The following is a 54226-nucleotide window of genomic DNA, read 5'->3' on the forward strand; positions in this document are numbered from 1 at the left end:
TCTTGAGCTAAAGCGTCATCTTCTATTTTGTAGGGCTTAATATCTCGGGTGGTTTTACTGTGAAGACGCTTTTTCCATTAGTAGATAGACTTTGCTGTTTTTGACCCGTGGTTCAGGTATGAAATTTGGAGGATTATCTAAGACTAAATCACAGTTTAATTGTTGCCAACCATCTCTTGCCAAGCTATAGCCATGTCTTAGATAAGCGTGACACTTAGCCTGACGCTGTGCCCAATCTCGTAAATCATGCTGATGCATCATGCCGAGTGGTCCTGCCATACCGACCAAAACGCCAAAATGGACGAATAAATATTCTATCCACAATGGACATTCATAGCTGTTATGAATGAAACGTCGATGCATGCCTAATGAATGACCTAAGCATAAGGTAATACCTGTAAATAAGACGAAAACCAGTAACGCGCTCCATGAAAAAGTCAGAAACCCTGCAACTATAGCGATTGATGTGTGGCATAGATACCAAGTTGATTTTAGCGGTGACCAAACCATTCGGCCTTTTTCAGCATTGGTTGAACCGCTCTCAACCATTCTAGGTGTGCCTTCTATTACTACTGTCTTATTAATATCAATCATCGCACTATTCCTTAGTCATGATTTTTCGAGTATGATAATAACTAGGTAATGAATAGTTAATTAGTTATTTAACTCATTAGTTAAATAGTTTAATGTTATTTAGGATAAATGCAAGGATTTATTTAAGCAGCAAAATAGAATGACAGTAATCAAAAGTATCATGATTAGAATATAGCTATCAAAAACGGAGCGCATTATGGCTGAAAAAGAAGATTCTGCAAAAGTATTTGAGGCATTATCCTCAACGCCTCGGCGGCAAATCTTAAGTTATTTATCTAGTACAGAGATGACATCAGGTGAGATTGCTGATAGATTTGAGATGAGTAAACCTGCGCTTTCAAAGCATTTAAAAGTATTAGAAAATGCAGGGTTAGTAAAAAGTGATAAGCGTGGTCAATACGTTCACTATTCTATCGTAGAGGATAATTTGGTCGCGACTTTAGTCAATTTTACGGCAAGCTTTTGCCCAGTCGGGAGTCCATTGAAGAAGGAAAGCAAAAGAATAGCTCAAGAGAAGAAAGATGCAATCAGTAACCAATAGTTAAAACTGCGTTGATTATCCAAACACAAAAAATCCAGCTCAAAGGCTGGATTTTTTATTCGCTAAAATAAATAGCTATAGAGTTACTTACTCTGGAACCAAGTATCTGCTTTGCTACGGGCACTAGCAATGTCTGAGCTCGATAAGTTCAATGCCAACTGACCAATTTTACCGCGTGCTTTGTTGCGTACTTTTTCATCTAGCATGCCATCACGGGCAGCCAAATCGTACCATTTATAAGCATCGACCAAATTCTTTTGCTTTTCATCTAACAATGCAAGCGTATAGCTGGCACGGTTGTCGCCACGCATGGCGGCTTTTTCTAACCAACCACGGGCTTGTTGTAGGTTAGGCTGTACACCTTCACCGCGCAAGTACATGATAGCAAGGTTCAGCTGAGCAGGGGCAACACCTTGTTGCGCTGCTTTGGTATACCACTGGATTGCTTGCTGGGTGTTTTGGGCCATCCCTTCACCTTTTTGCAAACGCTTGGCCAGATAGAACTGAGCGTGATCATTACCTTGAGCGGCACGGCTAGACAGCTCGCTTATAGGCATTAGCTCAAAACGTGACGTATCAAGCGGTACATTGGATATTAACTCAGCATTGGCTAAACCAGCACAAGAAAATAATGCAGTAAACAACGCAGCTTTTAATAATTTCATAGCAGCTCCAAAATTAGGCAGTTAATAAGCAAATAGATTGTACCGCTAAAGTATTTTAGACGGCGTTAATAATTAGGTGGAATCTCATGATATGAACTTACCTAATTAATAATAATGAGGTTTATCATTTCTGTATCATCGATTTAACCCTGACTAATCAGACGAACGGTCAGTATAGTGGGATGATTGACAATATTTTGCTAGCTTAACACCCAAACTTACGAAACTCAAATACTAATTACAAGCTCTAACAGACAATTGTACTTGATTGTTCCTAATAAAATCAGTTAGTTACTAAAAACCCCTCATAAATTAACAGTCTGTTAAGGTTAAGACCAGTCTATTCATGGCTATTTTGATGATGTTGGATGAATGAAGTGACGAATATTACGCCGACTCTTTTTTCGTCACTCGATAAATGGCGACGTCTGCTAACAGGTTAGGCGCTTGTCTTATTAGCGCTTTCATCAACGGTGTATGGCCTTTTTCAGAATCGCTAACTGCAAAACGATTAATGATATGAATATCATGTTGCGCGCATAACAGCTCAAAATCTTTAAAGGTGCATAGGTGAATGTTTGGCGTGTTGTACCATTCATAAGGCAATGCTTCAGAGACAGGCATCATGCCTTTCAGCCCTAAGTGCAGGCGGTTTTGCCAATGGGCAAAGTTAGGGAAGGTGATGACGGCTTCGCGGGCCACACGTAGCATATCAAGCAATAGCACATCAGGCGATTTAACTGCTTGCAGCGCACGGGCCATGACGACGGTGTCAAAGCTGTTGTCAGCGAAGCGCGCTAGACCATCATTGAGGTCTTGCTCGATAATAGATAAGCCTTTTGCGATGCCATCGTTGATTTTTTCTTCGTCAATCTCAAGTCCGTAGCCAGTCACGCCGCGATTTTGTTGTAGGTGAGCGAGTAGTTCACCATTACCACAGCCCAAATCCAGCACATGCGACTGCGGGGCAATCCAACGCTCAGCCAATTGATGATCCATTCTCATGAGCGGTCTCCTGTAGCGGTACTTTTGCCAGAAATAAACGGCGCAGTTAAAAACCCTCTGACCGCACCCATATAACGTGGAATATCAAATAAGAAGGAATCATGTCCATGCGGTGCGTCAATATTGATATAGCTGACGGGTTTGCCCGTGGCCATTAGTGCATCGACAATCTCTTGTGAACGCTCAGGTGCAAAGCGCCAGTCAGTGGTGAATGACACGACCAGATATTGACATTGTGTATGAGCAAAGGCGGCTTTGAGCGCAGAGAGCTCTTGCTGACGATCAGACTCAATACCTTCAATCGTCGCTACTGCATCTTCGAACGCATTCTGTGCATTGGCTTTACTAGACTCGACTGAGGCCGCGATTGAATCTTCAATGTGCGCTGCTGACTCTGTAGGGTCTTTTGCTACGGATGATGGGTAGTCGCGTATTGGATAATCACGTATTGGATAGTCACGCGTCGGATCAAAGTAATCTAATGCTTTGGTCATGAGCAGATAAGTATTGGCATCGAAGTTTTCACTAAAGCGCTCACCTTGATAGCGTAGATAGCTTTCGACCTGAAATTCAACATCGTAGCCATACATAAATTTGCCAGATTTTAAATCACGCCCAAACTTGGCCTTCATCGCGTCATCAGTTAAATAGGTAATATGGCCAACCATACGCGCCAATATCAGTCCGCGACGAGGATAAGTGCCTTCTTGTATATAGCGACCATCTTTAAAGTCAGGATCGGATAATATAGATTGGCGCGCCACTTCGTTGAAGGCAATATTTTGAGCCGATAGCTTCGGTGTACTAGCAATGACCACACAGCGCTTGAGTCGCTCTGGATAATCAACAGACCATTGCAATGCCTGCATACCGCCCATCGAGCCGCCAACGATGGCATGCCAAATGTCGATACCCAGACGATCTGAGAGCATGGCTTGGGTTTTTACCCAGTCTTTGATGGTGATGAGCGGAAAGTCAGGGCCATACACTTGCGGCTCACTGCTCTCATTTGCATTGCTATCGCTTGAATCAGCGTTATCATCTGAACTGACGCTATCGGGATTGATAGTCGTAGGCCCTGTTGAGCCAAAACAGCTGCCGATATTGTTGACGCACACCACATAGAACCGATTGGTATCAATCGCTTTATTGGGGCCAATCATATTGTCCCACCAGCCTGCCTTTTTGTCCTTAGTGCTATGGAAGCCAGCTGCATGATGATTGCCTGATAACGCATGACAAATCAGAATCGCATTTGATTTGTCGCTATTGAGCGTGCCGTAAGTCTCTACCATCAAGTCAAACGAGGGTAGGGTACGGTTGCATTCCAACGTTAATGGCTCAGCAAAATGGAAGTTCTGGGGCGTAATGACACCCACTGATCCGACAGCACTAGCAGAGCTGTTGGCGTGGGATTGAGCATTAGGGTGCTGGTCACTGGTATTATCAGAGCGTGCGTTCAAAGCTACCTCGCAATACAACAATCATCAATAAAATAAAAGCAAAATGGCACGTTGTTGACAGGCTATTTTACCTACACGGTTTTTATAAACTGGGCTTACCTATTGTATGGGGATGCGCGTAGGAGTACAACCATCGAGCGCGCCTTTTGAGCGTAGTTTTTTTGGAAGATGGGCCATAGTCAAATAATGAATAAGTCGCAAGTAGCAAGTCATCAATAATCAACGGCAAATGAACAGCAACTGCGTATCAAATTGTATAGGGGTGCTTTTACCACGCGTCATTAATGGATAAAATGCTACACTAATGAGGTGTTGATTCAATGATGTCTTAACAATCTTACCTCGCATCATGTTGACATCGTCTTTAATAACTTACTGCTAATAAAGTGCTGCTATGAAACCTAAATTGCCCCCACGTATTGCTGTTTTGTTAGTGAATCTTGGTACGCCAGATGAACCAACGGCACCTGCCGTACGGCGCTATCTCAAACAGTTTTTGTCAGACCCGCGTGTGATTGAGATTCCCAAATTCTTATGGGCGATTATTCTCAACTTGTTCGTATTGCCCAGTCGTCCTAAACGTGTGGCAAAAGCATACGCCAGTATCTGGGAAGGCGACTCGCCGATTCGTAAGATACTAAAAAGCCAAGTCGAGCTATTAGAACCACGTTTGGCTGATAGTGTGGCGCCATTTCGTGTCTCTGTACATCCTGCAATGAGCTATGGCAACCCTGGCTTGCCTGACGTGATGGATAATTTGCGCAGTGAGGGTGTTGATCATTTTGTTATCTTGCCACTGTTTCCACAGTATTCAGCCTCTTCAGGCGGTGCGGTCTATGATGCATTGACGAAGTGGACGCTCAAGCAACGCAACTTGCCAAATTATACGATTGTCAAAGACTACTTTGCGCATCCACTTTATATCCAAGCATTGGCAGATTCGATTCGTCGCTTTCAAGCGGTACATGGCAAGCCTGAAAAGCTAATGTTTAGCTTTCATGGTATTCCGCAGCCTTATGCTGATAAAGGTGATCCGTATCCCAAGCGTTGTAAATGTACTGCAGCACAAGTCGCTCATGCGCTTGGCCTAACAGAAGATGAATGGATTATTAGTTTCCAGTCGCGTTTTGGTAAACAAGAGTGGGTCAAGCCGTATACTGATGTGGTACTAGAAGATTGGGGCAAGTCTGGCGTGCGCTCGGTACAAGTGATTAGTCCAGCATTTTCAGCGGATTGCTTAGAGACGCTAGAAGAGCTGGCGATTGAGAATCGTGAAAACTTCCTTGAGGCGGGCGGGCAAGAATATCACTATATTCCAGCATTGAATCTTGATGATGCGCACATTGATTTGCTTGAAGCCCTCAGTGCGCCCTTAGTAAAAGGCTGGGCGGGCACTTTGGATGGTTGGGCTTAGTCACTGAATTTGACGGCTAGATGTCTTTGATATCATTGATGTAATGGCTATTATAGCTATAATGAATAAATCATAAAAAATACCGGACATGATGTTCGGTATTTTTTTGTATGTGTCATATCAATAGAATAAAGTTGAGATTTTTTGTTACTGGTATGTAACAATGTACCAAGCAGATTTTTGTTTTGTGGTCTTTGCTATTTTTACATAGCTGCTTAATTTTATATTTGTACCACTTTATTTTTGAGGATAAGCATGTCTAGCTTGAACGATTCACTGAACCCTATATCATTGCAAAAACCTAATGGCCAACCACCGAACTTACCGCCAATGGATGAATATGGTAATTTGTTGCCACAGTTATTAGCAGAACCGCGAGTTTGCCAAGCAGGATGGGGTGTAAACTGGATTACCAAGGCATTTGCAATATTTAAAGATCAATTCTTATTGTGGTTAGCGATTGGTGTCGCTTACCTAATCATCGCTGTCATTGGCAGTAGTGTCCCCGTGGTAAAATTTATTTTCCCTTTCATATCTTTTGTATTTGTTGGCGGAATCATAAAGGGATGTGCCGACCAAGCTACGGGCAGAGAGTTAAAATTTGATCATCTTTTTTCAGCCTTCAATACGCATCTTATGCCATTAATTATTTTATTTGTACTGTATCTAGTGGCTATGATTGTCATGATGATACCGATGCTGATCGTATTCGGCAGTATGCTTGCATCCTTAGCTCAAGAGTCAAGTAATGTTGCGATTGTAGGCATACTAATAGGGACTTTATTGGTTTCTTTACTGTTACTCCCTGTATTAATGGCCATTTGGTTTGCACCTGCTTTAATTGTACTTCACGATATAGAACCCGTTCGAGCGATGAAAATGAGCTTTAAGGGCTGTTTAAAAAACATTCTACCGTTTTTGGTTTTTTGGATAGTTGCTCCTATAATTATGATATTAGCCGTCGTTTTTACATTGGGACTGGGTATTCTAATACTGCTCCCAATAGGTATGATTACTTATTACACCAGTTATCGCGATGTGTGGACCGATCAGCCGTTATCAGCGGCGTAAGTCATGTTTATTAAAGGTGGTTTTTAGCAAAACCTCATCTACGTCATGATCGATAAAAAAGCACGCTTAATATAATTAAGCGTGCTTTTTTTTGACCAAAGTGTTGTATCAACAGCCGTATTAATTGCTAAAAATCATCATCGTTGCTACGTTCAGCCGCTTCTCTATCAGCGATATCCATCGCATCTGGATAATCGCTGTCATCAAGGTTGTCCTGAACCAAAATCTCATCGACACGCGACTCATCAATATTTTGACGATGCACAGGTGTCAGTCCTTGCGTGGCATCACTGCCTACTTGTGAGTTGTTAAACCCTGCACTATTATCATTGACATCGTTGTTATCAATGGTATGTAACATCGGATTGTCTAAATCGACCAGTTGGTTGCCTTCATTGTCTTGGTCATTGATGTTGTCATTATTGTCACGGCTATTGCCATCAATATGATCCATTGCTTCTGGTAGCGGATTTTTTGAGTTTTCCATGAATAATTCCTTATTGTAGTTATTAGGTATAAAGGTAACGCACTGGCTTATCTGAGCATCGCTCATTGCAACGTAGATAATATGCTTCTTAGTTTGTACGCTTATTCAATTTTTCACTAGTAGTAAGGTGTGACAGGATGTTCAAAAATGTAAGACGATTGGCAAAATGCAAAACGGCCACTCATATTGAGCAGCCGTAAATATTAAAAAATTTGCTGAAAGCTTTACCTACCTCATAGCAATGTCGTTATATGGTAGATTGCGCTTATCGTAATCATGGTTTTAATGATTGGCGTGGTTGAACTTATAGTTTAACTTCTGTACCAGACATGATTCATAGTCAGCCAGTTTAAATCGCCACAGATAAGCCAAAGCAATGCCGTAGATGACAGTTTCAGCCAACTCTTCAACAATTTCACCAAATGTATGCGGAAACATAATGGCGTTCTCACCCATGTATTGAATGATTGCCAATACAGTAACGCTGAGATAGAGTGAAACAGGCACGTTTTTTAGCACTGCCCAAAGGTAATGCCTCGAATAGGCCAACAGGCCAAGCGCAACGAGATAAATCACGGTCAGTACACAGTCTTCCCACCAGTCATAAGATTGACTAAGCAATGAAAAATCGCTTGGCACCAGCAAGTCGGGTAGATAGTTCAACTCTCGACGAATAACAGAGACAAATATAAGTATGGCTGCCAGCCAAAAAGCCTTAATTTGTGTGACATGACTTTGTATAACATATTGTGAAATACGCAACAGGCACGCTATCAACAGTATAATGCCGGGGGCTTCAATGATGCCATCTGAGCTCAAAATAAATGACTCCTGATTTAACAGACAAAAAAGTGAGCCCAAAGGCTCACTTCAAAGCAAAAAATATCGAATAGCTAGGGTTTAACAGATGACCTATTATAAACCCAAACTTAGATATTACTGTTATGAAATATAACTAACTGGTCATAAGTGGTTGTTTGTATGAATGATATAAGACGATTGAATACAAGTTTTCGCAAGAGAGTTGAGGACTTAACTTACTATCAAGCCAGGCTAACTATTTAAGCCTCACAATCTAAATGAGGACACGGCCTAGTGTTTACTGTGTTGATATTTGCCGAACACGTATCACTTTAGGTATCGTGTCGAGGTAGTCGCTAACAGCTAAAAGATTGCCCTCTGAATCAAAATAGTGAAAATTATTGCCTTTCACAAATTCAAAAGTATCTATGTAATAGTTACCAGTGAAAATAGGCATATCATACTCCATCGGTATGATTATTTTATTATCTTTATTTATCATGCCATAGCCACTTGCTTTGGCCACGACTGCCAAGCCATCACGAAACGAATCAGCATTGAGATAGTTGAAGGGTATAACAGTCTTTCCATTGCTATCAATATAACCCCACATCTGATCTTTTCTTACGGGTGCTAGACCTTCTGAAAAATACCTGATTTCGTCAAACTGATATGGGACAGTAAGTTCGCCAGTATTATTGACAACACCCCATTGACCATCATGCTCAACAGCCGCTTTATTTTCAGAAAAAGGTCTGACATCATCATACATTATCGGAATAATGACCTGGTTTTTTTTGTTGATGTACCCTTGATGTCCATTCTTTTCTATGATGGCTAGTCCTTCAGAAAAATCAGCTGTAAAATCATAACTGAATGGAGCGATGACATTGGCTTGTTTGTCAATAAAACCATACTTGCCATCTTTCTGAGCACTTGCTAAACCTTCATTGAAGTCACATAGCTCCCCCCAACTTATTCCTTCCGAAAGTTTATATCCTGGCGATAATTCACATGCTATCGTGTAGCTGCTCAAAGACAAGCTAAAAGCTAGGGTAAGTGTGGTCAATAATTTTCTGATAACGAAACCTTTAGCCATCAACGTCAGCTCCTACGACTTAGATCCTATCGATTGGGTATGATATGGGCAATCTAAAGAAAAACCCATATCAAATATAATGAAAATCTTGGAAATTGAGGTGCTTTACTCTGTAAAAGCTCTTAATGCGCCTCATCCCAGTTCTGACCACTATCAGTCTCAACCAATAATGGCACTGCAAAGTCCACATTCCAGCCTTTTTCGACCGCAGTAACTGTCAATACATCTTGCATCGCATCAGTAATCAACTGGCTAATCTCATCGACTTTATCAGTATCGACTTCGAACACCAATTCATCATGGACCTGTAGCAGCATCTTAGCTTGATCTTTTGGCAATACCTTATCCACGGCAATCATAGCAAGCTTGATTAGATCAGCGGCAGATCCCTGTAATGGTGCGTTAATCGCCGCGCGTTCAGCGCCTTGCTTGACCATTCGGTTACTGTGGGTGATATCAGGCGTATAGAGTTTACGGCCTAATATTGTCTCGACATAGCCTTGTTCGTGAGCGCTGGCACGAGTATTGATCATATAGTTTTTGACACCCGGATAGCGATCAAAGTACATATCGATATAGTCTTGCGCTTCATTGCGGCTCATTTGTAGCTGCTTAGCCAGACCAAATGCACTCATGCCATATAGCAGTCCGAAGTTAATGGCTTTGGCATTACGGCGCTCAGTAGAGGTGACATCTGCGACATCTTTGCCAAGCACTTCAGCGGCAGTCGCAGCGTGAATATCCAAACCTTCGTTAAAGGCATGCGTTAAGTTATTATCGCCTGAAAAATGCGCCATCAAACGCAATTCAATTTGTGAATAATCCGCTGCGAGAATCACACGACCTGCTGGAGCAATAAAGGCTTGGCGAATTAATCGACCAGTCGCGGTACGAATCGGAATGTTTTGCAAATTGGGATCAGTCGAAGACAAACGACCCGTGCTGGTCAATGCTTGGTGATAGCTGGTGTGTACACGATCAGTTTCGCTATCTGCCACATTATCAAGCGCATCGGTATAAGTGCTTTTTAGCTTAGATAGGCTGCGATATTCCAACGTGATATCGACTAATGGATGGTCGATTTTTGATAATACTGCTTCACCAGTAGAGTACTGGCCTGACTTGGTTTTTTTACCACCAGCAACGCCAAGCTTTTCAAACAACATCTCGCCTAATTGCTTTGGTGAGCCAAGATTAAATTCTTCACCAGCGATTTCATAGGCCTGTTTTTCCAGCGCGATAATTTCTTCATCAAAGCGTTTTGATAGTTCGTTTAAGAATGGACGCTTGATAAGAATGCCGTTCGCTTCCATTTGGCACAGTATTTCTGCCGTTGGAATCTCTAACTCATGTAATAATTTAGCATTATTGGCATCGTTCGCCATCTCAACGCTGAACACCTCAAATAACTGATAAGTAATGTCGGCATCTTCACAGGCATAGTCACTGGCGATATCAATGGCGACTTGGTCAAAAGTGACTTGTTTAGCGCCTTTACCAGCGACATCTTCATAGCTGATGGTTTGGGTTTGTAGATAATGACGTGCCAAGTCATCCATACCGTGACGAGTGGCGGCAGCGTTAATCACATAGCTGGCAAGCATGGTATCCATGGCCCAATTATTGGGTTGTTCATGAATGGCACCGACCAAATCGATATCATAATGACTGAGAATATGAGCATCGTATTTTAGATGTTGACCGATTTTACCGATGTTTGAATTTTCTAAAATTGGCTTTAGGCGTGTCAAAACGGTGTCACGGTCGAGCTGTTTAGTTGTTAGCTCATCACCTTCTAGACTATGCATCAGCGGAATATAATAGGCTTCGTGGGCTTGCACAGCAAAGGAGAGACCGACGATTTCAGCTTGACGCCAATAGATGCTAGTGGTCTCGGTATCAATGACAAAATGCGGTACAGACTCTAATAGCTTAACCAGACTCTCAAAAGCTGGCTCGTCGAGCACAGTATGCCATGCTCTATCATGCGATTTGCTATCTTGGATATTTTCAATACTGCTTGATTGTAGCGACTTGGCTACTTGCGCTTGTGATTCAGCATTCGCTTGACTGTCAGCAACACTCTGCGAGCCGTTTCCATTAGCATTAGCTGGATGGTTTGGATGATCGAGAGACGCTAGCTCGTTTCTAAACTCAAGCTCATTATACAATTCGCGTAATTCGTCGATGTGGGCACTAGGGTCAGTATTGATTTTTAGATCGTTCCAATCTTGACCGATACCTAAATCTGTCACGATGGTAGCTAGCTTCCTATTAAACGGAATATCATCAGCATGTTCAATCAAACCTTTGGCACCGCGACCTTTGATAAAACCAATATGCTTTAACATATTGCCGATATCGCCATACTCAATGAGTAAGTCTTTGGCGGTTTTTTTACCGATACCAGGCACACCTTTGATACCGTCTGAGGCATCGCCCATCAATGTTAAAAAATCAATCATCTGGTTTGGGTTAATACCGAATTTTTCAATGACGGCTTCTGTGTCCGTAACTTTACCCGTAAAGCTGTCTTCTAAGATAACGCAGTCATTGACCAGCTGCATCATGTCTTTATCGCCCGTTGAGATGACGACATGATGACCTTCAGCGACAGCGCGATGGGCAAGTGTACCGATGATATCATCGGCTTCTGCGCCTTCGATACGCAACAGGGGCAGACCTAAGGCCGTGACCAAACGATGAATATAAGGAATTTGCTCTACCAGCTCTACGTCGATGGGTGGTCGCGCCGCTTTATAGTCAGCAGACATATGGTGACGAAAAGTCGGTGACTTGGTATCGAAACAGACGGCCATATGAGTAGGGTGATAACGGCGCATCAGCTTGAGCAGCGCATTGAGCGTGCCACGGATGGCATTGGTTATCAGGCCTTGTGAGTTTTGCATGGTTTTTGGTAAGGCATGATAAGTGCGAAACAGATAATAAGAGCCATCAACCAAGATAAAAGGGGGTTGGTTTTTATCAACGTGACTGGTATCCATCGTCGCTACATTGGGCATGGTTTCAAAGTTTGGCAATGCGGCAGGATCAATCGCTTGATGGGAGTTGTGGTCACTGTCGGTGATGGAGTCGGTCATAGGATCAGTCATAAAGGTCACTTATCAGCTATTAGATAGAAATATGTGCTTATTATAACGATAAAATCCGTGTGTGCCGAACTGCTTAACCGTTACGAGATGTTCAATATCACCTATTGTATTGCCTATTGATATGAATGATGCGCGTGGTACGACAATTGGTTCGGCCATAAAAAAAGAACCCAGCGTTAACTGAGTTCCTTATTTCGTAGCTTATCTAACAATCAAACAGCTTTAATAATCAAGCTGTTTAACCGTCGAGCTTGTATTATTTTACTTCTGAAGTTAATTCTACATCGATGTTGCCACGTGTTGCTTTTGAGTATGGGCATACTTGATGCGCTTTTTCAACCAGTTGCTGAAACTCATCAGCAGACAATTCAGTGTTTTCACCAATGACATGGATTCTAGCTGCTAGCTTATAATCAGGACCTTCGCCTTGTAATAGGTCTACTTCAATCGACGTTTTTGAATCAAACTTTGCTTTTTCCATTTGCTTAACAGCGCCAAGTGCGCTATCAAAGCAAGCGCTGTAACCTATCGCAAACATCTGCTCTGGGTTATTGCCATCTTTGCCTGAGCCTGGCGCTACCATATTAATGGTGAGATCGCTGTCGCTCAAGCTGGCTGAACCTGCACGGCCGCCAGTAACAGTTGCTTTGGTAGAGTATAGAGTTTTCATAACACATCCTTTTTTGTTGTCAGTTTTTATAGTTACTTTATATTTAACGGGTACGTTTTGATACGAGCTTCAGCATAACAAACCATTAAGTCAGCTGTATAGGTCAGTCGTAAATATATACTGTGGATTTGTAATTAAAGGATTCAGTGACGATTTTTGGATCTAGGGCGTGTCCTCATTTTAAAAATGGTGATAAAAATGAGATAAATCGCAGTCAAACAAGGAAAATAGCGCAGATAATATCGAGATATTAGTCAGCTATTTGACGCCATTTGGCAAGATTTAGCCATTTTTAACCCATTTAGATAACTATCGATTGAATTGAGGACACGCCCTAGTATTCGCTGAAAACACAGACGCAGCAGCCATTCGCTTGGTCAATGACAGAAGATTTATCAGCGGCCCAAATTGAACGCCACTATGAATTCAAAAATTGCGCCAATAGGCTCTATTTGACTATTAGGGCGTGTTTTTTTATGCGCTATTTCTGCACCTTGACGCTAAATCGGCTACAATACGTCCATTATTTATTCTATTTATTTAGATTGATTTCTAAATGACTAACTGTTGAAGCCGAAAACTATGAGCGTAGATCCAAAGAAATTAAACAAAGAAGTGGCCAAACGCCGCACCTTTGCCATTATCTCGCATCCCGATGCTGGTAAGACCACCATGACCGAAAAACTCCTATTGTGGGGACAGGCAATTCAGGTAGTGGGCGAAGTAAAAGGCCGTAAGACTGATCGTCATGCCACCTCAGATTGGATGAGCATGGAACAAGAGCGTGGTATCTCAATCACAACCTCCGTCATGCAGTTCCCTTATCAAGACCACATGGTTAACCTACTAGATACCCCAGGTCACGCCGACTTTAGTGAAGATACTTATCGTACTTTGACCGCAGTAGACAGTGCATTGATGATGGTCGATGGGGCAAAAGGCGTCGAAGAACGAACCATCAAGCTGATGGAAGTCTGCCGCATGCGTGACACACCAATCATCTCATTTGTGAATAAGCTCGATCGTCAGATTCGTGAGCCGCTTGAGCTGCTTAGTGAAATCGAAGCGGTTTTAAAGATTAAATGTATCCCTGTCACTTGGCCGATTGGTATGGGCCAAGATTTTATCGGCGTGTATCATTTGACCGAAAACAAGACCTACTTTTATGAAAAAGGTAATGGCGGCAAGATGACGGTCTCTGAGACCCGCGAAGGTTATGATTATCCAGATATCCGTGAGCGTTTGGGTAAGCTGATGTTTGACGCTTTCGAAGAGTCGCTAGAGTTGGTACAAATGGCGTTAGAAGATTTCAGTGTCGAAGCCTTTTTGGCTGGTGAGATGACACCAGTGTTGTTTGGTACGGCATTGGGTAACTTTGGCGTCAACATGGTACTCGATACCTTGGTTAAATATGCGCCGCCGCCAAAAGCCCATCCAACGACTGAGCGTGAAGTTGCCGCGACTGAGACTGACTTTAGTGGTTTTGTCTTTAAGATTCAGGCCAATATGGATCCGCGTCACCGTGACCGCATTGCGTTCTTACGAGTCTGCTCAGGAAAGTATGAAAAAGGTATGAAGCTAAAGCATGTACGTTTGGGTAAAGACGTACGTATTGCTGATGCATTGACCTTTTTGGCAGGAGATCGTGAAGCATTAGAAGAAGCGTATCCAGGTGATATTATCGGCTTGCACAACCACGGAACCATCTCGATCGGTGACAGTTTCACCGAAGGCGAAGAGCTGAACTTTACCGGTATTCCGCATTTTGCGCCTGAATTGTTCCGCCGTGTGATACTCAAAGACCCGCTAAAATCTAAAGCGCTACAAAAAGGTCTTCAGCAGTTAAGTGAAGAGGGCGCAACACAGGTATTTATGCCGCAGATTAACAACGATTTAGTCTTGGGTGCAGTTGGTGTGCTCCAATTTGAAGTGGTCGCGCATCGTCTCAAAGAAGAGTACAAGGTCCAATGTATCTTTGAGCCTGTATCGATTGCAACGGTACGCTGGATTCACTGTGATGACGAAGTGGCACTGGCGAAGTTTAAGAAAAAAGCCCATGACCAGTTATCGCTCGATGGTGGTGGCTATCTGACGTATCTTGCACCGTCGCGGGTTAACTTGCAGTTGATGCAAGATCGCTATCCAGAAGTGACGTTTAGTAATACTCGTGAGCATTAAAATCCATTATTTCACGAGATGATTTATCTATTAAGACACGCTAGCCGTGTCTTTTTTATTACTTATAATTTACGCTCTAAACGTTTCAAAAATAGCGGTTTTTCTAAAACACAAACAGTCTTCCTACAATACGCTGCAATTGTTACGGTAGAATGTTAGGGCGTGTTTGATATTCGACGATGGCACTGACAGAGACTGTTTTTTAACCATGCAATGGCAAAAAAGAGCCCTGTCTCCTTCTGTTGATATTGGAGCTGATGCTAAAACTTGCCCCCAGTTCTATATAAACACTGCGTTGTAAACCTAGTTAAGGCACGAGCATTACCGTTGTTTTACGCCTTGTCTAGAATACAGCTTTGATAAACTGTCGCAATCAGCAGTGCCTATTTGTGAATATCAAACACACCCTAAGCAGTATTTTATCTTTGTAAAAGAGGCCATATGGACACGACAACCCAAACTGATAACAATAAATCTATATTGACCTATCTTCCTTTGATGAAAGCAAGTCAGAGACGTCCAATGGCTGTATTGACGGGCAGTCTATTGCTCAGTGTCGCCAGCATGTCGGTCAATGCAGGTAGCTTCATTAGCAGTACGGAGTACCTACCTTACCAATTACCGAAAGACATACAAGAGATGTGTGGCGAGCAGGATAATTGCCCAGAAATTGAAGTTAAATATCTTGATAGCAGTCTCAATTGGATAAATGAGATCACGAATGCGCGCATTAATGACGTAGTCGTCAACAGTCAGGCGAGCGAATCATCACCGATTGCGTCCAAAAGTAGCGCGGCAGAGGTTACCACTGCTATTGATAGTTTTGCGAACTCACAATTTCAAGACATGCCAGAGGGCAGTACATGGGCCTACAATCTGATGGTAACGCCCAATTACTTGGGTCATGTCGATGACTTTGAGCTGTTTGAGATCAGTTCCTACTTTTATACTGGTGGCGCGCACGGCATGCCTTATAGCGAATATCTAACATTTGACTCTAGTACCAAAAAGCAAGTCATGCTTGACGATATGCTTGTTTCAGGTAAAAAGCCTCGTTTTGAAGCGCTCGCTTATGACGCTTATAAAGAATGGGTCAAGACGGTCGCTGACGATGTTAGTGACTACGAGAAAGGTTGGCCATTTACGCTAAGTGATAATCTAACTTTGACGGACAAAGGTATTAGCCTTCGTTATCAGCATTATTCCATTGCGCCGTATGCTTATGGTATGCCTGAGCTCAATATTCCATATAGCAAGCTCGAAGGTGTCATCAAACCTCATTTTATACCGAAATAGCGACCATATTTATTGAAAATTGGCAGTAATATTTTAGAGTCATTATTTTTAGCATTATCGACATTTAATAGAAAAATTAGGAGTTAGAACATGACGAACGATACAGATAGTACGAACACAGCAGTAGGTACAGCTACTTGGCAGCTCAATGCATTAACCGAGGCGCTAGGTGACTTGACATTGACGGTCAGCGATAGCCTATCTGTTGGTCGTGGCAGTGATAACGACGTAGTACTAGGCAGCAAACAGGTATCTCGTAATCATGCGGTGCTAAGCGTGTTGGATGGTCAGCTATATGTCAAAGATTTAGACTCTTCTAACGGTACATTTATCAACGACCAACGTATCGATGGCAATCAATCCAGTCCTCTACAAGCAGATGATACGCTTGGTTTTGCCAGCTTTAGCTTTCAGGTCCAGGCCTTTGTTGCACCTATGGTCGTCACTGAAACTGAAGCACCAGTGACGACAGATGCGTCGGTAGCGAGTACGGAGACGGATGTACCTGCTATGGTTGAAACGCCTACTGAAGCGCAAGTGGTGAGTGAATCAATTGTGAAACAGACAGGTATCAACACTGTGTTGTCTGACGCGGACGAAGCAGCGCCTACGCCCGTACGAGACACGCCAGTTGTTATAGAGACCGCATCTGATGCTCCTGCACCTCTTGTAGAAACAGTGGCGGAAACAGAAGCTGTGACGATCACAGAGCCAGCACCGATGGTGTTTACTGAAAGTGATTCATTAGTAGAGTCGTCAGCCGTGCGTGAAGAGCCAGCAGTACAAGAAGAGCAGGAAGAGTCAGCAGTCCAAGCGGCACACGATAAAACGACAAAGACAGAGCTGCAAGAAGAAGCAGATCCTGATGTTTTGCGTGCGAAGCAGGCAGCAACGGCACAGTTTTCTGGAACGGCCAATCTGGGTCAATCCCATGATCTTGGTACCGAAGGTAATAATGCGATGGATCAAGAAATCAGCAATCCAGCCAATGCAGGACGGGTAGAGAAAAAACCAAGCGGTGGTTGGTTTATATGGGTATTTATTGCCATTATTATTATTGCGTTAGCATTGTGGTTGTTTAATAAGGGCATCGTATAACCCATTTTTTGCTGACCCACTCGCTGCGAGTTTATGCCTAATGCCGTTAGACGGTGACGGCTGTTTTTCCTAGCGTCAACATTCGGTAGAGTGTTGACGCTATATTTTATCCCCGTTTCGAACAATCGACCGCATCAATTTCATTGACGGTATCGTTTTTATTATTTCAATTATTGCCAATACCTTGCTAAGAGAGCGTTGCTATGATGACCTTTGAAGAATACCAAGCTTTTAAAGATCGAGGCTTTAGTCATGCACCGCTGGTAAAAAAGCGTCTAATGGATGCGCAGACCCCCGTGTCTGTATTTTCCAAAGTACGAGATTTGAACGGCTCTGCCTACTTATTTGAATCGGTAGTAGGGGGTGAGCGTTGGGCTCGATACTCCATGATTGGACTGGGTAGCGATCTGATCTTGCAGTATGTTGATGGCAATATGACGATCAAAAGAAACGACCATATCGACATAGAGGCAGTGGAAAACCCTTTCGACTACATGCGTGAGCTGATGGCGCAGTATCACATGCCAACGGCTGATGATGTGCCGACGATGCCGAGCTTTAGCGGTGGTCTAGTCGGTTATTTTGGCTATGACATGGTACGTATTATCGAGCCAAGTGTGGGCTTATCTGCTGCACCCAATCCGATGTCGATGCCTGATATGTGGCTGATGCTCTCAATGAGTGTCATCGTATTTGATAATTTAGAAAATACATTATCGATCATCGTCTATGCTGACTGCCAGACTGAAGACGGCTACAGCTCAGCCATTCGTGAATTAGAAAAAATCGAAGAAAAACTGGCAGAGCGGTCAAATTTGTGCGCGCCAGTCATGCCCACGCCTAAATTTATATCGCAGACAGGTGCCGAAAAATATTGCAGCGATGTCAATAAAATAAAAGACCACATCGCAGCAGGGGACGTCATGCAAGTCGTGGCTGCGCAGCGTTTGACGGCAGACTATACTGGCGACTCACTGGCCGTCTATCGTGCGCTCCGCTATCTAAATCCATCGCCTTACCTGTTTTTGGTACATGGTTATACGCTTGATGACCACAAACGCTTTGATATCATCGGGGCCTCTCCAGAAATCCTATGCCGTATCGAAAATGGCAAAGCTACTGTGCGGCCACTGGCAGGGACACGCAAGCGTGGTCGAGATGAGACCGAAGACCTAGCGCTTGAGCAAGAACTGCTCAATGACAAAAAAGAGACTGCCGAGCACTTAATGCTCATTGATTTGGGTCGCAATGATATTGGCAGCGTTTGTGAATATGGCAGTGTCCAAGTCACAGAAAAAATGTTTATTGAGCGCTACTCACAAGTGATGCACATCGCATCTAATGTCGAGGGCACGATACAAGCGGACAAAGACGCGCTGGATGTGTTTTGTGCCACCTTCCCAGCTGGCACCCTGTCGGGCACACCCAAAATTCGCGCCATGCAAATTATCGATGAGATAGAACCGGTGCGCCGAACGGTGTTTGGTGGTTCAGTTGGTTATTTAGGGTGGAATGGTAATATGGACACGGCCATTGCTATTCGTACTGCAGTGATGCGCCGTGGTGAGATACATATTCAAGCCGGAGCAGGAGTTGTTGCTGATTCTGTTCCAGAAAAAGAATGGGATGAAACCAATAAAAAAGCATTGGCACTGATAAAAGCAGTAGAAATGGCTTGTAATGGATTACGTATTCGCTAGTTATTTAGCCAGTTATGTGGCAAAGACAAACGTGCAGTGCCGAAAGTACATTTATCGCTATATTTTTACAGATAAAAAAACCAACTTAATCAATAACTTAAATATTTTTATTAAAATAATTGAAAAAAATATGAAAAAGGGCTTGCGCATCTCAAAATATTTGATAGAATAGCCACCACTTTAAGAGAACAAGCCGACTTAGCTCAGTTGGTAGAGCAACTGACTTGTAATCAGTAGGTCGCCAGTTCGATCCCGGCAGTCGGCACCATCTCTCTTAAAGTAGCTTTTTATGAATATGTCTTAAACTAAAGTCATTTTTGTTTAAAGCAACCTAAGGTGGGATTGGGGAGCGGTCAAACCCAACAGACTGTAAATCTGTCGCGAAAGCTTCGAAGGTTCGAATCCTTCTCCCACCACCATATTTTTTTAAAGTTTGTCATAGCGCCAAGCATGCTCTATATAACTAATAACTCTCGATTAGAGTTAGTCCGAATAAGAGTAAATGCGGGTGTGGTATAATGGTAACACCTTAGCCTTCCAAGCTAATGACGCGGGTTCGATTCCCGCCACCCGCTCCATATATACACCATCGCAAAGCCTATCAAATATACATCACGACAGTCAGTTATTATTGCTGTATCGTGATATTTTTTTTAGTGCAGCTCAAAGGTTTTTTATATACGCTCATATAGCTCAGCGGTAGAGCACTCCCTTGGTAAGGGAGAGGTCTCGAGTTCAATTCTCGATATGAGCTCCATTTATTGATTATACCTTTTGTGATTGTTTTGCTATTTATATAGCTTTGCGTCGATATCGAAATTATAGAATATTGAAATATATAAGATTAGTGCGATACATAATGATTTAAAGGTGACACTGAGGTGTTGCCTTTTAGTGCTGTCAGTGTATTAATGAATAGTGGTTTTGATGATCTGATCTAAAGAATATTAAGACTGGTAAGCATGCAAACATTCGTACATTATTTTTTGCATTTTGGTTTTCCTCTCTTGATTGCCATTGTCTTTTTTAGACAAGAGTGGAAGAAAGCATATCTGATTTTGCTCGCGACGATGTTGGTGGATATAGACCATCTAGTGGCGAATCCCATATTTCAGGCAAATAGATGTAGCATTAATTTTCATCCGTTACATACGTATTACGCAATGCTGATATATGTTGTTTTACTCTTTCTTCGTAAGCCTTTTAACCTCATTGGAATTGGATTGCTGTTTCATATGTTAACGGATTTTACGGATTGTTTGATGATGTCAGTCAGCTAATATTGCGACTTTGTATATCATGATAATTATTCAGTTATAAGAAAGGTTATAATCAATCGAACGCTTTATCGACCTATTAAAGAGAAATGGGTTTTGATTGACAGATGTATGACTATTTAAGACAAGTCAGCGTATAATAACGGATACAAGAATGAGTTCGGAGCATTGTTTAAGCAGTGGTTCGTGCGGTTGATAGCTAGGTTTATGATGGTTTTATTCTATTATGAGCCATTAAACAGCTTTTTATTAATCCTTCACCAAAAAAAAGAGGAAATACTCATGGCAAAGGCCAAGTTTGAACGTAGCAAGCCACACGTCAACGTCGGTACAATCGGACACGTTGACCATGGTAAAACAACCCTTACCGCTGCAATCGCAACCGTAGCTGCAATCACCTCTGGTGGCGAAGCCAAAGACTACGCGTCTATTGACTCAGCACCAGAAGAAAAAGCACGTGGCATCACCATCAACACCTCACACGTAGAATATGACACAGCAGCACGTCACTATGCTCACGTAGATTGCCCAGGTCACGCCGATTATGTTAAAAACATGATCACTGGTGCTGCTCAGATGGACGGCGCAATCCTAGTTGTATCTGCAACTGACGGCCCTATGCCACAAACACGTGAGCACATCTTGCTTTCACGTCAGGTTGGCGTACCGTACATCATCGTATTCATGAACAAATGTGATGTTGTTGATGACGAAGAATTGCTTGAGCTAGTAGAAATGGAAGTTCGTGAATTATTGAGCGACTATGACTTCCCAGGTGATGACACGCCAATCATCCATGGTTCAGCGACTGAAGCCCTAAAAGGCTCACAAGAAAAGTATGGCCAACCAGCTGTCGTAGAACTACTAAACGTTCTTGACACCTACATCCCAGAGCCAGAGCGTGACGTTGACAAAGCATTCCTAATGCCAATCGAAGACGTATTCTCAATCTCAGGTCGTGGTACTGTTGTAACTGGCCGTGTTGAATCTGGTATCGTACGCGTTGGCGACGAAATCGAAATCGTCGGTATCCGTGACACTCAAAAAACCACCTGTACTGGTGTAGAGATGTTCCGTAAACTGCTTGACGAAGGTCGTGCAGGCGAAAACTGTGGCGTACTACTACGTGGTACTAAGCGTGAAGACGTACAACGTGGCCAAGTACTTGCTAAGCCAGGTTCTATCACTCCGCATACCAAGTTTGACGCTGAAGTATACGTGTTGAGCAAAGAAGAGGGTGGTCGTCACACACCATTCCTAAACGGCTATCGTCCACAGTTCTACTTCCGTACTACTGATGTAACTGGCGCAATCCAATTACAAGACGGTACTGAAATGGTAATGCCTGGTGATAACGTTGAGATGGGCGTAGAGCTTATCCACCCAATCGCTATGGACAAAGGTCTTCGCTTTGCTATTCGTGAAGGCGGCCGTACTGTAGGCGCTGGTGTTGTTGCTAACGTATTGAACTAATCTATTAGTCTCAGTAATGAGCTTATGAGTTAGTCATAAAAAAGCCATCCTGTTATAGGGTGGCTTTTTTTATTGGGGAGTGGTTATTTATATGATTACATCGTTACATCATTGGATGAATAAACGTGTAGCAAGCTTTACCTATATTATCTAAGCATAATGTAATGATAAAAACAGCCTAATAATCAGCATAAAAGGAACATTATGTTTGCGATAGAAGCATTACCAATCAATGCAGCAGAGCTTGAAAACGCGATTCAAATGGTCGCCAACATTGAAGCGATGGTGCAGCCAGAAGATGCTTGGGGCTATCAGACGTTGCTTGAATTGCTTGAGCAAGAGAGTATGAGTCTGTTAATTGCTTATGAGCAAGCCGAAAAAGAAAGTGTTATTCATCGTGAGATAGTTGGCTATTGCTTATATCAAATGACTTTTGAGCAAGCAGAGGTGCTACGTATTGGGACCAATCCCAAGTATCAGCGACAAGGCATCGCTTCAAAAATAGTAGAGAAGCTACATGAAGTATTACAGCTCAATCAGGTAGAGAGTCTTTTATTAGAAGTACGTGCAGATAATGCTGCTGCGATTGCACTGTATGAGCAACAAGCGTTTAGCATCATTCATAGACGCAAAAACTATTATAAAGTGCCACATAAACCAGCAGTCGATGCATTAATCATGCAGCATAATTATATTTAATGAAGAGAGTAAAGCTTAGGGCGTGTCCTCAATTCAAACGAGTGTCCTTTAAATGGGCTAAAAATAGCTAAATTTTGCCAAACATCGTCAAATAGTTGGTCAATATCTCGATATTATCTGCACTATTTTCCTCGTTTGACGGCAATTTATCTCATTTTTATCACCATTTTTAAAATGAGGACACGCCCTAATAAAAAATAAGAGGCGATGATAAAAGTGGCTATAACGGCTACGATATAAGAGCAGAATTAACTAAGATTTAAACTTTATTGCAAAGGAATCTTCTTTTTACAGACTTCTACATCAAGCTGATAATCATTATCCGCTTTCATATGTCCTAAGATATCTATGCGCTCGCTCAGCAGCTCCACCATTATGCTGATATTGGCTTGCTGTTTTTTGACTTGTTCTAGTTTTTGCTGAGTGAGTATGAGCTGCGAATCAATATCCAAGTGACCATCATAATAATCATTCAAGCTATTTTTGATTTCAGTAAGGGTGAAACCAATAGCTTGCGCGCTTTTGATCAGATCAATACGTTCCACACATTCTGGATGAAATTCGGTATATAAACGTGAGCCTGCCTGACGCTTGCGAGATTTTAGTAGGCCTAATTGCTCGTAATGGCGAACCGTGTCTTTGGTCGTACTGGCCTTTGCTGCTAGCTCTCCAATCAATAGAAACGATGTATCAAGTGCCATAATAACCTCTTATTTTTTCCGCTATGATAATCATAACTCTAGTTGCCAAGGCGTATCACTATCCAGTAGCGATACGGCTAACGGTTTATGAGAGTGCTTTTGCCATTTTACAGAGCGACTGCCTATTAAGTTGCCTAGCTGAGTGAGAAAATCAGCACGTGGCAAGGTGGTGGCACCTAAGCTCATCAAATGATCGTTTGGTAACTGACAGTCAACGAGTGCCACCTCACTTTGCTCACACAAGCGCATTAACCCCCAAAACGCTAGCTTTGACGCATTAGACGCTCGATGAAACATTGATTCACCAAAATAGATACTGTTTATTTTTAGTCCGTACAATCCGCCAATGAGTTGACCTGCTTCATCCCAGACCTCAATACTGTGCGCAAAACCTTGTGCATGCAATTTGGTATAGGCTTTAATCATTTCATCATGAATCCAAGTATGTTCTCCTTCCGGCTGATTATCATTAAGGCCATCGCTACGCGGTAAGCTACAGGCATGTATGACATCATCAAACGCTTGATTAAGCGTCACTTGCCAACGTCCGCGATTTGCTTGCTTGCGTAGTGATTTGCTTGGCTGATAGTCTGTTGGCACTATTACACATCGTGGTTCAGGACACCACCAAGCGATAGGCTCATCTTCATTAAACCAAGGAAACAAACCCTGCGCATACGCAGATATCAGTGTTTCAGGGGCTAAATCACCACCCATGGCGACGATGCCGATGCCATCAGGATCGATAGAAATAGGATCAGGAAAGTCATAACGCCCAAGACTTTTTAAAGTCTCAGGCGTGATGTGTTGATCGTTCTGTTGAGTAAAGTTGCCCATTTAGGCTTCTTTATCTGCAGTTAGTGTTGAATCGTAAGTATGATCGCGAGCAACGGTCTCTCCCAATGCATCCAAGTATTTTTCAGCATCAAGCGCCGCCATACAGCCAGTACCAGCAGATGTGATTGCTTGACGATAGACATGATCGGCGACATCGCCTGCTGCAAACACCCCTTCGATACTGGTTTGGGTGGCATTACCATTCAAGCCACTATTGACGATCAGATAGCCATCCTTCATGTCCAATTGACCTTTGAACAAGTCTGTATTTGGCTTGTGACCAATAGCCACAAACATACCAAATACGTCAACTTGCTTGGTGCTGCCATCAATGGTTGATTTGATAACAACGCCATTGACGCCCATATCATCACCAACCACTTCTTCCACACTGTGATTCCACTCGATTTTGACGTTACCGTTTTTTGCTTTTTCAAACAGTTTGTCTTGTAGGATTTTTTCAGAGCGCAAGCTGTCACGGCGATGCACTAGGGTCACTTCAGACGCAATGTTAGACAAATATAAAGCTTCTTCAACAGCTGTGTTACCACCACCGATGACGGCGACTTTTTGGTTTTTATAAAAGAAACCATCACAAGTGGCGCAGGCTGATACACCAAGCCCTCTGAATTTGGTCTCTGATTCTAGCCCTAGATATTGGGCAGAGGCACCAGTTGAGATGATTAGTGCATCGCAAGTGTAGCTACCGTTGTTACCTGTCAATTGAAAAGGACGCTCATTTAGGTTTACTTCGTTGATGTGATCGTAGACCAATTCAGTACCGAAGCGCTCAGCATGTGCTTTCATACGTTCCATCAATGCAGGACCCGTCAAATCATGGGCATCGCCTGGCCAGTTGTCGACTTCGGTCGTGGTGGTTAACTGTCCGCCCACTTCCATACCAGTGACCATAACTGGCTTAAGGTTGGCGCGCGCCGCATAGACTGCCGCAGAGTAGCCAGCAGGGCCTGATCCTAAAATAATGAGCTTTTCGTGACGTGGAGCAGTGGTGTCAGTTGCCATGAGTTGTTCCTTGCTAAATATACGAATTAAAAGTGTAAGGTATCAATATAATAAAAGACGAATATAAAAAATGACTACGAATATGCTTCTTCTAATTGCTATGTGATAATAACATAAGGGCACAGCGCACAAAGTGCAAGTTTGCTAAAACAAACGCAGGTATCATTAGAATCAAAGCATAAACAGCATTGAAATATTAGTGCGAAAAACAAAGGGTATTTTATAGCGTTCACGTAATATAGTTGGCAATATTATGTCAATATCGTTTCGCTAATCAGCTGTTTTTTTGCACAAAATGTACGTTGATTTACTTTCTTGCGTGCTTTCTTTATAAGACGGTCGCCACTGTACCTATCTATTTGTTATTATAAGAAGTTATGCCAAGTGTAGTAGGAGCCAAGCGCTAATGGTTGTTTCAAGGCTCTATGATCGGCACATGCCAAACAAACACTTCGCTAGGTACATTTATGTCAACACTTTATGTCAGTATGATTAGGCTTAGTCATACATTGGCGACCATTTAGTATTAATAACAAGGCAGATCTTACGTGATATCAGCACCGCTTATTGAGTATTTAAAAAAGGGAATATTTACCCTCCTTGGGTTAATACTGGCCGTTTATCTGTTTGTCATTCTGATGACTTACACAGGCAACGATCCTAGCTGGTCGCACATCAGTAGCGATATGACCACGATTAATAATGTGGGCGGCGAGGCAGGTGCGTGGTTATCTGACTTGCTTTATAGCTTTTTTGGTTTTAGCGCGTGGTGGTTACTGGCATTTGTGGTTTATGAATCTATCCTTATTTGGTGGGACAATCAGCCCACGTTTTGGCTAATGCGTGCGGTCGCTTATGTGTTTTTATTGTTAAGTGCCAGCGCATTATTTGCACAATTGGTGGCTTTGGTTCAGCAAGTAACGAACCCTACATCAATGGGGCTCGAAGGTGTCGCTGGTGGTATCATCGGGCTAGAATTACAGGCACGTTTGGCACAGTTGCTAACGCAGTGGGGGAGTGTGGTTTTCTTGGCAGTATTTGTCGTGATTACTGCTACTTTTGCTTTTAATATTCATTGGATGACGATATATCAGAAGATTCGTACATTGTCATGGTTTGGCTCAGGTGTGAAGCGTAATGAGGCCGTAAAAGCGGCTCAACCAAGCCGTGCTTTGCCAGATGACAGCCCTATCGCAGATGAACAAGTCAATCAACAAGCAGAGTACGAACAGCTGCCACTTGAGTTGCAATCAGCTGATCAAGCTAGCAGTGCTCAGGCCGTGAATAATACTGGCCGTTTCGGTAATGTACTGTCAGACTTTTTGGCAACGTCAGGATTGGCAGATAGTGTGAAAGCCTCCGTCATAGCCGCAAAGGCAGCGGCGATGTCTAGTCACGCAAAAAGCGAGCTCTCAGATACTGATATTGGTACTGATATCGAAATCGATACCCATACCCATACCCATACTAGGACTCCTGACAGTACTATTGATAATAGGGTTCATAATCCCACCAAATCATTGACATCAAACGCTATCGCACCTGCTGCTCGCAAAGTTGAGCCAAGCTTTGCGTGGAATGATGCAAACACGGTCGATGATTTGCTGGCGAGTGAACAAATGGCTTACAGTGCCAATAGCATGGACAGCTCTGCTATGCCAGTGCCTAATGATACCCAAACAGAGGCTAGCACAGCCGCATCGTTAGACAAGGCGGTATTTGCCTCTGACGCAGCACCAACAATCCATTCGGCAGTGATTCAGCCAGCCGCATATCATCAAGAAATACTCATTACGCCACCAGTTGACAAGTCGGAAAATCGTATAGTAGAGAGTCCAATTTCTACCAGTCAAGCACCTGCCACGCCTAAAGCATTTGCAATCAATGAAAATGCTGAAAGTGTGGATAAATTAGCAGAAGCATGGTTGGCCGAGCATGCCGATATCTCAGAACATATCATAGAAACGCCGACACAAAATCCTAAGGTCTTTCATGTGGACACGCTCTTTGAGCAACTAATGCAAGATGAGTTACCAGCGTTTGTATCAGAAGAGCCGGTTAGTTTTGCAAATGAGTTAACGCATCAATCGTCTAAGACGCCTAGTGAGTTGCCAGACAATGATAAAGTGGTAGATGATGACGAAGTGGCAGTGACGTCTGAACCGCCAGTTACTCAAGCTTCAATGGGTGTCATTCCGCCAGTGTCCGACGCCCCAGATATGACGCCGACCAATACGCCACCTGCCAATCCAAAAGCAGCGCCTACTGTGGAGGCGGCCAGTCCTGTTGCTAGCATGCAACCTATAACGCCTGCCAAACCATCCGTCAGTTTTGCTGTTCCAGAGGGAGATAGCAGCAACCATATCACTGATATGATGCCAGACGATGACAGTCTTTCTGACGATACTAATGTACCGGTCATGCCGCATATTAGTGATGACGCAGCCTTCAGTCAAAAGTCACGCTCGATGCAAACCGCCGCTTATCGCAGCAGTCTAACGCCTATTCCAGAGGTGTCGATACTAGACAAGCCTGATCCTGACCGCAAGCCCAGTTATACGATTGCTGAGCTTGAGCAATTGTCTGAGTTATTGGAAATTAAACTACAAGAATTCAATGTCAAAGCCTCGGTGGTCAATGCGATTCCAGGGCCTGTGGTCACTCGTTTCGAAGTGGAGCTGGCGGCTGGTGTCAAAGCCAGTAAGGTGACAGGGATTTCGCGTGACTTGGCGCGCTCACTCTCCATGGCGTCTTTGCGGGTGGTCGAAGTGATTCCGGGTAAGCCCTATATCGGTATCGAAGTGCCCAATAAACAGCGCGAAATGGTGCGGTTGATTGAGCTACTGAATACCGAAAAATTCAAGGATCCTAAAGCACAGATCAGTATGGCGATGGGTAAAGACATCGGCGGCAACCCAATCATCACTGACCTTGCGCGTGCGCCTCATATGCTCGTCGCTGGTACGACGGGCTCTGGTAAATCGGTACTGGTCAACTCGATGCTACTATCGATGCTACTCAAGTACACGCCCAATGAGCTGCGCCTTATCTTGATTGATCCAAAGCAGCTTGAGCTTGCCAATTACAATGATATTCCGCATCTGTTAACGCCAGTAGTTACCGATATGACGGAAGCGGCCAGTGCCTTGTCATGGTGTGTGGCAGAGATGGAACGCCGTTATCAATTGATGAGCTTACTGAAAGTGCGTAAGCTAAATGAGTTCAACAAAAAAGTCATCGCTGCTGAAAAATCGGGCAATCCAATACTTGATCCTTTATGGCGACCAAATGATAGCGTGAGTATTAGCCAAGCACCCAAGCTAAAAACCTTACCAATGATTGTCATTGTCGCGGATGAGTTTGCTGATATGATTATGCAGGTCGGTAAACAAGCCGAAGAGCTCATCACACGCTTGGCACAAAAATCACGAGCTGCTGGTATTCACTTAATGCTAGCGACTCAGCGTCCGTCAGTCGATGTTATTACGGGTCTGATTAAAGCCAACATCCCCGTGCGTGCGGCACTACGAGTCAACTCAAAAGTCGATTCGCGCACGATTTTGGATAGTGGCGGTGCTGAGGATATGCTAGGCAATGGTGATATGTTGTTCTTAGGGCCAGGACAAATAGAGCCTAATCGTGTGCATGGTGCGTATGTCAGCGATGAAGAAGTCAACCGTGTCTGTGATGCGTGGCGTGAGCGCGGTGCCCCTGACTATATTGATAACATGGCAGGCAATTTTGAATTGTCCAGTCCAGGTGGTGGTACAGCCAATGCCTCTGGTGAAGATGATGATTTATATAATGATGCCGTGGCCTTTATCATGGAAACACGTAAAGTGTCTGCTTCAAGCATTCAGCGTAAATTTAGCATCGGCTATAACCGTGCTGCGCGTATTGTCGACTCTATGGAAGAAGCTGGATTAGTCAGCTCGATGGGCAAAAGTGGCAAGCGTGAACTATTGATGTAGGATTAATCCTTAAGTTTCTTCCATAAAAAAGCGAGTCATGAGAATGGCTCGTTTTTTTTGCTTTAAATTAAGATGACGATATGTATGTACTCTTCTAGCTGTTTATTAAACTGATATACTTTATATTAAAACAAGTATCGAGCTTCACTTATTAGAAGTGCTGTACGGTGCAGTGTGTAAATATTAAGAGATCTATATTTTATCGATACATTAGAGAGCAAAAGAAGCTTATGTTTCATTTCGATTTAATAGCATGTTATTTGGGTGTTTTTTTAGGTGGCCTTCTACTATTTTTAATGGTGTTAGGCTTTATTCTTGATACTGTTTTTCTATTTTTTCCTAGAGTAAGATGTACAGTTGACAGCTATAGCATATACCCTATATTTCCTCAAGAATCAGAAAAAGACATACAGCTATATAATCTGAAAATCAACTATAAATATAGTTATAAAGGCATTGTACAAAGGTCTAGCAGACTGAATCATTACAATTCTTTCGAAAGAAGCACTCCTATAGAAGTTGAAAATGCTTTGAAATGTTACTTTGTTAATTACAAAGAAATCTATGCTTATGTTTGTCCATTTATAAATAACTATGCTGTGTTATTCCCATTAAAGTTCCATTTAGTAAAAAATGGAGCTATCTTTATCTCATGTTTGCTAGCATTTTTAACATTTGGTTATTTTATAAGTTTTTGATAAAAACTTAATATCTAGTAGTAAATATATATCAATTTTAAAAAGCAATCACTCCAAAATTTACGACAGTTACTCTCCAAGGAAGGTCAGTTATGTTTAAAGAATATACTCAGTATGATGGGCTAGCCTTAGCGGCATTGGTCAACTCAGGTGAGGTCAGCGCAAAGGAATTGCTAGACGCTGCTGTCCATCAAGCCAATCAAATCAACCCTAAGCTAAATGCCATCGTGCATCGATTTGATGAGCGTGCTTACAATGCTGCGCAGGCAGGTTTGCCTTCAGGTGTATTTACTGGCGTGCCGTATTTACTAAAAGATTTGTCATTCAGCTTCGCCGACGAGCCGATTACGATGGGCAGTCGTAGCGTCAATATCATTTCAGAAAAAGACAGCGAAATCGTCAAACGGATGAAAGCGACAGGTGTTAATACCTTTGGCAAGACTAACACTCCTGAATTTGGTTTGATTATCACCACTGAGCCAAAAGCGCATGGTGCTACTCATAATCCTTTTAAAAAAGGCTATAGCTCTGGCGGCTCGTCAGGCGGCAGTGCAGCAGCAGTTGCGAGCGGTATTGTACCGATGGCAGGCGGCGGTGATGGTGGCGGCTCGATACGTTTTCCCTCTGCTTGGTGCGGTACGTTTGGGTTAAAGCCAAGCCGTGGACGTAATCCAATGGGCCCTAATCTTGGTGAAGGTTGGGAGGGGGCAGTGGCTGACCATGTGATTACGCGCTCAGTGCGCGATAGTGCAGCGATGCTAGATGCCACTAGCGGTGCGGAGATTGGTGCGCCTTATGTTATAGCTCCGCCAGACGGCACTTTTTTGCAAGCGGCCATGCGTGCACCGCGACAGCTAAAAATCGCTTTGCATCAGCAGCCTTTGATAGCCAATACGACAGTGGACAAAGAAGTGCTTGCGGTACTTGAGCAAACGGCTAAGCAACTAGAGTCTATGGGTCATCAGGTAATACCAGCTGAGCCAAATATCAATACTGAGCAGTTTTGGCATGATTTTATGGTGGTGGTCTGCACGCATACGGCTTTCACAATTGATAATATCGAGCGTGAGTTTGGTGCTGCCCATGTCAAAAACTTAGAGCCACAAACCTATAATATGGCACTGCTCGGGCGTTCGCTATCGGCGGTTGATTTGGCACATGCCAAACATGGCTGGCATCATAGCCAGTATCAGACGGGTTTATTACTAGAAGACTACGATATGATACTGTGCCCGACTGTGCCCACGCCTGCGGTAAAGCATGGTGTGCTACCGCCGAGTCGTATAGATGAGATGATGATGCGTAGCGCTGAGGTGCTTAACAAGGGCTTTAATATGGGTAGATATGCCTTTAGCTCAGGCATGATAGAAAAGCTCAGTGCCCCTGTATTAGGTAAGATGGGCTTTACGTTATTGGGTAATGTTACGGGGTTACCCGCGATGTCAGTACCCGTCGGTATGAGCAAAAAAGGCCTACCGATTGGTATGCAATTAATCGGACGCATGAATGATGAAGCAACATTATTCAGTGTGGCGGGCGAGATGGAGCGTGCTGGTTTATTTACCAAACAAGCTTTTGAGAAGTAGGATTGAGATCTATGGTTTGGATTGATAGCACTCAATCAAAGCGGTAAATATCCATACCCAAGCTATGATGGGCCATACTTTGATGAACGACAGAGACGCGCTGACCAGTACCTAATGCAAAAAACAGCGGTAGCAAGTGCTCATCACTTGGATGAATGTCTTTGTAGTCTGGGTATTGCTGCCAATCGAGCGCCGTGGGAATGTCTATTTTGAGCTGCTGTAACAACCATTGCTTAAATGCTTTGGCTGCTTGATCAATGCTGTCGGCTTCCCAGCGCAATGCTTGTAAGTTATGCGTAATATTACCTGAACCGATGACAAGGATTTGCTCATCACGCAGATGTGCCAACTGAGCGCCTAACTGATAGCAGGCGATACTGTCATAATGCTGCGGCAGTGATATCTGTACGATAGGCACATCGGCTTCTGGATACAGATGTCTGAGCGGCGCCCACACACCATGATCACAGGCACGCACTGGATTGACACTACAAGTAATACCACGTGCGGTGAGCTGCTGAGCAAGTGTCTCAGCCAGCGCTGGCTGGCCTATAGCAGGATACTGAATGTCGTAAAGTTCAGGCGAAAACCCTGAAAAGTCATGCCACGTCTTTGGCTGCGGATTACTGCTAATCTCTAGCTTTGCTGACTGCCAATGCGCTGACATAATGACGATGGCACGAGGCTTGGGTAAGTTTTGACCGATACGAGCCAGTGCACTGGTCGTCGCAGACTGCTCAATTGCAAGCGTAGGCGCACCATGCGAAATAAAGAGCGCTGGTAGCTTAGATGTATTCGTCGCTACATCAGACGTATTCTCCCATGCGGCAGCCGCTGTGATAGGCGTCTGCACACTATGATGGTCATCACGTTGATGAGAGGGTTTAGAGGCGTTGGGTGTCGCGTGTTTTGGATATTTCATGCTGCATTTATTAGGGCGTGCGCCAGTATTTCAATCTATTCTGCGACTGATGTTTCAAATCAAAGAAATAGCTCAGTATTTTATTTAATTACCACGGTGATAAGGGTGGTTATTGTTGATACTCATCGCGCGATATAATTGTTCCATAAGTACGACGCGAACTAATGGATGCGGCAATGTCAGTGCTGACAGTGATAATTTTGCATCAGCCTTTGCCAATACTTCTGGCGAGACACCATCTGCACCGCCAATTACCAAGGCAATATCATCGCCTTGCAGCATGCCATCAGCGAGCTTATCAGCCAATCCTTCTGTCGAAATCATCTTGCCTTTGACATCTAGTACCCATAACTGCTCGCGGCTCGATGCATTATGAGCGGCTAGTATAGCCTGACCTTCCTGCTCACGGTACTGCACCAAATTGGCATCTGAAGGGTTTTTCGCCCGCTTGGCTGCCGCAATTTCGACAATTTCTGTGCTTAGCATCGGTTGAATGCGTTTGTAATATTCGTCAAAACCCGTCTGTACCCAGCTAGGCATTTTATTGCCAACGGTCAAAATCCTTACTTTCATAATGCTTACCATCTCGATAATTGAATTCAAGCTTACTAGGGCGTGTTCTTGATAGTTGTATCGCTCGTTGTTTATTGTCTGCAATTTACATCAGAGGGTTAATCGTCTCTGATACGTTGCTACTTGCGCCTTGATCATCGTCGCTTTTATCACTTTGGGTTGGCTTTGGAATGACAGTCAGCTTTGCATCAGACTCAAAGACAATGGCTTCGACATCATCAAAGTTATTAATCCCTTCAGAACGCATGGCACATTCGATTTCTTGACGCGTCAAACGCTCATCACGCATGGCATCTGGCAAAAACTGCCCTTGATAAAAAACGATACGCGGCTCTGATAAAATAAAGTTACTAAATTGCGGTGAAATAGCCGCGTATTTGGTCACCAAAAACTGCAATAGGTATAGCACTACAATAGACGAAACCCCTTCGAAAAAAGGAATGTCTTTGAGCAAAATCGTACTGGCACCCAGTGAGCCGATCATCACCGTAACCACCCAATCGAAGTTATTGAGCTGCGACGTTGAACGTTTGCCAGAGACTTTAGTCACCATGACGATTAACACGTAAACCATCACAGTCGTCAAAACAATGCGACTAAGCTTGTCTATATTGTCAAAAAAGATCATGTCCATGATGTTTGCTCCTATTATAAAGGTAAAACAGGTCATCGCTAAAATCTTACGGGTGCGTGTCCTCACTTTAATCGATAGTCATCTAAATGGGCTAAAGCTGGCTAAATTTTGCCAAATATCGTCAACACGCCCTAAATAATATCTCGATATTATTTACGCAATTTTTCTCATTTTTAAAATAATGACACGCCCTAAAGTTAGCCTAACGGATTTTACGTATTAGTAGGGGAAAACTTTGTAGTACCTTGTAGATGATGGTTTGTACTTACGTTGATTTGCGTATAGGGTCTAATAATCGATTGATAGACCATAGGCTGATTCGTGCGCTGACCAGAGTGAGTACCAGCATCAGTACCAGTGATGAAAGCAAAGGCAGAGGACGTTGCATCGCCATCTCAAATAGTACCTCACGGCTTATCGTGTCAAACAACCAAAACCAGATGGCTGAAAAATAAATCACAGTCAATAACCAGACAATTACTATCCCGCCAAACATCAACTTATTGATCTCAGCTCTCGTCAGTCCTCGCTGCTGATGCTTGATGAACTTACTGACAGCGATATAAGCACCCACGATAATAGAAACCACCATGACCAATTGTGGGTTCAGCGCAAGTTTGGTCTGTATCATCATAAATACTGTGCTGGTGAGCATGTACCCAATCGCAAAAAAACCGATATATCGAGCCAGTTTAGGCTGCACTTGTATAAGCGTCTGTGGTTTGTTCAGACTGGTTGTCTGGCGTGACATAAGCTAACCTTTATAAAGGTAAAAAATAGAGTATTGATAATACAACGTCTTACAGCATTAAAAATCAGCGCTGCGCTGTCCAGTCGAGCATGGCATCTAACACAGGTCGTGCTGTGTAAGAATTTAGCGCCTGCTCGGTATTGATTATGCCGACAACGACGTAATCTTGTCCTGAAATCCCTTTAACATAACCTGCCATTGAGGTGACGTTGTTTAACGTGCCAGTTTTTATCCATGCGCGTCCAGTGGCTGTCGATTCAGGCAAGCGTTCGCTATGGGCGGCAATAGTACCACTGACCCCAGCGATACCTAACGAGTCGACGTAAGCATCGAAGTTTGGTTGACTATAAGCATACGTCAGTAGCTCGCTTAGGTTGGCGGCGGTGATTGTACACTCACGGCAAAGTCCTGAGCCATTGGTCAAATGAGGCGGCGGCGTACTGAGATTGGTTTGCCACCATTGATTGATAGTTTGTAAGGCTGCTGGATAGTCTGTCGTAGCAGGTTTGCCAAATTGATATAAGCTATCAGCCTTTTTACCATTAGATTTATCGGCCGCTACTTTATTATCCATTTCATTACTAGCACTGGCTTTATGACTGCTTGGACTAGTCGCAATTGTGCTAGCAGGTATCGATTGAGTCAGCCTTTCTTTATCGTAAGCGCCTATAGATAGCGCCACTTGCTCAGCCATGACATTGTTTGAGAAGTGGTTAATGTCATGAATCTGCTCGGTTAAATTTAACGACGGATAGCTGACCATAGGTAGAGGTGACATCGCGATAGCCGTAAGTCCGTGTGCTCGTTTTGTTGTCTTGGTCATATCGTAAGGGGTTTCTTGTGAGATTACCTGTCCACTCAAAGTATTCCCCAACGCTTGCCATTTGGCAGCGATGACGTGTGCGGCAAACTCTTTGGCATTGGGATATGCCACGTAAAAGACATGCTCACCGCAGCTCTCTGGCAGACTGGCATTTAACACAAGCTGCGTGTTTTGCCACTGCGGCGCTAGGCTATAGCTTGCCTGCCCACAACTGGCTGCACGGGTATTGATTGTAGCAGGCAGCTGATAATTGGCTAACCGCGGCTTATAGGTCACGCTTGCTTGGCCATTATCCTGAGGGTAAGTCTTGATGCCAATGGTGCTAAAGTTGACCAAAAACCCATCTGGGCTGGCGTTATAAGGTCGTAGAGGCGAGTTATCAAAGGCGGCTGGATCTTTACTGACATTGTTAAAGACAGCACTGTCGATGATGATGTCACCATCGATATGACGAATACCTGATGCTTGCACTTTATACAGCAACTGCTTTAAACGCTCGTGGGTCATTTTTGGGTCGCCACTTCCTTGGATAATCAAGTCGCCCTGCAGACGGTCACCGATGACAAGGCCAGTATGATACACCCGCGTATGCCACACAAAATCCGCCCCTAACGTGTCCAAAGCGATAAAGCTAGGCACGAGTTTCATGGTGCTGGCAGGCGTACGAGGAATATCGGACTGGTGATCCAGCAAAGGCGAAAATGAGATTTTTATAGCGTTTTTATCGGTGCTTTGAGCGTTGGCATCATGAGTGAGCGTATGCTGGGAGCCATCAGGAATGACCGTCGGGACGCTTTCTACGCTTTGGTACGTATAAGGGTCATCGGTATAAGCATGTATTTTTTGCTCGTGCTTTTCAATGGTGCGCTGCTCAACAGTACTCAATGCGCCCTGATGGTTCGGATTGCTTTCACTTATGTCCGTAGCGGTATTTGTAGTTGCGCGCTCAGATCCTGTAGTAGATGCAGCTTGGCTGGCAGGCTTGCCACTATCAATGACTTGAATAGGAGCAGGCAGATGACTGGCAGTCTTGTCACCCACAGGTGTGATGACGATGCTGATATCTGCTTCTGTTAGATCGGCGCGCGCCAATGCTTTTTGAATGGCTTCTGGCAATGCTGCTTGCGCGTGTATTGGCGCTACTATAACCGTTGCCAATAGCGCTAATCTAGATAGACGTTTATTAGGATGGTTTAGCGGTCGAAAATGACGACAAAGCGTGGTTATTTTGGTTGCAGCAATAGAGTAATGACGGTGTTTAGAAGGGTATCGCATGAGCATCTTTCATCAGGTGGCAAAAACAGCCTATAGTAACATGAGATGCTGTTTTCGCACACGATGTCAGAAGTACAATTTTAGCAATAACAACGCCCTTATTTAGATAACGAACTCTAACTATCGATTGAACTGATAGCATGCTCTACTGTTAGCGCACATGTAAAAAAGCCATCGCCGTCATAACAGCATCATTATAAGCATCGTGAGCGCCCAGTTCAGGAATGTTGTAATGCGCTAAGATACGAGTTAAATGCTGAGCTTGGCTGGAAAGTCCTTGCGTATGACCACTGATACGCCGACTGTACAGGTGCCGCAAATCTATAACTTCGTTTGGTAGAGACGTTCCCATATAGCGTTTGACCAAAGGGTTCAAAAAGGCCATGTCTAGCTGTGTACAAAACCCAACGACTGGTCGATTGTCTATGAATGGTAGTAGTAGTGCCAACATGTCATCGTAACTCATGCCATGTTCAACATCGGCGGTACGCAGGCCATGAATGACAATGGTGTCACGGTCTGGCATGACAGGAGGTCTGCAAACTAAGTGCATGCCATTACCCGTGTCGATGATATTGCCATTGATATGTATCGCTGCTACAGACAACAGGTGATGCTTTTTGGGATTCAGCCCCGTCATTTCGCAGTCAATCGCCACCCACTGCTCAGCCGAAGGTATCGTAAACATTGAGGCAAGCTCTGGACGCTGTAATTGCGTCTTTTGCCAAGCGCAAGATAACTGCTGTAACCAGCTCATATTAGTCGTTCACTCATGTATGTTATTTTTTTTATTTATAAACTTTCTCTATTCATGAAGCTTCTGTATTAAGACGGCCACATTTATACGATTTCTAACTGATAGTGTTGACGCAATTGGTTCTTAAAACTTTTGACCACAGCCAGACATTCCTTGAGTAGGTCACGCTCAAGTGCAGTCAAAGTTGTTGGATTGACTTGCCGTGCATGTTTATCATCGGTTGAGAGCGCCACGGACAAGCGCTGCGCCATAAAAAATTCCAAGGCTTCTAGTAGAGTATCGGCGCGTTCTTGGGTCAAAGCATTAATCTGCACCAATGCCTTTAAACGCGCCTTGGTACTAGGCACATCGAGCACATTGTTCTCTAATGCTAAAGTGCGGATACCATGAACTAATGGAAAGATCCCCGCTTTTTTTAGGTCGATGTCGGATGCTGCTGATTTACCACCTAGTAAAGGGACAAACTTTTGCCACCACTGGTTAACATCACCGAACTGTAGCGCTGCCCGCGCAAACTGCCTGACAAACATAGGATCTGCTTGTTGATGAGCAAGCTTTAAATGCTGACGTACTTGAGTAAGCAGTGACTCATCGCCGCAGACGTATTCACCATCTAGTATCGCAGACAAGTAAATACCATGCATCGGATCTGAATTTCTAAACCATAGGCCAATTTGTGCAGTGAACTGCTTGAGCGGTTGTCGCCACATGGGATTGGTCATCATAATATTGCCATCACACAGTGGGTAGCCAAGCGTTGCTAAATGGCTATTAAAAGTATCAGCAAACTGTGCTAAATCAGAGTGTGTATAGCCATCACGAATGATGAGCGCGTTGTCCTGATCGGTACGCATGATTTGCTCACCGCGACCTTCTGAACCCATAACGATAAGGCAGGTATTGGCCATCACCTCATCAGGTACGATTAGCTGCCATAGTTTGGTAAATACCTGCGCGTTTAGCGTCTGTACCATACGACTGATATTGCCGATTTTGACACCATTGTGATGCTGTGCCCGAATATAGCGACCGATCAGCTCAACAGCGGTATCTAGGCTCGATAAGTCTTGTGCCTGTTCGATTTGAATACTAATCAGCTGCGAATGATGGCCAATGTGAGCGAGCATATCGCTTTGCCCGAGTACTCCGACGACATCGCCACTCTTACCAATGACTGGCAGTCTATGAATACGATAGCGAGTCATGGTCAGCAGCGCATCGCCAATCTCATCACTGGCTTTGATCGTGCGCAGGTTAAAATTGGCATAGCGTTGACAAGGTGTGGTGGCAGGATTTTGTCTGTCGCTTACGGCGCGGCAGATATCAGTATCGGTCAAAATCCCTAAGAGTAATTTTGTCTCAAGTTGCGCTGTTTGTGAGCCATCTAAGTCATTCAAATCATATAAGCCATGTAGCGGTCGGACCAGTACATGTTTTAATCCAGCTTTGGTCATGATGCGGGCCGCTTCGTACAAGCTGTCATTGGCATCGACGATATGCACTGGCAACAGATGAACATCTATCACTGGTTGTAGCATGATCTGCTGTACTTCTTGTTGGTTGGTGTAGCTGGCAGGCTCTAGCATTTTATTATGACGTCGCTGGCGCAATGCTTTTAATCGTTCAGGCAACTTGTCTGATAGCATTTGGCGTACCAGATGATTTTGCGCGCTGATTTTATCGATAGCATCACCAGCGACTTGAAGTAGTAACGTCTCTTCACTGGCTCGGAACTGATAGGGTTGTATGGGCGTGCTTTTACTGTCTGGCACATTATCTTTGCTGAGTGACTCAGGTAGGCGGCGGCTATCGAACCAGTCATTATTGTTCAGACCATCAGCGTGATTGCTACCGACATAGGACGCGACAAACTCACCATCCAGTGATTGCTCGATTTGCCCTTTGATGACCACATACAGACATTGTAGTTCTCCTGCAGGCAAGCTTTCGTTATTGGCAAGGTAGCGTATTTGAGTGTTTTTTTTAATGCTTTGACGCTCGGCTAAGCTCAATACGTCAAAGGGCGGTTGGCTAAAATCAAGATGGGGCATGGCATCATCCTTGATGGCATATTTCCGATAGAGACTTTACTATAGCACTAGGGCGTGTCCTCAATTCAATTGATCATATCTAAACGGGCTAAAAATGGCTAAATTTTGCCAAACATCGTTAAATAGCTGGTTAATATCCCGATATTATCTGCGCTATTTTCCTTGTTTGACTGCAATTTATCTCATTTTTATCACCATTTTTAAAATGAGGACACGGCCTAATAAAACAAAAAGCCTCCAATAACCATACTTATATAATGGTTATTGGAGGCTTCTCGATACTGTGATATTTACCCTAGCTTCACTAAATGCTTTTTGAATTGACTGAACCTAAGCACCTAATAGTTTACGGATACGACTGATTGCTTCTCGGCTCTCATCGACACTTGCGACCAAAGCAATACGGACATAACCTTGTCCAGGATTGTGACCATCAACCTCGCGTGACAAATAGCGTCCTGCCAATGCATGGATATTGGCTTGCTCATACAATGCTTTGACAAAGATTTCATCATCACCATCGAACTGTGCAGGTGCTTTTACCCAGAAGTAAAACCCAGCATCAGGCATGCGTAATTCTAACAAGTCTCCAAGCTCAGACATCCATAGGGCAAACTTTTCTTGGTATAGCGCGCGATTATGGGCGACATGTTTTTCGTCTTGCCACGCAGCGATAGAGGCCAGCTGATGTGGTATCGGCATTGCACAGCCTTGGTAAGTGCGATATTGCAAATAAGCCTGCAAGATTTTGGCATCACCAGCCACAAACCCTGAGCGTAAACCCGGTAAGTTTGAACGTTTGGATAGGGAATGAAACACGATACAGTTTTTGAAGTCACGGCGACCAAGGGCAGCGCAGGCTTGTAGCAATCCAATCGGTGCCGTATCAAAATACAGCTCGCTATAGCACTCGTCACTGGCAATAATAAAACCGTACTGATCTGACAGGCGAATGAGGTACTCCCAATCATCCATTGTCATGACTGAGCCTGTAGGATTGTTTGGGCTACAGACAAACAATAGCTGCGTACGCGTCCAAACGTCTTTTGGTACCTCGCGAAAGTCACCTTTATAGCCATTGTCTGATGTACACGGGACAAAATAAGGCGTTGCTTGTGCCAGTATCGCTGCGCCTTCATATATCTGATAAAACGGGTTGGGCATGACAACCGTAGGCGATGTATTGGGTGCTAGAGAATTGCTCTCTGTGTCAGCTACATCGCGATCAACGACCGCTTGTACAAAGCTAAAAATCGCTTCACGTGTGCCCATCACGGGTAATACTTGGGTATTGGCATCGACATGATTAAGAAAAAAGCGTTTCTCTAACCAATGGGCAATGGTTTGGCGCAGCTCAAACATGCCATTTGTGGTTGGATAACGACTTATTTTGTCCAAGTTTTCGCGTAGGACGTCCAGTACAAATGCGGGTGGCTCATGCTTTGGCTCACCAATACCTAGCTTAATCTCACTGTAGCCATCGGCTGGCTTGCTATCAGCAAGCAACGTTGCCATCTTTGCGAAAGGATAAGGGTGCAGGTACATTAAGTTGTGATTCATAAGTGTGGTAACTATAATAGACAATTGATAATAAAGTTATAAAGAAAATTTACATGAGAGCAGTGTAGCACTTCTCTAATTTTTTGTCCTTTTCTTCTTATATCGTGAATGTGCATCTATTGAGCGTGGATTATTCATTGCACGATCGCCTATTCGATGGTCGTCAACAAGTCTCTTAAACCTTTCACAATGTATAACTTATAACACTATGAAAATGACTACCCATACAAATGGTAGATCATTTTAAGGAAAATTTGATATGTCTAGTGTGCTAAATAATGATGATCTCATCGCTAAAGATATCAATAATGAAAATCTTGATAATAGTTTGCAGCGTACCGATGTGTATCAGCTACTCAAAGAGCGTGAACAGTGCTGGTGGCAAGCGCGGCAACAACTGATCGAGCGTCAAGAAAAGAAAATGTTTTGGTATGGCGAAAACAGCTTGATTATGTGGTTGTTGTGGCAATTGGTCGGCTACGTGTTGGTGGCGATGGCTTTGATGCTACTGAATAATGTATTCAGTATTTCGCTACCTCTCTGGCAATATATTTCGTTGTTTATAATACAGACCATATGCTTTGTCAGTGCGCTTGCTGCTAAAGGCCAATTGGCAAATAAACTGCAATGCAAGATAGATAACGATGAGCTGATGCGCGAAGAGGCGCTGAATGAGATGGTTGTTTTGGCAGAGGACAGTCTGTATCCTGATGTGCATGCCAAATCGCCGATCTCTTTAGAGCAGCTAGATGACTATCTCAACGGACAGTTTCATTTAGCAAGCTTGCAGTGTCTGCTACAAAAAGAAGTCAATGCGGGACGCTTAATCATGGAGCACCAGCCACTCGAGGTAGGCGTTTTACCACCAGACCTCGCTGATGATGAACTGAATGAGCATGCTAGCGAGATTATGTACAAAAGCACGTTATAAAACGTACTTCTATGATGACTATCAGAATACTTTTGCTAGTTAATATTCAAAATAATGGCTAACCAGAACTATCTAGCCGTATCAAAAATATATTACGCTATTATGCTCTTTCTGAACGGTAAGACTGGCTAATAGCGCTGCTTTCAATGCTTCAAGTCTATCAGGTGAGAGTGGCTTATCGTTTTGATCGCTGATATAAAACATATCCTCCGCACGCTCACCTAGCGTAGTAATACGAGCAGCATGAACTTCAATCTGCTCTTGCAAAAACACTTGCCCAACTCGCGCCAATAGCCCTGGCTGATCGAGTGTCTCCAAGCTCATGATGTGCTGATCTGACGCTTCATTAAACTCAAAGTTAATCACCGTCTTCACTTCAAAATGTCTCAACTGACGTGGCATGCGCTTGTTCGTCAGCTTGAGCATGGTAGGGTCTTTAAATGAGTCAATTAAGCGTTGTTTTAGCTCTTGTTGACTGTCCTCATCGACCAGTAATGTACCACTAGGATCAAGTAACACGTAAGAATCCAAGGCAAAATCTCGGGTCGCTGTGATAATGCGTGCATCTAACACATCGAGATTCATCTGATCAAATACTGCCATCGTAACGGCAAACAGGTTCATCTGATCTTGGGTATAAACAAAGACCTGTACCGCATCAAGTGCCAATTCGCGATGCTCACGCAAAACGACCAATGGTGGACTATCAGCATTAGACGCAAGGCCAATCGGTGGGTGATTCAAAATAGCTTCAGTATGCCATAAGATATCTTCTGCAATCTCTCGCAAAAAATACTCGTCGCCCAAATCATCCCATAGTCGCAATACTTCATCGCGATTCATGTGTTGGTTATGGACATTATCTAGCATCGCTAAAGCTTGCTTGCGTGTGGCACTGATCATATCTTGGCGATTGGTCGGCGCATCGATATCAGCGCGCAAAATGCGCCGAGTTTGTGAGTATAACTGTTTCATGAGGGTTGCCCGCCAGCTGTTCCAAAGCTGTGGATTGGTCGCATTCATATCTGCCACGGTCAGTACATACAGATGATTCAGATGAGTCACGTTACCGATTAAGTCAGAAAAAATAGTCACCACTTCAGGGTCCGAGATATCTTTTTTCTGTGCAGTAATCGACATGAGAAGGTGATAGCGTGTGAGCCAGCCGACCAAGTTGGCATCCGCCAAGCTCATGCCATGTGATAGGCAAAACTCAATCGACTCTGTACGGCCAAGTTCACTGTGATCACCGCCGCGACCTTTAGCAATATCATGGAACATCGCTGCCAGTACCAAAATTTCTTTACGCTCAATACGCTGAAAAATAGAGCTGACCAGCGGAAACTCTTCATGAAACATGGGGTCTGTAAAGCGGTGCAAAATTCTAATCAAAAATAAAGTATGCGCATCCACCGTATAACGATGAAATAAATCATATTGCATCAGGCCAGTGACTTGTGCAAAAGCAGGAATATAGTTACCCAACACCCCATAGCGATTCATGGTACGCAGACGATGGAATAGGTAGTTTTGTTCTTTTAAGTTAGATAAGAACAAGGCTTTATGAGCAGGGTTGTCTCTATATATCTGATCGATGCCGCGTGCTGCAATTTTGAGCGCGCGCAGAGTATGAGTGCGAACCTTGTCGATACCGTGCTGACCCATCAATAAAAACATCTCTAAAATGGAATCAGGATGCTGCGCAAAAACCCGATGATGTGCGATGGCAATCTGGTTACCAATACGGTTGAATCGCGCATTGATGGGTTGTTTTTTTGGCCGCTCATCGTCAGGCAATTGTGGCTCTATGATCGTTTCATAGTAATGATTGGTCAGCATCTCAGACAGCGTTGATATCTGCATGGCACAGCGGTAGTAGTCCCGCATGAACCGTTCGACCGCAGCGTTGGGTTGGTCATCTGGTTGGGTCTCATAGCCCATTAATTGAGCAATCTCACGCTGATAGTCAAACAACAGCTTGTTTTCATTACGGCCTGTCAGTACATGCAGGTAATGTCGAATTTGCCATAAATACCCTTCTGCAAAATTCAGCTCGTCAAACTCTTTTTCAGTCAAAAAGTTTTGTTGTACCAAATCATATAGCTTGCTCACGCGAAAATAGCGTTTGGTGACCCAGCCGATGATATGGATATCGCGTAGACCGCCAGGGGCTGTTTTGATATTTGGCTCAAGATTGTATTCTGTTGCATTGTGCTGTAAATAACGCGCTTTGGATTCTGCCATTTTTACATCAAAAAAGGCACGAGGAGACCACTGTTTATTGACGATTTGAGCGGGCATGTCTTGCAACGCTTCGTTACCGATTAATAGTCGAGCTTCTAGCTGCGCACTGGCTATCGTATGGTCAAGCGCGGCCTCTAGCGCATCATTAACGCTACGTACAGAAAGCGCAGGCTCTAGTCCGATATCCCACAGTAGGGCGACCAGTTTGTCTATCTTGCTACTGGCATCAGCGCCTATCTCATCAGGAGACAACAATAAAATATCGATGTCTGAATAAAGCGACAGCTCACCGCGTCCATAGCCACCAGTCGCAAAAAATGCCAAATCAGTTTTATCCAACTCAAACCATTTAAACAATGCGATCAATAGGCTATCGATAGCGCAAGCACGTGCGGCGACCAGTTGGCGAATATTGGTGCCACGCTCTAGTGAACGGCTGATATCCTCATTGATCTGTGCCAACCATTCAGGAATGCCGAGTAGATTCTGGTCTGTCGCATGTTTGGCCGATAGTTGGGGCGTGTCAGTCACTATGTCATTCGATAGTATCGGTAAAGGCGTCAGATCAACAGAGGCGATATCACAATTAAACATGAGTGTTATCCAGTTAAGAGTTTAGAAATAGAACGTTTGAGCTGAAAAGCATCGGGCAACCAGTGTGCTGATTGCTGATCAAAATCACGAATAGCATGTATCAATAAAGGTACTAGGGCGTGTCCTCAATTCAAACGAGTGTTCTCTAAATGGGCTAAAAATAGCTAAATTTTGCCAAACATCGTCAAATAGTTGGTCAATATCTCGATATTGACCAACTATTTTCCTCGTTTGACGGCAATTTATCTCATTTTTATCGCCATTTTTAAAATGAGGACACGCCCCAACAAATATATTAATAAAAGTTATCAGGTCATCTGAGTATAAAGACAAAGCACGTATAAGCACAATACTCAATATACGCTAACTTGATATGTGCCAGAGCGTGTCCTCATTTCAAAATGTTAGCCCATTTAAGAGGAGACTCGTTTGAATTGAGGGCACACCCTAGGGTCTGTTGAACATTCAAATATTAGGGCTGCTGATTGCTAAAATTGCACCAAACTAGGCACAAGCCGACGATAATGTCGAGACCTTAACTAGGATTGCAACAACGTTTGGGGTGATTTTAGCATCAGCCTTTCAGGGCAGTACTATTTTCTGCCAATATATGGCGAAATTGTTTAACCTAGAATGACTAGGCGTCAAAAATTTCACTGCATATTGTCTAAAAAATAGTCTCTGTCAGTGCCATGGTTGAATATCAAACACGCCCTAATTAAAGGCCAAAAAAAAGACCGCCTAAGCGATCTTTGATTGTATTACTGTGTCAAAAAGCTCAAATCTTCTTCGGGGCGAGTGGTAAATACCTCACAGCCATTGTCCGTTACGACCATGGTGTGCTCCCATTGGGCAGACAACTTGCGGTCTTTGGTAATGGCTGTCCATTCATCTGGCAAGATCTTAGTCTGCCATGTGCCTTGGTTAATCATAGGCTCGATGGTGAACGTCATGCCTGTTTTTAGCTCAAAACCAGTACCCTTTTTGCCATAGTGCATGACTTGTGGCTCGTGGTGGAACTCGTTACTGATGCCATGACCACAGAACTCGCGGACGATACTGAAGCGCTCTGGCTCGGCAACGGCCTGAATAGCAGCACCGACATCGCCTAGACGCGCACCATTTTTAACAACGCTCATGCCAGCGTAGAGTGCGTCTTGTGCCACTTTGCAAATACGCTGCGCCATGATAGAGCCATTACCAATGATCCACATTTTTGAGGTATCACCATAATAGCCATCTTTAATGACGGTCACATCAATGTTGATGATATCCCCATCTTTTAGCAGCTTGCTTTCGGTTGGGATACCGTGACAGACAACGTGGTTGACTGATGTACAAATAGATTTTGGAAAGCCATTGTAGTTAAGTGGAGCGGGGATGGCTTGCTGCACATTGACGATATAATCATGAGCGATTTGGTTCAGTGCTTCGGTACTGACGCCCACTTTGACATACTCATCGAGCATGACAAGGACATCACTAGCAAGTTTACCGGCCACGCGCATTTTTTCTATGGCTTCTGGGGACTGGATAAGCGATTTTTTAGTCATCATTATCTTACTTATAGTTATGGAGTTAATGATTGAATTATAGCATAAACGTACTGGTGACACTTTGACGTTAAGTAATAGCGAATCTATCGTTATTATTGATAAAAGTTGCTTTACAGCGTGGTTATGGCGTATATGACTCATGAGTCAGACTAATATATTCATATTTTGACAAATTAGTTGAATGTTACAGGATATATAAGTAATGTAATTTTGACTGCTAAAGGAATTAGCAGCAATCTTTACCGCCTTTAGGTAGTAAGGATAACCAAATTCAATGATAACAAGGATGTTGTTATGACGCTTTCTTTGTCTATTCGCGCCGCTCTTACCCCCAAATCATTTGTACCTATACTGGGTTCCATTAGCACCGCACTTCTTTTAATGACGATGCAAACCACTTCTGCTCAAGCGGCAGGCCAGTATTATAATTGTGCCAATGCTAATGGCTGCAAGCTGGTTGATAGTAAATACTTCACTTCTAATTATACCAAAACTCAGTATCCAGTCGTTATGGCTCATGGGCTTGGTGGTTTCACGACGCTATTTGGTGTCATTGACTATTTCAATGGTATTCCTAAAGAGTTGATGAAAGGCGGCTCAGAGGTGTACACCACCAAAACGTCAGCAGCGAATAACAGCGAGGTTCGTGGTGAGCAGCTGCTACAACAAATCAAAACCATCGCGGCCATTTCAGGCGAATCCAAAGTTAACTTGTTTGGCCACAGTCAAGGCGGTATAGATATTCGCTATGTCGCTGGTGTGGCACCAAATTATGTGGCCTCTGTAACGGCAGTTTCAAGCCCAGAGCAAGGGTCAAAAACGGCTGATTTCATCAAAAATACTCTTGAGCCAAACAATTCTACAGGAGAGCCCTCAAATCTCACCACACAGCTAGTCTCAGGGGTGTTCAATCTGATTGGTGGCTTTACAGATATTGGTTCGGGTATCAGTATTCATCAAATTCAACAGCAAGATGGCTGGAAAGCACTCGTGGCACTATCGACCGATGGCGCCGCGCGTTTTAATGCCAAATTCCCTGCTGCCATGCCAAACAGTTATTGTGGTCAACCGACTAGTACGGCCGTCAATGGCGTCAAATACTATTCGTTTAGTGGTGTCGGACAAGTCACCAGTGTCCTTGATCCTAGTGATTATCTATTGGTAGCAACAGGCGTACCATTTGCAGGCGAGTCTAATGATGGGTTGGTATCTGCTTGCTCAAGTCGTCTTGGTTATGTGATTCGTGATGATTATAGAATGAACCATTTGGATTCAGCCGATCAAGTGCTAGGTTTGACTGCATGGGGAGAGTCTGAGCCAAAGTCTATCTATCGTACTCAAGTCAACCGTCTAAAAAACGCCAACCTGTAAACCAAATCGTAAAATAAGAACGCCCATTTATGTCGAATAATCGCCGTGCTATCTATGTGTCAATCGCTATCATCGCCGTGATCATCATCGTCACGGCAGCGGTTATTCTGTGGTTCAAACCTGACGGAGATGATAAAAAAGATACCAATGCCACTCAAACCTTGCCTGCTGTTATAAATAGTGAAGATAATGCCTCACTGTCAACGGAGTTGGTGACTGGTCAAACAGCACAAGCGACGACGACGTCAAGCCAGTCGACATTTGTCACAGGATTGGAAGATTTGCCACGCTCATTAAAGGGTACGCAAGTGGACGGTGACATCATCATTGATGAAAACAAACAGTTGGTCGTGACGGAAGGATTACGGCGTTTATTCGATTATTTTTTATCAGCGCTAGGCGAGGAGGAGGAAGCCGTTATATTTGAGCGTGTTGAGAGTTACATTCGCCAGCACACACCAGAGCCTGCCGCCAGCCAAGCGGTCGCTATATTCAATCAGTATGTGGCGTATCTTAAAGCACTTCCCGAGATAGAAAAGCGTTATGGAAACCTACAATTACAAGCAACAAAAAGCGGTGAGCTGGATTTGAACGCAGTCACTCAGCAAAGACAAGATGTCGCCAACTTACGTCAGCAGTACTTCGACAAGCCAACCATCACAGCATTCTTTGGCGCAGAAGATGATTACGACGACTATAGTATAGAAATGGTCAAAATCAACCAAAACAAGCAAATGTCTGACGCACAAAAGCAAGCTGCTAGGAAAAATTACATCAGTCGCCTGCCAAACAATGCTACTAAAGACAGTATTATGCAACAGGCCAATCTTGGTGAATTAATGGCTCGTACCGAACAGATGAAAGCTCGTGGTGCAACGCCTGAGGCACTATATAATATGCGCCGAGAGCTGGTAGGCGCACCAGCAGCAGAGAGACTGGCGCAAGTAGACCGAGAGGATGCCAATTTTGACCAACGCTTCACCCAATATGAAACACAAAAACAGCGCTTATTAAGTCAGAGTGTGGATCAAACCCAAGCGCAAGTTCAAATAAATCAGCTTGAACAGCAACTATTTAATGATACTGAACGCAAGCGCCTAGACGGTTATGCGGCACTGCAACAGCAGCAAGCCACTAGTACGCCATAACCATCAATAGCATGACTCATGCACGATATTTGCAAAATAGAACGAATATGCATCACGCGTAATCACCCAATTTATAATGACACCTTACTGCAAGTCATGCACAATATTGCAATGGTTTAGGACAATGCATAAAGTGGGAAAGTAATATGAAAAACATGACTAAAATAATAATGGTGGCAACATTGGCAGTTGGTACGCTTGCTGCTGGTTGCCAGACCACGAATCTGCCTGCGCCAGTCAGCCAGCCAATCACGGCAGAGACTTTGCAAGCACATCATTGGCAGCTTGTTGATGCCAAACGCCGCAACGGTGATCAGGTGACGCAGTTGTTTTTTGATCCAGCCAAACCTTTAACGTTAAATTTTATGAACGACAACGGTAGAGATTACGTGGCATTTATGAATACCTGCAACAATATGGGTGCTGGCTATAGCGTCGTAAATGGTGAGGTAACGATCAAAAACGCCATGAGCACTCTGATGGCGTGTCCTGAGCCACAAGCAAGCTTTGATACCGCCACATTAGCCACTGTACAAGGTAAATATAACCTTAGTAAGAACGCCAAAAAAGTGACTATTTTGACTATCAAAAATGATGACCAAGTGGCTTATTTTAAAGCGGTTTCTAAATAGCTTGATGATTGAGTAAAAAGTTCGGTTAGTTCGGTTGAGCTTAACCGATTGAAGCTACTCATTTGAAATGGCCCTTCTTGAAAAGCAGAATGCCTCACTAACAAGTGGGGTGTTTTTTTATCCAAAATCGAGTCCAGTTAGGATACACTAGAGTAATGATTCTGTAATATCTTTGGTCATTTAAATCAGTGGCAATGGCTTTAACGCTACATCATCGGTGGTCGTTTTTTAGATATTTACAGCACTTTTATCATCAGGATTTATTGGATACGACTGTATGTTGAAAACTATCAAATATAAAACAACCCTGGCTGCATCAGCCTTGCCAACACCAATGATAGGTAGCTTGCCGATAAAAGCACCTATTGCCATCGCCATGTTTGCCGTCCTCACTGGCTGTCAGACGCTACCAAGCAAACCCGTCAGCACGTCTACCAGCACCGTCGAAAGCAATCCACTGACCGCGCATATGCCTGTAATGGATCGTCGAGGATACATTGCTTATGTAGAGGAGCAAGGCACTGGTACAGCGAAAGTATCGACACTGTATAGCATCCGTCCAGATGGTAGCGATCGTCAGTTAATCGATCAGCTCACTGGCTATATCTATGCGCCAGCGTGGTCAGTTGATGGTCAAATGCTCGCTTATAGTAAACAAGCGCCACGTCAAAACCCAAAGATTTATATTTATGATCGTAGTAGCGACACTCGCAACTTAGTGGTAAATGCTGAAGGCAGTAATATGTCGGCATCATTTTCACCCGATGGTCAAAACCTGCTTTATAGTTCAACCATCGGCGGCAATGCCGACATCTATGAGATGCGTCTGAGCGACGGTAAGACCACACAGCTCACTACGTTACCGAGCACGGAAGTGCAGCCAAGCTATGCGTCTGATGGTAAAAGCTTTGTCTATACCAGTGATAAAGTCCGTGCTGGACGTCCGCGTATTTATCGTTATGACTTCGTCACTGGTCATGCGACGGCTGTGCCGACGCATGGCTATGTGGCCAGTCCTCAGTTAAGCTTAGATGGTCAACGTATGGCATACCTAAACGGTCGCAAAGCTGCTGTTATGACGCTGACGACTGGACAAGTGATAAATTTGGCAGAGACAGGACTGGATGAGCCCGCCCGCCTATCGCCCTCTGGCAACTATGTCGTCTATCCCACTCGCCCTGCTAATGTAGGCGGACAAGTCACCGACCAAAGTGGTGGAAGTCTGGTTATTCATTCATTGTCAGGCAATACAAGCTATGCCATCAGTGGTCAAAACGGTGGAGTAGTACGGTCGCCGATATGGGGTCGTTAGGGATACCTATATATTATGTAATGGAATGTATATATAATCATTTATAAAGCAACATAAGTTGGTTCTAAAAATACAGGTTTTAATTGCAACCACATAAAACTTTATCAGCGCCTCATCGTATTAGGTGAGCAAAAGGAGAGAGCACGTAATGCAAGAGTCGTTTTTGATATTCATCACCAAAATCAGCTTGTACCCGACGATAGTCTTTACAGGATTGGTGATGTTCGTGACCTTGTATTGGCTTGTCTCCTTACTTGGTATGGTAGATATGGATGCGGTAGATATTGGTGATGCTGGTGGTGAAAGCACTGATTTAACCACACCAGGATTTGTCTCTGGGCTTCTGCTAAAATTTGGTTTATATGGCGTGCCACTCATCATTATTCTGAGTTTAATCAGTTTAATTGGTTGGCTATTAAGCTACTTCTACACCAGTTTTTTGCATCAAAATTTTGACACTGGCATTTTATATTATGTTTTTGGCACAGGGGCACTGATATTCGTATTGGTCGTTTCTATGTGGCTGACAGGCATTATCATTTCACCTATCCGCAAAAATATCGCCAAAATCCCCAAACGCAATGCCTCCAGCAATATTGGTAAAATCGCGGTCGTGCGCACGCTTAGCGTGACGGATAAACATGGCGAAGCAGAGTTGAATGATGGCGGTGCAGGCTTGATACTCAAAATTCGTTCAGATAATAACGATGGTGATGATGTACTAAAGCAAGGCGATAAAGTGATGTTGGTAGAGTATCTTAATGAAGCCAATACCTATCGAGTCGCCCCTGTAAAAGACAAGTAACCCTCATCAATGATTTGACCATTAGGGTTCCTTGTCATTGTTTTTAGGGCATGTCTTCATTTTAAAAATGGTGATAAAAATTGCCGTCAAACGAGGAAAATAGTGCAGATAACATCGAGATATTGACCAACTATTTGACGATGTTTGGCAAAATTTAGCTATTTTTAGCCCATTTAAAGGACACTCGTTTGAATTGAGGACACGCCCTAGTACGTCATGATCGCTTTTAGTGCAAATGAAACTCGCAGAATGCACAGGCGATAACGGCCAATAAACAGTGATTGAACCAGAAGCATGCACGATTTTTAAAAATGATACTTTTTAGCAATAGTACGAACGGTTTTAAATTCAGTTTTCGTTGGTTCAAGATAAGTTAGATACAAAGTTGGCAAGTGAAAGTGCTACATAGAGTAGGCTAAGCGAACCCTACAGGGCATCTGATGTATCTAGGATTGACCATAGAATGTTTTAATTAAAGGAATGGATATGGACATACTCATTATCGTCGGCGTGGTTGTGGTGCTGGCGTTTGTTTTCATGATGGTAGCACTTTTGATGCTCAAAGCCTTTTACTTCAAGGTTGAGCAGGGCAAAGCATTGATTATCAACGGTGTGAGTAAAATTGCCGTACGTTTTGATGGTGGCTTTGTTTGGCCGGTTATCAACAAAAAAGAGTTGATGAGAATCTCACTTATCACTTTAGAAGTCGATAGACGCGGCAAAGAAGGGCTTATTTGCGCCGATAACATGCGTGCTGATATCACAGTCGCGTTTTATCTACGCGTCAATGAAACCGAAGAAGATGTATTAAAAGTTGCCAAATCGGTTGGGGTTGAAAGAGCCTCAGATAAAGTCGCTGTCAACGAGCTGTTTAATGCTAAGTTCTCTGAAGCGCTAAAAACAGTTGGTAAGCAGATTGATTTCGTCAAACTGTTTGAAAACCGCAGCGAGTTTCGTGACAGTATCGTTCAAGAAATCGGCAACGATCTGAATGGCTATGTCTTAGAAGATGTGGCGATTGATTACTTAGAGCAAACACCAAAAGCGTCATTAGATTCAAGTAATATTTTAGATGCTGAAGGTATCAAAAAGATTACTCAGCTAACGGCTTTCCAAAACGTCATTACCAACGAGCTTGAGCGTGACGAAGAGCTGGCCGTTAAGAAAAAGAATGTTGAGACCAAAGAGGCGATGCTAGAGCTTGAGCGTCAGCAAGCTGATGCCGAAGCCAAACAGCATCGTGAAATATCGTCAGTGATTGCACGCGAAACCGCTGAAACTCGCAAAATTGAAGAAGAAGAACGCAAAAAGTCTGAGACAGCCATTATCTCGGTTGAGCAGGATTTGGCGATTCAGCGTGAGAATCAGCAGCGTGAAATCGAAGTGGCAGGACAAAATCGTCTGCGTGCAGTCGTCATCGAAGAAGAAAAAGTGACGCGTGCTCGTGATTTAGAAATTGTCTCTCGTGAGCGTGAAGTTGACTTGCAACGTATCGAGGCCGAACGTGCGATTGAGCTTGAGAAAAAAGAAATCGCCAACGTCATTCGTGAACGTATCGCAGTGGACAAAACGGTTGCGCAAGAAGAAGAGCGTATCAAAGAAGTCCGCGAAATTAGCGAAGCGGAGCGTTCTAAGCAAACACGCGTCCTAGCAGCAGAAGCTGATGCGGAAGAAATCAAAGTACGTCAGGTGAAAAAAGCCGAAGCAGAAGAGCTATCTGCCAAGCACAAAGCCGTCGAAATCACCACGCTTGCCGCTGCTAATCTTGAAGCATCTGCTAAAGATTCAGAAGCCAAAATTAAAATGGCCGAAGGTACCAAAGCAGAAGAGTCAGCACATGGCTTCGCTGAAGCGGCTATCCAAGAAGTCAAAGCCGCTTCTTTAGAAAAAGAAGGCATTGCGAAAGCCAATGTTATCAAAGCGACTGGACAAGCTGAAGCGCAATCAGATCGTGAAAAAGGCATGGCAGATGCTGAGGTTATCGCGGCTCGTGGCGAATCCAAGGCAAAAGCTGAGCGTGATATCGGTATGGTCGATGCAGAAATCATCGCCGCTCGCGGTGAATCTACCGCCAGAGCTGAGCGTGAAAAAGGCATGGCAGATGCTCAAGTTATCGCGGCTCGCGGTGAGTCAAATGCCAAAGCAGAACGCGAAGTTGGATTGGCAAAAGCCGAAGTTACTCGTGCGCATTTCCAAGCCGAAGCAGATGGTCTGGTCGAGAAATTCAATGCCATGGGTAGCATGAGCAAAGAGGCACGTGAGCACGAAGAGTTCCGCATGAGCCTTGAGACAGCATTGCAAGAAGCGCTTGCTTCTATTGACGCTGGTAAAGAGATTGCGAAAGAAAATGCTGAAGTATTGGCAGTGGCGCTACAGAAAGCCAAAATCGATATTGTTGGCGGTGAAGCGCATTTCTTTGACAACTTTGCCAAGTCACTGTCTATCGGTAAAGCCATCGATGGCCTAGCGGGTAAGTCAGACACATTGAGCGGTATCATCAATGGTGTGATGGCCAGTCAAGCCATGAAATCAAACCAGAAAAATGATGATAAAACGACTTATTAATAGGGTCTAAATGACTAGCCTTAATGTGCAAGTATTAGTAAGCAAGTTTTTATCTAACAGTATGAATAAGTAATATTCTCTGAAATACAAAATCTGTCGTTTAGGCGGCAGATTTTTTTGGCTAACTCAGGGTGATTCAGAACGACGAATCATGATGAGTTGGCTAATCTAAAAAAATAGCAGTGCTGATAAAATCACTATTAAAAAATTAATAAAAGAACAAGTTTTTAGTAGTAATTAGGTTTTACAATGAAGTAAATAC

41 protein-coding genes and 4 tRNA genes are annotated in these 54226 nt (G+C 43.7%); 23 read left to right on the forward strand and 22 right to left on the reverse strand.

Features of this window, described 5'->3' with window-relative positions:
* Nucleotides 1–54 precede the first annotated feature (54 nt).
* Nucleotides 55–594 (reverse strand): hypothetical protein, encoded by a 540-nt coding sequence (locus QL982_RS05975; protein WP_290190220.1) that lies wholly within the window; start codon nt 592–594, stop codon nt 55–57.
* A 196-nt stretch (nt 595–790) separates the two neighbouring features.
* On the opposite strand from QL982_RS05975, the gene QL982_RS05980 reads away from it, so the two are divergent.
* Entirely contained in the window at nt 791–1135 is a 345-nt protein-coding gene (locus tag QL982_RS05980; protein WP_290190221.1) for a metalloregulator ArsR/SmtB family transcription factor, read from the forward strand.
* 83 nt (nt 1136–1218) lie between these two features.
* Here the strand turns inward: QL982_RS05980 and QL982_RS05985 are convergent, their stop codons facing one another.
* The 3 genes from QL982_RS05985 to QL982_RS05995 form a co-directional block, all read right to left on the reverse strand.
* On the reverse strand, nt 1219–1800 hold the full coding sequence (locus QL982_RS05985; RefSeq protein ID WP_290190222.1) for a tetratricopeptide repeat protein: 582 nt from the start codon (nt 1798–1800) through the stop codon (nt 1219–1221).
* A 387-nt stretch (nt 1801–2187) separates the two neighbouring features.
* Nucleotides 2188–2805: a methionine biosynthesis protein MetW gene (gene metW / locus QL982_RS05990; RefSeq protein WP_290190223.1), complete on the reverse strand. Its 618-nt coding sequence runs from the start codon at nt 2803–2805 to the stop codon at nt 2188–2190.
* Nucleotides 2802–4184 carry a homoserine O-acetyltransferase gene (locus tag QL982_RS05995; protein WP_290190236.1) on the reverse strand — a complete coding sequence of 461 codons (1383 nt, stop codon included), beginning with the start codon at nt 4182–4184 and terminating at the stop codon, nt 2802–2804. Before QL982_RS05995 ends, metW begins: the two co-directional genes overlap by 4 nt.
* A 478-nt stretch (nt 4185–4662) precedes the next feature.
* On the opposite strand from QL982_RS05995, the gene hemH reads away from it, so the two are divergent.
* A complete protein-coding gene (gene hemH, locus QL982_RS06000) occupies nt 4663–5682 on the forward strand; it encodes a ferrochelatase (protein WP_290164946.1) in 1020 nt (339 codons plus the stop codon).
* A 255-nt stretch (nt 5683–5937) separates the two neighbouring features.
* A complete protein-coding gene (locus QL982_RS06005) occupies nt 5938–6753 on the forward strand; it encodes a BPSS1780 family membrane protein (protein ID WP_290164948.1) in 816 nt (271 codons plus the stop codon).
* Nucleotides 6754–6880: 127 nt separating this feature from the next.
* On the opposite strand, the gene QL982_RS06010 is transcribed toward QL982_RS06005, so the two are convergent.
* From QL982_RS06010 to QL982_RS06030, 5 genes are all read right to left on the reverse strand, one after another.
* Nucleotides 6881–7240, reverse strand: a complete 360-nt coding sequence (locus QL982_RS06010; protein WP_290164950.1) for a hypothetical protein — start codon at nt 7238–7240, stop codon at nt 6881–6883.
* 282 nt (nt 7241–7522) lie between these two features.
* The gene (locus QL982_RS06015) at nt 7523–8059 is read right to left on the reverse strand and encodes a hypothetical protein (RefSeq protein ID WP_290190224.1); all 537 of its coding nucleotides are present in this window, start codon (nt 8057–8059) and stop codon (nt 7523–7525) included.
* Between the two features lie 280 nt (nt 8060–8339).
* On the reverse strand, nt 8340–9140 hold the full coding sequence (locus QL982_RS06020; protein WP_290190225.1) for a WG repeat-containing protein: 801 nt from the start codon (nt 9138–9140) through the stop codon (nt 8340–8342).
* 122 nt (nt 9141–9262) lie between these two features.
* Nucleotides 9263–12241 carry a DNA polymerase I gene (polA, locus tag QL982_RS06025; RefSeq protein ID WP_290164961.1) on the reverse strand — a complete coding sequence of 993 codons (2979 nt, stop codon included), beginning with the start codon at nt 12239–12241 and terminating at the stop codon, nt 9263–9265.
* 268 nt (nt 12242–12509) lie between these two features.
* Nucleotides 12510–12923 carry an organic hydroperoxide resistance protein gene (locus QL982_RS06030; RefSeq protein WP_290164956.1) on the reverse strand — a complete coding sequence of 138 codons (414 nt, stop codon included), beginning with the start codon at nt 12921–12923 and terminating at the stop codon, nt 12510–12512.
* A gap of 582 nt (nt 12924–13505) precedes the next feature.
* Between QL982_RS06030 and QL982_RS06035 the strand changes: the two genes are divergently transcribed.
* The 11 genes from QL982_RS06035 to rimI all read left to right on the forward strand — a co-directional run bounded on the left by QL982_RS06035 (nt 13506) and on the right by rimI (nt 22644).
* Complete coding sequence (locus QL982_RS06035; RefSeq protein ID WP_290190226.1) at nt 13506–15101, forward strand: peptide chain release factor 3; 1596 nt, start codon at nt 13506–13508, stop codon at nt 15099–15101.
* 441 nt (nt 15102–15542) lie between these two features.
* Nucleotides 15543–16397, forward strand: a complete 855-nt coding sequence (locus QL982_RS06040; RefSeq protein WP_290190227.1) for an RsiV family protein — start codon at nt 15543–15545, stop codon at nt 16395–16397.
* Nucleotides 16398–16487: 90 nt separating this feature from the next.
* A complete protein-coding gene (locus tag QL982_RS06045; protein WP_290190228.1) occupies nt 16488–17495 on the forward strand; it encodes an FHA domain-containing protein in 1008 nt (335 codons plus the stop codon).
* A 203-nt stretch (nt 17496–17698) separates the two neighbouring features.
* Nucleotides 17699–19195 carry a chorismate-binding protein gene (locus tag QL982_RS06050; RefSeq protein WP_290190229.1) on the forward strand — a complete coding sequence of 499 codons (1497 nt, stop codon included), beginning with the start codon at nt 17699–17701 and terminating at the stop codon, nt 19193–19195.
* 192 nt (nt 19196–19387) lie between these two features.
* Nucleotides 19388–19463, forward strand: a tRNA-Thr gene (locus QL982_RS06055).
* 67 nt (nt 19464–19530) lie between these two features.
* Nucleotides 19531–19614 (forward strand) — tRNA-Tyr (locus tag QL982_RS06060).
* An 85-nt stretch (nt 19615–19699) separates the two neighbouring features.
* Nucleotides 19700–19773, forward strand: a tRNA-Gly gene (locus tag QL982_RS06065).
* 104 nt (nt 19774–19877) lie between these two features.
* Nucleotides 19878–19952 (forward strand) — tRNA-Thr (locus QL982_RS06070).
* A gap of 205 nt (nt 19953–20157) precedes the next feature.
* Complete coding sequence (locus QL982_RS06075; protein WP_290165539.1) at nt 20158–20475, forward strand: DUF6122 family protein; 318 nt, start codon at nt 20158–20160, stop codon at nt 20473–20475.
* 279 nt (nt 20476–20754) lie between these two features.
* The gene (gene tuf / locus QL982_RS06080; protein ID WP_290166126.1) at nt 20755–21945 is read left to right on the forward strand and encodes an elongation factor Tu; all 1191 of its coding nucleotides are present in this window, start codon (nt 20755–20757) and stop codon (nt 21943–21945) included.
* 204 nt (nt 21946–22149) lie between these two features.
* Nucleotides 22150–22644, forward strand: coding sequence for a ribosomal protein S18-alanine N-acetyltransferase (rimI, locus tag QL982_RS06085; protein WP_290190230.1), 495 nt, complete (start codon nt 22150–22152; stop codon nt 22642–22644).
* A gap of 266 nt (nt 22645–22910) precedes the next feature.
* Here rimI and QL982_RS06090 read toward each other — a convergent pair whose 3' ends face one another.
* Genes QL982_RS06090 through trxB form a run of 3 tightly spaced genes read right to left on the reverse strand, consistent with a single transcriptional unit; the run spans nt 22911 to nt 25205 of the window.
* Complete coding sequence (locus QL982_RS06090; RefSeq protein ID WP_290165593.1) at nt 22911–23345, reverse strand: MerR family transcriptional regulator; 435 nt, start codon at nt 23343–23345, stop codon at nt 22911–22913.
* Between the two features lie 30 nt (nt 23346–23375).
* A complete protein-coding gene (gene aat, locus QL982_RS06095; RefSeq protein WP_290190231.1) occupies nt 23376–24182 on the reverse strand; it encodes a leucyl/phenylalanyl-tRNA--protein transferase in 807 nt (268 codons plus the stop codon).
* Nucleotides 24183–25205, reverse strand: a complete 1023-nt coding sequence (gene trxB, locus QL982_RS06100) for a thioredoxin-disulfide reductase (protein ID WP_290165597.1) — start codon at nt 25203–25205, stop codon at nt 24183–24185.
* 548 nt (nt 25206–25753) lie between these two features.
* Here trxB and QL982_RS06105 point away from each other — a divergent pair.
* Together QL982_RS06105 and QL982_RS06110 are read left to right on the forward strand one after the other, a co-directional pair.
* Nucleotides 25754–29176 (forward strand): DNA translocase FtsK 4TM domain-containing protein, encoded by a 3423-nt coding sequence (locus tag QL982_RS06105; RefSeq protein WP_290165599.1) that lies wholly within the window; start codon nt 25754–25756, stop codon nt 29174–29176.
* 790 nt (nt 29177–29966) lie between these two features.
* Nucleotides 29967–31460, forward strand: coding sequence for an amidase (locus tag QL982_RS06110; RefSeq protein WP_290163965.1), 1494 nt, complete (start codon nt 29967–29969; stop codon nt 31458–31460).
* 31 nt (nt 31461–31491) lie between these two features.
* Here the strand turns inward: QL982_RS06110 and QL982_RS06115 are convergent, their stop codons facing one another.
* From QL982_RS06115 to dapC, 8 genes are all read right to left on the reverse strand, one after another.
* Nucleotides 31492–32382: a class III extradiol ring-cleavage dioxygenase gene (locus tag QL982_RS06115; protein ID WP_290163967.1), complete on the reverse strand. Its 891-nt coding sequence runs from the start codon at nt 32380–32382 to the stop codon at nt 31492–31494.
* An 84-nt stretch (nt 32383–32466) separates the two neighbouring features.
* The gene (gene rlmH, locus QL982_RS06120) at nt 32467–32955 is read right to left on the reverse strand and encodes a 23S rRNA (pseudouridine(1915)-N(3))-methyltransferase RlmH (protein ID WP_290163969.1); all 489 of its coding nucleotides are present in this window, start codon (nt 32953–32955) and stop codon (nt 32467–32469) included.
* Nucleotides 32956–33040: 85 nt separating this feature from the next.
* Nucleotides 33041–33589 carry a YetF domain-containing protein gene (locus QL982_RS06125; protein WP_290163971.1) on the reverse strand — a complete coding sequence of 183 codons (549 nt, stop codon included), beginning with the start codon at nt 33587–33589 and terminating at the stop codon, nt 33041–33043.
* A 265-nt stretch (nt 33590–33854) separates the two neighbouring features.
* Nucleotides 33855–34340 carry an ABZJ_00895 family protein gene (locus QL982_RS06130; RefSeq protein WP_290163973.1) on the reverse strand — a complete coding sequence of 162 codons (486 nt, stop codon included), beginning with the start codon at nt 34338–34340 and terminating at the stop codon, nt 33855–33857.
* 64 nt (nt 34341–34404) lie between these two features.
* Entirely contained in the window at nt 34405–36438 is a 2034-nt protein-coding gene (locus tag QL982_RS06135; protein WP_290163975.1) for a D-alanyl-D-alanine carboxypeptidase, read from the reverse strand.
* A 151-nt stretch (nt 36439–36589) separates the two neighbouring features.
* Nucleotides 36590–37195 (reverse strand): 3'-5' exonuclease, encoded by a 606-nt coding sequence (locus tag QL982_RS06140; protein WP_290163977.1) that lies wholly within the window; start codon nt 37193–37195, stop codon nt 36590–36592.
* 83 nt (nt 37196–37278) lie between these two features.
* Entirely contained in the window at nt 37279–39246 is a 1968-nt protein-coding gene (locus QL982_RS06145) for a DUF294 nucleotidyltransferase-like domain-containing protein (RefSeq protein ID WP_290163978.1), read from the reverse strand.
* Between the two features lie 330 nt (nt 39247–39576).
* On the reverse strand, nt 39577–40806 hold the full coding sequence (gene dapC / locus QL982_RS06150; RefSeq protein ID WP_290163979.1) for a succinyldiaminopimelate transaminase: 1230 nt from the start codon (nt 40804–40806) through the stop codon (nt 39577–39579).
* 259 nt (nt 40807–41065) lie between these two features.
* Between dapC and QL982_RS06155 the strand changes: the two genes are divergently transcribed.
* Entirely contained in the window at nt 41066–41737 is a 672-nt protein-coding gene (locus QL982_RS06155; RefSeq protein WP_290163980.1) for a hypothetical protein, read from the forward strand.
* Between the two features lie 81 nt (nt 41738–41818).
* Here the strand turns inward: QL982_RS06155 and glnD are convergent, their stop codons facing one another.
* Entirely contained in the window at nt 41819–44575 is a 2757-nt protein-coding gene (glnD, locus tag QL982_RS06160; protein WP_290190232.1) for a [protein-PII] uridylyltransferase, read from the reverse strand.
* A 761-nt stretch (nt 44576–45336) separates the two neighbouring features.
* Nucleotides 45337–46131: a type I methionyl aminopeptidase gene (gene map, locus QL982_RS06165; protein ID WP_290190233.1), complete on the reverse strand. Its 795-nt coding sequence runs from the start codon at nt 46129–46131 to the stop codon at nt 45337–45339.
* Between the two features lie 294 nt (nt 46132–46425).
* On the opposite strand from map, the gene QL982_RS06170 reads away from it, so the two are divergent.
* From QL982_RS06170 to QL982_RS06195, 6 genes are all read left to right on the forward strand, one after another.
* The gene (locus tag QL982_RS06170; protein WP_290190234.1) at nt 46426–47502 is read left to right on the forward strand and encodes a triacylglycerol lipase; all 1077 of its coding nucleotides are present in this window, start codon (nt 46426–46428) and stop codon (nt 47500–47502) included.
* A 29-nt stretch (nt 47503–47531) separates the two neighbouring features.
* Nucleotides 47532–48650 (forward strand): lipase secretion chaperone, encoded by a 1119-nt coding sequence (locus QL982_RS06175; RefSeq protein ID WP_290190235.1) that lies wholly within the window; start codon nt 47532–47534, stop codon nt 48648–48650.
* A 146-nt stretch (nt 48651–48796) separates the two neighbouring features.
* Nucleotides 48797–49282, forward strand: coding sequence for an META domain-containing protein (locus QL982_RS06180; RefSeq protein ID WP_290163987.1), 486 nt, complete (start codon nt 48797–48799; stop codon nt 49280–49282).
* Between the two features lie 277 nt (nt 49283–49559).
* Entirely contained in the window at nt 49560–50594 is a 1035-nt protein-coding gene (locus QL982_RS06185) for a Xaa-Pro aminopeptidase (protein WP_290163989.1), read from the forward strand.
* A 148-nt stretch (nt 50595–50742) separates the two neighbouring features.
* On the forward strand, nt 50743–51399 hold the full coding sequence (locus tag QL982_RS06190) for an OB-fold-containig protein (protein WP_290163990.1): 657 nt from the start codon (nt 50743–50745) through the stop codon (nt 51397–51399).
* Nucleotides 51400–51885: 486 nt separating this feature from the next.
* The gene (locus QL982_RS06195; protein WP_290163992.1) at nt 51886–53964 is read left to right on the forward strand and encodes a hypothetical protein; all 2079 of its coding nucleotides are present in this window, start codon (nt 51886–51888) and stop codon (nt 53962–53964) included.
* Nucleotides 53965–54226: the final 262 nt, after the last annotated feature.

Origin of the sequence: Psychrobacter sp. 5A.1, assembly GCF_030407455.1 — a bacterium.
Lineage (GTDB): Bacteria > Pseudomonadota > Gammaproteobacteria > Pseudomonadales > Moraxellaceae > Psychrobacter.

Bases quoted from the DNA above. Each gene is read 5' to 3' on its own strand.
- tuf (WP_290166126.1), top strand. From the start codon at position 20,755: ATGGCAAAGGCCAAGTTTGAACGTAGCAAGCCACACGTCAACGTCGGT.
- QL982_RS05985 (WP_290190222.1), bottom strand. From the start codon at position 1,800: ATGAAATTATTAAAAGCTGCGTTGTTTACTGCATTATTTTCTTGTGCT.
- QL982_RS06075 (WP_290165539.1), top strand. From the start codon at position 20,158: ATGCAAACATTCGTACATTATTTTTTGCATTTTGGTTTTCCTCTCTTG.
- QL982_RS06005 (WP_290164948.1), top strand. From the start codon at position 5,938: ATGTCTAGCTTGAACGATTCACTGAACCCTATATCATTGCAAAAACCT.
- rlmH (WP_290163969.1), bottom strand. From the start codon at position 32,955: ATGAAAGTAAGGATTTTGACCGTTGGCAATAAAATGCCTAGCTGGGTA.
- QL982_RS06050 (WP_290190229.1), top strand. From the start codon at position 17,699: ATGATGACCTTTGAAGAATACCAAGCTTTTAAAGATCGAGGCTTTAGT.
- QL982_RS06030 (WP_290164956.1), bottom strand. From the start codon at position 12,923: ATGAAAACTCTATACTCTACCAAAGCAACTGTTACTGGCGGCCGTGCA.
- trxB (WP_290165597.1), bottom strand. From the start codon at position 25,205: ATGGCAACTGACACCACTGCTCCACGTCACGAAAAGCTCATTATTTTA.
- hemH (WP_290164946.1), top strand. From the start codon at position 4,663: ATGAAACCTAAATTGCCCCCACGTATTGCTGTTTTGTTAGTGAATCTT.
- map (WP_290190233.1), bottom strand. From the start codon at position 46,131: ATGATGACTAAAAAATCGCTTATCCAGTCCCCAGAAGCCATAGAAAAA.
- QL982_RS06130 (WP_290163973.1), bottom strand. From the start codon at position 34,340: ATGTCACGCCAGACAACCAGTCTGAACAAACCACAGACGCTTATACAA.
- QL982_RS06170 (WP_290190234.1), top strand. From the start codon at position 46,426: ATGACGCTTTCTTTGTCTATTCGCGCCGCTCTTACCCCCAAATCATTT.
- QL982_RS06035 (WP_290190226.1), top strand. From the start codon at position 13,506: ATGAGCGTAGATCCAAAGAAATTAAACAAAGAAGTGGCCAAACGCCGC.
- QL982_RS06135 (WP_290163975.1), bottom strand. From the start codon at position 36,438: ATGCGATACCCTTCTAAACACCGTCATTACTCTATTGCTGCAACCAAA.
- QL982_RS06020 (WP_290190225.1), bottom strand. From the start codon at position 9,140: ATGGCTAAAGGTTTCGTTATCAGAAAATTATTGACCACACTTACCCTA.
- aat (WP_290190231.1), bottom strand. From the start codon at position 24,182: ATGGGCAACTTTACTCAACAGAACGATCAACACATCACGCCTGAGACT.
- QL982_RS06180 (WP_290163987.1), top strand. From the start codon at position 48,797: ATGAAAAACATGACTAAAATAATAATGGTGGCAACATTGGCAGTTGGT.
- QL982_RS06125 (WP_290163971.1), bottom strand. From the start codon at position 33,589: ATGGACATGATCTTTTTTGACAATATAGACAAGCTTAGTCGCATTGTT.
- QL982_RS06110 (WP_290163965.1), top strand. From the start codon at position 29,967: ATGTTTAAAGAATATACTCAGTATGATGGGCTAGCCTTAGCGGCATTG.
- QL982_RS05980 (WP_290190221.1), top strand. From the start codon at position 791: ATGGCTGAAAAAGAAGATTCTGCAAAAGTATTTGAGGCATTATCCTCA.
- QL982_RS06040 (WP_290190227.1), top strand. From the start codon at position 15,543: ATGGACACGACAACCCAAACTGATAACAATAAATCTATATTGACCTAT.
- QL982_RS06155 (WP_290163980.1), top strand. From the start codon at position 41,066: ATGTCTAGTGTGCTAAATAATGATGATCTCATCGCTAAAGATATCAAT.
- QL982_RS06010 (WP_290164950.1), bottom strand. From the start codon at position 7,240: ATGGAAAACTCAAAAAATCCGCTACCAGAAGCAATGGATCATATTGAT.
- QL982_RS06115 (WP_290163967.1), bottom strand. From the start codon at position 32,382: ATGAAATATCCAAAACACGCGACACCCAACGCCTCTAAACCCTCTCAT.
- metW (WP_290190223.1), bottom strand. From the start codon at position 2,805: ATGAGAATGGATCATCAATTGGCTGAGCGTTGGATTGCCCCGCAGTCG.
- QL982_RS06175 (WP_290190235.1), top strand. From the start codon at position 47,532: ATGTCGAATAATCGCCGTGCTATCTATGTGTCAATCGCTATCATCGCC.
- QL982_RS06045 (WP_290190228.1), top strand. From the start codon at position 16,488: ATGACGAACGATACAGATAGTACGAACACAGCAGTAGGTACAGCTACT.
- polA (WP_290164961.1), bottom strand. From the start codon at position 12,241: ATGACCGACTCCATCACCGACAGTGACCACAACTCCCATCAAGCGATT.
- dapC (WP_290163979.1), bottom strand. From the start codon at position 40,806: ATGAATCACAACTTAATGTACCTGCACCCTTATCCTTTCGCAAAGATG.
- QL982_RS06185 (WP_290163989.1), top strand. From the start codon at position 49,560: ATGTTGAAAACTATCAAATATAAAACAACCCTGGCTGCATCAGCCTTG.
- QL982_RS06090 (WP_290165593.1), bottom strand. From the start codon at position 23,345: ATGGCACTTGATACATCGTTTCTATTGATTGGAGAGCTAGCAGCAAAG.
- QL982_RS06140 (WP_290163977.1), bottom strand. From the start codon at position 37,195: ATGAGCTGGTTACAGCAGTTATCTTGCGCTTGGCAAAAGACGCAATTA.
- QL982_RS05975 (WP_290190220.1), bottom strand. From the start codon at position 594: ATGATTGATATTAATAAGACAGTAGTAATAGAAGGCACACCTAGAATG.
- glnD (WP_290190232.1), bottom strand. From the start codon at position 44,575: ATGTTTAATTGTGATATCGCCTCTGTTGATCTGACGCCTTTACCGATA.
- QL982_RS06190 (WP_290163990.1), top strand. From the start codon at position 50,743: ATGCAAGAGTCGTTTTTGATATTCATCACCAAAATCAGCTTGTACCCG.
- QL982_RS06145 (WP_290163978.1), bottom strand. From the start codon at position 39,246: ATGCCCCATCTTGATTTTAGCCAACCGCCCTTTGACGTATTGAGCTTA.
- rimI (WP_290190230.1), top strand. From the start codon at position 22,150: ATGTTTGCGATAGAAGCATTACCAATCAATGCAGCAGAGCTTGAAAAC.
- QL982_RS06195 (WP_290163992.1), top strand. From the start codon at position 51,886: ATGGACATACTCATTATCGTCGGCGTGGTTGTGGTGCTGGCGTTTGTT.